The following is a 57671-nucleotide window of genomic DNA, read 5'->3' as shown; positions in this document are numbered from 1 at the left end:
ACTTGGCGAATGTGCAAAATCTTTATACGCAACACTGTTTAACCCTTCGGCTATTTTTTCAAGCCGTTTACTAGCGCCTTTAAATGTGGCAATAGCTTCATAAAAATCGTCTTCATCAATGCCCATATGCTGACAAACCCATTTAGCACCGGCCAAATTATTTAAGTTATGTGCTCCAAAAACCTCAATAGGTAAATCGCCTTCAGGAGTTTCCAAAAGGGTTTGTCCATTTACAACAATATATTTTGGTGTTTTATAGGGGATTTTACGAATGGTGTTTTCGCTGGCTTCCACCACCCTTTTTACTTCGGGGTCTTCATCGTTATAGTTGATGCTTCCACCACTTATTATACTGTCCACAAAAATGCGGAACTGCTCCACATAATTATCATATGTTGGAAACACGTTAATATGATCCCACGCAATGCCACTTAACAAAGCAATATTAGGTTGGTATAAATGAAATTTTGGACGTCTATCAATGGGTGAACTTAAATATTCATCGCCTTCTAAAACCATAAAATCATTACGTTCGGTAAGTTTTACCATCACATCAAAACCTTCCAATTGTGCTCCAACCATATAATCGACATCCCTATCATGATAATGCATCACATGTAAAATCATAGACGTTATAGTAGTTTTACCATGACTACCACCTATAACCACACGAGTTTTATTTTTGGATTGCTCGTACAAAAACTCGGGATAGCTATAAATTTTCAATCCTAATTGTTGCGCTTTTAAAAGTTCAGGATTATCTGCTTTGGCATGCATACCTAGTACAATGGCGTCCAAATTTGTAGTAATTTTTTCGGGATACCAACCAAAGGTTTTTGGCAACAAGCCTTTAGCTTCCAATCGGGATTTTGAAGGCTCAAAAATGGTATCGTCACTTCCAGTTACTTCGTAACCTTTGTTATGTAACGCTAATGCTAAATTATGCATTGCAGCACCACCTATAGCTATAAAATGTACGTTCATGTGTTGTTTTTGAATGCTTTCAAATATACTTTTTTTGCCACGAATACACGAATGTTTTTAGATGAAAACTGACATTCTATGCATGCAAAACTGTGTGAAGCATTGAAATACAATTCTTTTGTTTTTAAAAAAGATAAAATGGAAAGCCATCCCGATAGGGAGCTACAAATTAAAGATTTAAAATCTTTTCTTTTTGTTCTTTAAAAGGTTTTATTTTAGGGAGTTCGGCGATGGCCAAATTAATATATTTTAAGGCCTCCTCTTTATTGTTTTTATGCATGTTAATTTGCGCTAAACGGTAGTGAGCCCACGCTTTTGGGACACCGTCCTCAGCTGAATAGTTTTTTAGGTACATATGTAAACACTGCTCGCCTTTTTGCAACTCAACGTTATATTCGGCAGAAACCTTTCCTATTTGATAATGAAGTGCATTTCGTGGATGCTTATCTTGAGCTTCTTCAATATTTTTTATCGCTTTTTGAGGTTCATTTTTACTTTCATAAAAATTGGTAAGCTTATTAAAACAAACCAATGACCCTCCTTCATTAATGGCCATTTTATAATACTTTTCAGCCAATTCGGGTTGGTTATCATATTCATAAATATAGCCTTTGGCTAAGTATCCATCAACTTTAGATAGGTTTTCCAACTCTTGGGCATAATGTAACGACTTGGTTTTACTGCCACCAAAAACTCCCGGTAATTGCATATACAATTCCACCAAGGCCCAACGGGCATCCATGTGTTTGGGGTCTAGTTCTGCCGCTTTTATAAAATGGTTTTTTACATCGCCTATAAAACCAATGGCCTTAAACTTATTTTGCAATGCTTTCATGCCTAAGGCACCAGCATATTTATAGTGGTAATTGGCATTATTATTATCGGCTTCAACCAATTTTTTGTAATTATTTATGGCATCGTCCCATTTTTCTTGGTGACCATATGCATCTCCTAATAGTTCAATCGCCTTAAGATTATTTGGGTCGGTTTCAAGATATTTGGCTACTATAGTTTCTGCTTTTTTAAATTCCTTTTTGTGAAAAAGAGGTTCAATCTCATCAAAAGAAGTTTGACCTAAGACTAAAACAGGAAAAAATAGCAGATATAAAAACTTGTTCATCATATATTAGATCGAAAAAGCAAAGTTAATCTTTATAACTGAGTTAAAAAATAGCTAACTTCACTCAACCAACGAACTCCAATGAAAATAATTGTTTTTGGAATGACTTTTGAAAGTAGTTAGTGGTAAAATTTTAAACATGAGAACATTCACAACTTTATTAATGATTTTGCTTTTTGCAAATTTCGCAAAAGCACAAAATTCTAATTATGATGATTTATGGTTTAAAGTTGAGCAATTTGAAATTGAAGGGCTACCTAAATCTGCTTTAAAAGTTGTTGAAGCCATTAGCCAAAAAGCAAGAAAAAACGAAAACACCCCACAACTTATAAAAACTATGTTGTTTAAAAGCAAGTTTGCTTTGGTCTTAGAGGAAAATGCTCAGCTTAAAATCATTGATGATTTTATAACCGAAATAGAAAACAGCCAATTCCCTACAAAAAATATTTTAGAAAGTTTACTAGCGGACATGTATTGGCAATATTTCCAGCAAAACCGTTGGAAATTTTATAACCGCACAAAAACAGCTAAAAAAGTTGATACTTATGATTTTAGAACCTGGGATTTACAAACATTATTTTATGAAATTCATATACATTATCAAAAATCCCTGCAAAATGGCCTAATGCTTCAATTAGAGCCTTTGGAAAATTACGATATACTTTTAAATCTTCAAAAAGACTCTAAAATATATAGACCAACGTTGTTCGATTTTTTAAACCATGAAGCACTCGAATTTTACAAAACCAATGAAACGAATATAACGAAACCTGCTTATAAATTTGAGCTTGATGATACCAATTATTTGGATAATGCACCCACGTTTTTAAGTTTACGACTAGAATCGAAAGATTCTACGTCACTTCAATTGAATGCGCTTAAAATATACCAGGATTTAATTCAATTTCATTTAAAGGATCAAGAACCATTTGCGTTCGCAGATGTTAATATTAATAGATTAAAATTTGTAAACGAACATGCTACGTTTAATACAAAAGAAGATATTTTATTAAACACCTTAAAAAGTGAAAGTGAAAAATTAAAAACCCATGAAGTTTCTGGTTTGTACGATTTTGAAATGGCTTCCATTTATTACGGACAAAGCCATCAATACCAGCCTAAAACCAATGAAGAGCATCGTTGGAAAGCGAAAAAAGCTATGGAGATTTGTGATAACATCATTGCAAAATTTCCAAAAAGTAAAGGTGCAGAAAAGTGCAACGTTTTAAAATCTCAAATTGAGCAACAAACACTTCAAATTACGACCGAAAGCTTTTTACCCATTCAAAAACACGCACGATTACTTGTAAGCTATAAAAACCTAAGTGAACTCGATTTTACGGTTTTTAAAATGAGTAGAAACCGACTAGAGACCTTTAATAAAATTTATCGAAAAGACGAACAACTGGCGTTTATTAAAAAATTGGATGCTCATAAATATTGGGAAAGTACCCTAAAAAACGAAAATGACTTTCAAACGCACACTACAGAAATTTTAATCCCTAAACTGAATAATGGCGATTATTTAATTTTTGCCTCGGTTAAAAATGATGCTGAAACCTTTGCTTTTTCAACCATTCAAGTAACCAATTTAGCCCTAGTTGAAACTGAAAGTAGCAAATACAAAATCTTTCAAATTATTGACAGAAATAATGGTGCACCTATTGCCAATGCAAAAGTTGAGTTGAGTTATTTTGAAAATAACAGGAGAAAACCTCGAAGAGAAAATTTCAAAACAAATGCCCTTGGCGAAATAAAAATTGAAAAATCTACAGACCGTTATCGTAATGTTTCAGTTATAGTTACCTACGTTAATGATACTGCCTATTTTGGTGATTATTATATAAGTCAATTATATAAAACCGAAAAAGAAGATATAGACTATAAAGCTTTCATTTTCACAGATAGAAGTATTTACAGACCCGGACAAACCGTTTATTTTAAAGCTATAGCCCTAAGAACAAAAAATGGCAACTCTGAAGTGGTTGCCAACGAACCTGTTTACGCTACGTTGTACAACGTAAATGATGAAGAAATAAAAGAATTAGAGTTTACAACCAACGATTTTGGCTCGGTGTCGGGTGAATTTATTCTACCTAATAACGGGTTAAACGGTGAATACTACATTGAATTTGATGGCGATGAAAAAGACTTTTTTACAGAACATTATTTCTCGGTAGAGGAATACAAACGCCCTAAGTTTGAAACCAAATTTACGCCCGTTACCAAAACCTTTAAAATCAACGATTCAGTTTTCGTAAAAGGAACGGCATTGGCGTATGCTGGCAGCAATATTACCGATGCCAAAGTAGTGTATCGGGTGCACAGAAAAGTACAATATCCGCGTTGGTATTACTGGTATCGCCCATGGTTTAACAGTGAGCCACAGGAAATCACTCATGGTGAAAGCATCACCAATGATAAAGGAGAATTTGAAATTACATTTAAAGCCATTCCAGACCAAAGTGTTGAGAAAAGCAGTTTGCCTATTTTTAATTATGAAATTACAGCCGATGTTACCGATTTAAATGGCGAAACCCGAAGTGCAACCACCATAGTGAATGTGGGTTATCATGCTTTGGTGGCCAATATTGGTATGGATACTGTTTTAGACAAAAACAAAAAAGATCATACCATAAACATCGATACCAAAAACTTAAATGGCGAGTTTGTTCCTGCCAAAGGCGTTATAAAAATTTACAAATTAAAAGCGCCAAATTCGGTTTTACGTCAGCGTCCTTGGGCTGCGCCAGACTATCAAGATTTTTCAGAAGAAACTTTTAAAAACTTGTTTCCACATGATGCCTATGCCAGTGAACACAATACTGATCTTTGGGAAAAAGGTGAGCTTGTTTTTGTGAAAGAATTTGATACTGAAACATCAAAAACCTTGGAACTTGGCAAGATTAAAAGATGGCAATCGGGGAAATACACTGTCTTTCTGGAAAGCCAGGATATGTTTGGGCAATTAGTGAAAGATGAAGTCAAAACAACTTTATATAGCTATGATGACAAAACGCTTGCCGATAATCAGTTATTCAGGATCACGACCGATAAATCAAATTATAAAGTTGGTGACATAGCTATGGTAACTTTGGCTTCGGCTGCAGAAAACTTACAGGTAACCGTTAAAATTGAAAAAAATCACGAGTTTGTAAAAACGGAGATCGTCCAACTTAATAACAACAAAAAAACCATTGAGATTCCAGTTGAACCTAAAGATGTTGGTGGTTTTGCCATCAGTTACAGTTTTGCAGCGTTTAATAGTTTTCAATCTTCAACGCAAATTATTTCAGTACCTTATCCTAAAACCGATTTAGATATTGAAACCACCTCTTTTAGAGATAAATTACAACCAGGTTCCGATGAAACTTGGAGCTTTAAAATATCAGGTCCACAAAGTGAAAAAGTAAGTGCTGAACTTTTAGCTAGCATGTACGATGCCTCTTTAGACCAGTTTAAACCGCATGCTTGGAGCTTCAACCCCATAATGCAACCCAATTACTCATCTTATAACCAAAGTAGAGCCTATAATAGTTTTGGAACAAAAAATTTTAGAGTGTATAATGAAAGAACTTATACTAACTACCCACAACAATATTATGACCAGCTGAATTGGTTTGGGTTTAGCTTTAATTTTAACAAATGGCGTTTTGATAATTATGTAAAATCTTTACGATTAAAGACTGAATCAAAATATGATGATTCTATAAAAAAAGGATTTATTTCAGGAACTGTTTTTGATTCTGAAGGCAACCCATTACCTGGAGTTTCAGTTATAGTTAAAGGAACGTCAAGAGGTGTAACAACCGATTTTGATGGAAATTTTAGTATTGAAGCTTCAAAAGATGAAATTTTGGTAATGAGTTATGTTGGTTTTAATTCAAGAGAAATTAATGTTAATCAAAATAATGTTATAAATGTTTCATTGGCAGAAAGTGTTGAACGTTTAGAAGAAATTGTAACAGTTGGATATGCTACCGAAAAAAGAAGTTTGAGAGCTTCTGTAACATCTGTTCAATATGATTCTGTCGCTGAAGAGAATGTGGAAATTGCTTTTGCTTATAATCCTAATGGTCCAAAACGTAAAAAAGAAGAGAAAGAGTTTGAAACAAACGGAATTCAAATCCGTAAAAACCTCCAAGAAACTGCCTTTTTCTTTCCGCACTTACAAACGGATAAAGATAGCAATGTGAGTTTTAGCTTTACTACACCCGAAGCCCTAACCCAATGGAAATTGCAATTATTGGCACATACAAAAACCTTGGAAAGTGCGACTAAAACTTTAACCACAGTCACCCAAAAAGAGTTAATGGTAATCGCCAACGCACCACGTTTTTTACGTCAAGGCGATGAGATAACTATTAGTACAAAAATCGCAAACCTAACTGACAAACAACTTTCTGGAAATGCCTTCTTAATTTTAACCGATGCTGTTACAGGAAAAGATATAACAGCAAACTTGCTCAGTTCTTCCCCTTCGGGGAAGTTAGATGGGGCTTTTGCCGTTGACGCCAAAGGTAATACACAAGTATCATGGAAATTAACCATTCCTGATGGTGTGGATGCTATTCAGTATAAAATCATAGCCAAGTCTGAAACCTTTAGTGATGGCGAACAAAACGCATTACCTGTTTTAAGCAATCGAATGCTGGTAACCGAAACTTTACCCATGTGGACTAAAAGTAACGAAACTAGGACTTTTACTTTGGATAAGCTTAAAACTAATACCTCAACAACGCTTAAAAACCATAAATTGACTTTGGAAATCACTTCCAATCCAGCGTGGTATGCGGTTCAGGCATTGCCCTATTTAATGGAATACCCTTATGAGTGTAATGAGCAAACATTCAGTAGATATTACGCCAATGCGTTGGCGAGTCATATTGCAAATTCCAACCCTAGAATTCAAGCCGTTTTTAACCAATGGAGGGATTCTGACGCACTGGTTTCTAACCTAGAAAAGAATGAAGACTTAAAGTCTATTTTAATTCAAGAAACGCCTTGGTTGCGTGATGCACAAAGCGAAAGCGAACAGAAAAAACGCATCGCTTTGTTATTCGATATTAATAAAATGAAGAATGAATTAGAATCTGCATTTAAAAAATTAGAACATAATCAAATGGATTCTGGGGCTTGGGCGTGGTTTAATGGTGGTCGCGAAAATAGATACATTACCCAGCACATTATTTCTGGTTTTGGACATCTTTCCAAACTCGGTGTCACCCTGAGCGCAGTCGAAGGGTCAAAAATGATTGAAGAGGCCATCGGATACCTCGATTCAGAATTCATTCAAGAATACAAAGACATCAGAAAATACGATGCCAAAGCAGATTTAAATAAAGACCATTTAAGCTACACACAACTGCATTATTTATACATTCGAAGCTTCTTCCCTGACATTAAAAAATCAAAAGATTTGGAAGACGTCATCAATTATTATCAAACTCAAATCCAAAAATATTGGTTGAGTCGCTCTTTATATTCAAAAGGATTGATGGCTTTGGTGTCGTATCGTAACAATGATTCAAAAACAGCTACCAAAATTTTAAACTCACTAAAAGAAACGAGTATTACCAGTGATGAATTAGGGATGTACTGGAAAGAAAACACCAACTCTTGGTATTGGTACCAAGCACCTATTGAAACCCAAGCGTTATTAATTGAGGCTTTTTCAGAAATTGAAAAGGACCCTAATACCATTGACAGCTTAAAAATTTGGTTACTTAAAAACAAGCAAACTAACCAATGGAAAACCACCAAAGCCACCACCGAAGCGGTTTATGCCTTATTACTTCAAGGCAGTGATTGGTTGAGCGTAACAGATGCTGTAGAGGTTTTAGTTGGCAATCAAAAGATTGAGCCTTCAAAACTTGAAAATATAAAAGTGGAAGCCGGAACCGGTTATTATAAAACCTCTTGGAATCCCTCAGAAATTAAACCCGAAATGGCTGAAGTAACACTTACCAAAAAAGGCGAAGGTATAGCTTGGGGTAGTTTGTATTGGCAGTATTTTGAAGATTTAGATAAAATCACATCGGCTGAAACACCTCTTAAATTGAACAAAAAACTATTCCTTAAAAAGAATACAAATTTAGGTGAAGGAATTACAGAAATAACCAACGAAACCGATTTAAAAGTAGGCGATTTAGTTCGCGTTCGTATTGAAATACGTAGCGATAGAAACATGGAGTTTTTACATTTGAAGGATATGCGCGCTTCTGGATTAGAACCTATAAATGTAATTTCAGAATACAAATGGCAAGACGGTTTAGGCTATTATGAAAGCACTAAAGACGCTTCAACCAATTTCTTTTTTGATTATTTACCAAAAGGCACCTATGTTTTTGAATACGATTTACGTGTAAACAATGCAGGTAATATGAGCAATGGGATAACAACTATTCAAAATATGTATGCCCCTGAATTTAGTAGCCATAGTGAGGGTACAAGGATTAGTGTTAATTGATTAAACGCTTAAAATATTTATATTTACAAAATCGTATCCCAAATTGCTATTTTGAAACCTAACAAAAACATAAAGTTTAAATCAATTTTAATTCTATTTTTAGGGTTAATAATTTTTTCCTGTGCAACCAAAAAAAATATTTTAGCAAAAGAGGCGTCCATAGAAAGTCATCCTAAAATCATCTTTTTAAATTATAGCATCAAAAAAATGGCTAATAATGATGTTACATTGCAGTTTATAAATCAAATAGTTGCTGATGTTAAATTGAAAAAAAATAAAGTATTAGAGGGGATAACAGGAGATTTAATTTGCGCACAATTAGATAAAAATAATAATATATTACAAAGGCAAATTGTAAAAAATCCCTTAATTAAAAACATTGAATATATTGATGATTCCAAATCATTTAATAATAAACAAATTGAATTAGATAGTACCCAAATAGCAATTAGACTGCAACTAGAACCAAACACAAAATATATAAGTATATATAACTTTAATACTAAAAAAAACAAAACGAAAGCTTTAATAACAACCGCTATTGATTGATGAAACAAAGGTTTTTATTCATATTGTTTTTAATTAATGTGATGAAGGTTTCAGCTCAAATTTTTGATGTTCAAGCTTTAAAAGTTTCTGGTGATAATGATAAAAGAATTAATCTTGTAATTTTAAGTGAAGGCTATCAAATCTCTGAATTTGCAAAATTTGAAACGGATGCCACTAACTTTATGAACGACATGTTTTCGCAATCGCCTTTTTTGGAATATGCAGATTATTTTAATGTTTTTATCATAAAAGTGCCATCAAATGAAAGCGGTGCCGATCATCCAGGAACGGCAACTGACGTTAGTGAACCTGCATCACCCATTACAACTGCCGATACTTACTTCAACGCAACTTTTGACTCTTTTGGATTTCACAGATTGCTTTTCTATGAAATTGATGGTTTTTACGCCAATAATACCGAATCCAAAATTAATGCAGTTTTGGCGAACAACTTCCCAGAATACGACCAAACCATAATTTTGGTAAACTCCAATGTGTATGGTGGTAGTGGCGGGCCATTCCCCATGGCTTCGACTGGATCTAGTTCAAGTGAAATTGCCATACATGAATTGGGTCATTCACTGTTTGATTTAAAAGATGAATATTATCCAGGTGATGCCTTAGCGGCAGAGGCCATAAACATGACACAGGAAACAAACGCAAGCTTGGTAAAATGGAAAAACTGGATTGATATAAATAGTATTGGAGTTTACCCCTATGGAACATCTGGAACTGCTGCCACTTGGAATAGACCACATCAAAACTGTAAAATGCGATACTTAGGTGTACCTTTCTGTTCGGTTTGTAAAGAGGGTATTATTGAGAAAATACATGATTTGGTGTCACCCATTGATTCATACAATCCCGTTTCAAACTCGGTAAACAATCCAAGTTTCCCATTGGATTTTGGTATTAATTTAATAAAAACCATACCTAATACTTTGTTGAATGAATGGACCTTAAATGGCTTAAACATTGCAACAAATGTAGATGCTGTTTCCATAATGGAAACTGACTTGGTTGAAGGCTTTAACTCTTTAAGCACAGTGGTAACTGATAATTCTAGTGCATTAAAAGTAGATAATCATGAAACTATACATGTTTATACTGTTACTTGGACTATAAATTATTCTACTTTAGGTCTAGAAGATATTACCAGTGCAATCAATAACTTAAGTATAAATATGTATCCAAATCCAACAAACAGTATAATCAATTTTAAGTTTGAAAACCTAAGGAATTTGAATCTTAAAATTGATATTGTAAGCTTAGATGGTAAAAAAATTGAGTCTCTTTTTGTTTCAAATTATGAAACTCAACAACTTGACTTAGGTAATTTATCTAAGGGTATTTATATCACGAATTTTTATGTTGACAATGTATTGGTTACCAGTAAAAAAATAGTAAAAAACTAACTTGTTAGACTATTTACTAGGTGGCATTGTTGGTCTAACTTCAATTTTACTTGGTAAGGTTCTGGGGTTCATTCTAAGTAAATCTACTACCAATTCACCAATATCCTCACCTTGAATTTTCCAAGCATCGCTTTCACTGGGTGTTTTTCCATTGAAATGCGTAGCAACAGACCCCGGCATGATTGTGCTTACTTTAATATTATGCTGACGTAAATCTAACATAACGGCTTGTGTAAAACCAGTAACACCAAATTTACTGGCATTGTAAGCAGATCCTTTTGCGAAAAAGTTTGTTCCCGCTAAACTTGAAATAGTAATAAAATAGCCTTCGGTTATCTTTAATGCTTCCACGCTCGATTTTATGGAATAAAAAACTCCCGTTAAATTGGTATCAATGGTTTCTTGCCATTGCTCTAAAGTTAAATCTTCTATACTTGCAAAATGTCCCAAACCAGCATTGGCTATAACTATATCCAATTGCTTAAAATGTTTCAAAGTCTCTTCAACTGCTTTTTGTTGACTAATAAAGCTCTTAACATCAGCCTCAATACCAATAGCCCTTGCATTAGTTTTTATATTGGCATTTAAAACATTTGCGGCCTTTGTAGCCGAAGATTGATTTCTACTTGTTATAACTACGTTTATCCCTTCATTTAGTAAAGAAAGTGCAATGGCGTAGCCAATGCCCTTGGTGCCTCCTGTAATTAATGCGGTTTTGTTTTTTAATGAATTCATAGGTTTTATCTCTTTCAAGTAAAACTACAAAACGAAAAAATAATCATAGAATATATTATGTTATGAAAACTATAAAATTTAATATATTATTGTTTTGGTGGGAAACCTGTTAAAACTTTTTCAACAATAGCTTGTAATTTGGCTTCTCGATTCTCTGGTGATGCTTTTGGGTTAAAACTAGCCTCACTAACAGCTTGCCAAAAGAGTTGCTTTTTGTTTTCATCAACAAAGTCGATGATAATTTCTCGTTTAATGTTTGATTGACCAATGGGTAATCCAATGGAAATACCTCCACCAACATTTCGTCCGGTTCCACCAAGACCCACTCCAACAGCATTGCGCTGCGCTGTTTGGTATTGATTGCTTTTAATATCGATAAAAAAATCGGGGTTTTCTGCTAAACTAAATCCTTTGGCTGCCATGGTTGCGTCAAGTGCATCCAAAAAACGTTTGGTATCCAACTCACTCAAACCAGTTTGTATATCGGCGTAATAATTATAGGTTTTGTATTGCTGGAAATTTGTGGTTTTATCATAATCGTAGTTAACACGTATAGGTGCGCAGGATACAATTAAAAATGTTAGAATAGCTATTTTTAAGAATCTCATATCTTATTTTTTATTAAAGTTAATCAAAAATTATTCCACATAAACAAAAACCTTTTTGTAATCATTTGCAAAAACAAAATAATATTTAGATATTTGTCTAAATACCTAAATAAGTGAATTACCTATTTAAAGCTTTAAATGACGAGACCCGAAGACAGATTTTAGAATTACTTAAGGAGAAAAACATGACTGCAGGAGAAATTGCCGATGCCTTTAATATAACCAAACCCAGTATTTCACATCATTTGGATATTCTAAAAAGAGCCGATTTGGTAACAAGCGAAAAAGATGGCCAATTTATAACCTATTCGATTAATACCACCATATTAGAAGATGTGCTTCAATGGATATTAACTTTAAAAAAATAACATCATGCGTTTAAAAAAAGAACTACCGTTAATTGTTATTGTACTCATTCCTTTTATTTACCTATCTTACATATGGAATTCTTTACCAGACACCGTTCCCGTACACTGGAATTTCAAAGGTGAAATTGATGGATGGGGTAAAAAATCCACACTAATTCTTATCATCTTCTTAATACCAGTGCTTAATTATATAATTTTTTCAGTTGTTCCTCTTATAGATCCCAAGAAGAAATTGCAAACTATGGGGAATAAATTTTATAACTTAAAATTTTTAATGGTTTTATTTATGTCTGGTTTGGCCTTATTCATCCTATACAGCGTTAAAGAACAATCCATCACCAATCCATCAATAATTATTCTAGCTATTGGCCTATTATACATGCTTTTGGGTAATTATATGAAAACGATTAAAGCTAATTACTTTATAGGAATTAGAACACCATGGACTTTGGAAAATGAAACCGTTTGGAAAAACACACATCATCTATCCGGTAAATTATGGTTTATTGGTGGATTAATTATCGTCATATCCAGTTTAATAGCAAGTAAAGATATTAACAGCAAACTATTCATCTTTATTACTATAATAATTACCGCTATTCCAATTATATTCTCCTATTTAGAATATAAAAAACTAAATAAGTCATAATTATGAAATCTATTTCAATAATCATTTTTTCATTGCTTTCATTGTCTATTGTATCTCAAAGCAAAAGACCACAGGATCCCAAAGAACCCTACAATTATATCTCAGAAAACATTTATTTTAAAAATTATAAAGCCGATAGCATCAAACTGGCAGGTACATTAACCTTACCTAAAAATGTAAAAAATCCTACTGCTGTTATTTTAATTTCAGGTTCCGGTCCTCAAAATAGAAATGAAGAAGTCAAACAATTTAATCACAGACCATTTTTGGTTCTTGCAGATTATTTAACCAATAATGGCATAGCAGTTTTAAGATATGATGATAGAGGTATTGCAGAATCTGAAGGGAATTTTTCAACATCCACATCATTTGATTTCGCCACTGATGTTGAAGCTGCAATTAACTATTTAAAATCCAGAAAAGATCTTAACATCTCAAAAATAGGATTGATAGGCCATAGTGAGGGCGGACTTATTGCACCCATAGTTGCATCGAAAAACAAAGATGTAGACTTTATTGTTTTATTAGCTGGCGTCGGAGTAGATGGCGCAAAAGTTTTAGAAACCCAAGCACGACGAGCAGCAGAGTTAGCAGGAGCATCAACTGCTATTATTGATGAAAACGAAAAATTAACAACCATTATTTACAACATCATAAAAAACAATGCGAATGAAGAGGTCATAAAAGAGAAGATTACTGAAGAGCTAAACAACTTTAAAGTTAAAAATCCAATGTCCATAATTTCCGCAGCTATTACGCCTGCAATGATTGAACAACAATTAAGCATTCTAAAATCAGATTGGTTATTAACTTTTATTAGAACAGATCCCAGAATTTATTTAGAAAAAACAACTTGTCCAGTTTTAGCTTTAAACGGAAGTAAAGACTTTCAAGTATTACCAAAAATTAATTTAGAGGGAATAAAAGAAAGTTTAGATAAAGCTGGAAATAAAGATGTGACCATTAAAGAACTTGAAGGGTTAAACCATTTATTTCAAACATCTGAAACTGGGAGTATTCAAGAATACAGTACCATTGAAGAGACTTTTTCACCAACTGCGTTAAAAATTATTAAAGATTGGATTTTAGAACGATTTTAAGATTACCCATTTAACATATTCCACAACATATCCTTTAATTGAGTAAGACCTTGTTGCGCAACAGAAGAAATAAATAAATATGGAATAGGAAGTTCCTTATCCAATTGTACTTTCAACTCTGTTTTTAATTCTTCGTCCAGCATATCACTTTTTGATATGGCTATAATGCGTTCTTTATCAAGCATCTCAGGATTGTAACGTCGTAATTCATCCAACAATATTTCGTATTGTTTTTTGATATCTTTGGCATCCGCAGGAATTAAAAACAATAAAACCGAATTACGCTCAATATGTCTTAAGAAGTAATGTCCTAAACCTTTACCTTCGGCAGCCCCTTCAATGATTCCTGGTATATCGGCCATGACAAACGTTTGAAAATCATGATATTTTACAATTCCCAGATTAGGCTTTAAAGTCGTAAACTCATAATCAGCAATCTTTGGTTTTGCTGAAGTCATAACAGACAACAAGGTGGATTTCCCTGCATTTGGAAAACCGACTAAACCAACATCAGCAAGAACCTTTAGTTCCATGGTCACGTACTTCTCTTCCATGAGAATTCCCGGTTGAGCGTATCGCGGGGTTTGATTTGTTGATGACTTAAAATGCCAGTTGCCTAAACCTCCCTTTCCGCCCTTTGCTAATATTTTTTCTTCACCATCTTCGGTGATTTCAAAAAGGATGTCGTTGGTATCCGTATCACGTACAACCGTTCCAAGTGGCACTTCAATGTAAGCATCCTCGCCATCCGCACCAAAACTTCTGGCACTTCCACCATGCTCACCATGACCCGCTTTGATGTGTTTTTTGAATTTTAAATGAAGAAGCGTCCAAAGATTTTGGTTTCCTCTAACAATCACATGCCCACCACGACCGCCATCGCCACCATCTGGTCCTCCTTTGGCAACATATTTTTCACGATGTAAATGTGCAGATCCTTTACCTCCATTTCCAGAGCTCACATACATTTTTACGTAGTCTACAAAGTTGCCCTCAGTCATTTTTCCTTCTTATTGGTTATTTGTGGATTTGTTTGGCTCAGCCTAGATATTTAAAAAACTATACCAATAAACGTCTCGACTATAGTTTATCAATAACACCACTAAGGCGTTTAGTAATATCTTCAATACTACCCACGCCATCAACCCCAAAATATTTATCCTGAGCCGAATAGTAATCTTTTAAAATAGCAGTTTTATCGTAGTATTCTTTAATCCTATTACGGATAATGGATTCGTCAGCATCATCAGGTCGTCCACTTGTTTTTCCTCTACTTAGTAAACGCTCCACTAAAATTTCATCATCTACTTCTAAAGCAATCATGGCGTTTATTTGAGAGTCTTTGCTATCCATCAACTTATCTAGTGCATCAGCTTGGGCATGGGTTCTCGGGAAACCATCAAAAATAAACCCTTTGGCATCGGTATTTTTTTCAACTTCCGCTTCTAACATATCAATGGTTACTTGGTCGGGAACTAATTCCCCTTTGTCCATGTATGATTTGGCCAACATCCCTAAAGCCGTTTCATTTTTTATATTGTATCTAAAAACATCGCCTGTGGAGATGTGTACTAAATTATATTTTTCTTTTAAAAAATTTGCCTGCGTTCCCTTTCCTGCTCCTGGAGGGCCAAATAGCACTAAGTTTGTCATGTATTGTGTTTCTTTTATTTGATATACTTCTGGTAAATTTCTTCCTAATCCATCATAATCTAACCCATAGCCTACAATAAACTTATTGGGGATTTCAATTCCTACATAATGTAATTTAAAGTCTTTTTTATAAGCTTCTGGTTTATGAAAAAGAGTTGCTATTTTAAGCGATTTTACCTGTTCATTTTTAAAAATGCGATAAACCTCATTTAAAGTGTTTCCAGTATCGATGATATCTTCCAAAACTATCACGGTTCGCCCAGTTAAATCTTGGGTTAACCCTATTAACCTTTGAATATCTTCAGATGATTTTACACCTTCATAAGAAGCTAATTTTATAAAAGTTACTTCGCAAGGTTTTGGATATTTTTTTACAAAATCGCTCACCACCATAAACGAACCGTTTAAAATGCCCACAAAAACAGGAATTTCGTCACCAACATCCTCAGCTATTTCATCTGCCAAACGCTGTAAAGCCTCATCTATTTGCTTTCCAGAAATAAACGGTTTAAAATATTTATCGTGTAGCTTTATCACGGGTATTTATTTTTAAAGTGGCAAAGATAATCAATAGATTGCCTAATACCGATTTTTTGATTTATGAATTAGGAACTATTTTAAGATTTAAGTGTATTTTTGCTTATCTAAAACAAGCAATTAGCTGTAAAACATGAAAAATTACTTTTCTTCAAATTTTAAATTAGGTATTCTTGGTGGCGGACAATTAGGAAAAATGCTACTTTACAATACCAGAAAATTTGATATTTACACCTGCGTTCTAGATGCTACTAAAGATGCCCCATGCAAAATTGCCTGTGATGAATTTCATTTAGGTGATTTGATGGATTATCAGGCTGTTTTCAATTTCGGAAAACAAGTTGATGTATTGACCATTGAAATTGAAAATGTAAATGTGGATGCTTTAGAAGATCTTGAAAAAGAAGGGGTAAAAGTGTATCCTGCTTCAAAGACCTTAAGGACTATTCAAAATAAAGCAAAACAAAAATTGTTTTATGTTGACAATAGCATTCCAACAGCACCTTTTTCGCGTTTTGCATATCTTTCCGAAATTGAAGATACCATTAGTAATGGTGGGTTAAATTTTCCGTTTGTTTGGAAAGCAGCGCAATTTGGTTATGATGGGAATGGTGTGAAGATAGTTAGAAAACTCTCAGACTTGGAAGGTTTACCAAAAGGTGAATGCATCGCCGAAAACTTAGTACCTTTTAAAAATGAACTTGCTGTTATTGTGGCCAGAAATGCATCTGGGGAAACGAAAAGTTACCCAGTAGTTGAAATGGAGTTTCACCCTGAGGCTAACCAAGTAGAGTATGTCATTTGTCCCGCTCGCATTTCTGAAGACCTAGCAAAAAAAGCCGAAGATGTGGCTTTAAAAACCTCAAGAGCTTTTCATCATGTGGGTTTGTTAGCCGTTGAAATGTTTCAAACTGAAGACGACCAAATTCTAGTAAATGAAGTGGCTCCAAGACCACATAACTCTGGTCATCAAACCATTGAAGCAAGCTATACCTCGCAATTTGAGCAACACCTGAGAGCTATTCTAGATTTACCATTAGGCAGAACTGATAGTAAAGTTGGTGGTGTTATGGTAAATTTAGTTGGGGCTGAGGGCTATACTGGTGATGTTTTTTATGAGCATATTGAAAACATTATGAAAATGGACGGCGTTACGCCTCATATTTATGGTAAAAAACAAACACGCCCTTTTAGAAAAATGGGACATGTAACCATAGTGAATGAAGATTTAAATGAAGCCAGAAGAGTCGCTGAGCAAGTTAAAAAGACAATAAAAGTAATAAGTAAATAATTATGAGTAAAGTTGGAGTTATTATGGGAAGCAAAAGCGACCTGCCAGTTATGCAAGACGCCGTTGATATGTTAAAAGGTTTTGACATTGAAGTTGAAGTTGATATTGTTTCCGCACATCGTACACCAGAAAAATTGTTCGATTATGGTAAAAATGCGCATACTAGAGGGTTCTCTGTAATAATTGCTGGCGCTGGTGGCGCTGCGCATTTACCAGGTATGATTGCTTCTTTATCACCCCTTCCCGTTATAGGCGTTCCTGTTAAAAGCTCCAATTCCATTGATGGTTGGGATTCCGTACTTTCTATTTTACAAATGCCAGGTGGTGTTCCTGTAGCAACAGTAGCCCTTAATGGCGCAAAAAATGCAGGTATTTTAGCAGCACAAATTATTGGTTCTCATGATAAATGTACACTCGATAAAATATTAGCCTATAAAGAAGGTCTTAAAATGAAAGTAAACGAATCGGTTAAAGATTTAAAATGAAAAAAGCCCCGAAATTCATTCAGGGCTTTTCAGCTATTAACAAATAATTCTCATGAGTTAGTCACTCTGCAAATTGTTGTCGGCAAACATATAAAAAATTTATTATGCACACATAGTAAATCTGCTTTTTTAACATATTTCCTCATAAAATGACAAAAAATATATTAGTTAAACCTTTTGAAACCAATTATAATACAGCTCCATTCTCAAAAATAAAAAATGAGGATTTTTTACCAGCATTCAAACAAGCCATAAATGACGCAAAAGCCGAAATTGATGCTATTGTAAATAATGATGAAGTACCTACTTTTAAAAACACGATTGAAGCATTAGATTTTTCAGGTGAACCATTAGATAGAATATCCAGCATCTTTTTTAATTTGAATTCTGCTGAAACCAATGAAGAAATACAAAAAATAGCCCAGGAAGTTTCGCCAATGCTTTCAGAATTCAGTAACGATATTACCTTAAATGAAGAGCTGTTCGAACGTGTTAAAGCAGTCTATGATGCTAAAGATTCATTGGAATTAACCACCGAGCAGCAAACATTGCTTGACAAAAAATACAAAAGCTTTTCTAGAAATGGCGCGAATCTTCCGGTAGATAAAAAGTTAAAGTTGCGTGAAATCGATAAAAAACTAAGTCAGTTAAAATTAAAGTTTGGCGAAAATGTACTAGCAGAAACTAATAAGTTTGAAATGCTTATTACAGATGAAGCAGACTTATCTGGACTTCCAGAAGGCACCATAGAAGCTGCTAAACAACTCGCTGAAAGTAAAGACAAAGATGGTTGGCTGTTTACTTTAGACTACCCCAGTTACATTCCTTTCGTAACTTATGCCGATAATCGAGAACTACGAAAAAAAATAACTCTGGCAGCTGGTGCAAAATCATTTAAAGGAGATGCGCTAGACAATCAAGATAATGTCCTTCAAATTGCTAAACTGCGTTTTGAACGTGCGCAATTATTAGACTACAAAACCCATGCGCATTTTGTTTTGGAAGAACGCATGGCAAAAACGCCCGAAAAAGTAGAAGCTTTTTTAAATGAACTTCTGGAAAAAGCAAAACCAGCAGCTGAACGTGAATTTGCTAATCTTCAAAATTTCGCCAAAGATCTGGAAGGTAATGATCAATTAGAGAAATGGGATGGTGCTTACTATGCCGAAAAACTAAAGCAAAAGTTGTTCGATTTGGATGATGAAAAACTCAAACCCTATTTTAAATTAGAAAATGTTATCAATGGGGTGTTTACCATTTCACAAAGATTATTCGGATTACATTTTGAGGAGATAAATACCATAGACAAATACCACCAAGATGTTTTAACCTATAAAGTAACTAATGATAAGGGCGATTTAATCTCTATTTTTTATGCCGATTTTTTTCCAAGACCTGGAAAACGTAACGGTGCGTGGATGACGTCCTTTAAACCACAATACATAAAAGAAGGTAAAAATAATAGGCCTCATATTTCCATTGTTTGCAATTTTACAAAACCTACAAAAACAAAACCTTCATTGTTGACTTTTAATGAAGTCACCACCCTTTTCCATGAATTTGGTCATGCTTTGCATGGTATGTTGGCAAATACCACCTACCCAAGTTTGTCGGGAACAAGTGTGTATTGGGACTTTGTGGAATTACCTAGCCAGGTTTTAGAAAACTGGTGTTACGAAAAAGAAGCTTTAGAATTATTTGCAACCCACTATGAAACTGGTGAGGTTATCCCAATGGATTTGGTTAAAAAGATAAAGGATTCTGCAACTTTTCATGAAGGCATGCAAACCTTAAGGCAAATTAGTTTTGGTTTACTGGATATGAGTTGGCATGGTCAAAACCCAACAACCATAACAAACGTAAAAGCGCATGAATTAATAGCATTTGAAAACACAAAATTGTATCCTGATGTGGCTGAAAATTGTATGAGCACCTCTTTTTCACATATTTTTCAAGGAGGCTATTCTTCTGGTTATTACAGTTACAAATGGGCAGAAGTATTAGATGCTGACGCTTTTGAGTATTTTAAAGAAGCAGGTGTTTTTAATAAAGAAGTTGCTAATAAATTTAAAAATTTTGTCTTATCACAGGGTGGAACCGACGACCCCATGACTTTATATAAACGCTTTCGGGGAAAAGAACCTGAACCTGAGGCCCTACTTAGAAGAGCAGGGTTGATAAAGTAAATAAATTCATTTTTTTATCCTATTTTTGGGAAAAGAAAAATTGCAACCAAAATGCCCAACCATCAAATAAATCCGAATAAGTGGATCGACCTGTATTCCGACTACTTATTTAATTACACCATTTCTCGCATTAACGATAGGGAAATGGCTCAGGATTTGGTGCAAGATACCTTTTTTGCGGGCTTAAAATCCATGAAGAACTTTAAGGGAGAAGCCAGTGAACGCACTTGGCTAATCTCAATTTTAAAACGAAAAATTATTGATTATTATCGAAAAATAAATTCTAATAAAGGAAAAGCTGAAGTTCGCATTACTTACAATGACGAATCTGAAAGTGAGGGTGATTGGTTGGAAGAGCGTGTTGCAGACCCTTTTGACAAAACAGCTGAAGACTCCATGCAGAATGAAGAACTGGGTGATGCAATTCATAATTGTCTGAGTAAATTGCCAGAAAAGCAAGCCGAAGTTTTTAAAATGAAGACTATTTTAGGTTATGAAACCGACACTATTTGTAATGAATTAAATATTACAGCGTCTAACCTTTGGGTAATTATACACAGAGCTCGGGTCGCTATGGCTGATTGTTTAAAAGAAAACTGGTTTTAATTATGGCTAAGATTAAATTTTTAATTCCATGTGATGAAGCAAATCATACTTGTGACAAAACACAGTATAAAGAAGCTACTTTATGGGAAAAAATTAAGCTTAACATCCATTTAATTTATTGTAGAGCTTGTAGAGATTATACTAAAAAAAACACAAAACTTACCAGTAAAATTAAAGTATCCAAAATTGACTGTTTAGATAAAAAAGTAAAAGAAACCATGAAAAAAGACTTTGAAAACGCTTTAAAAGACCACGTACTTTAATTAATGACTAAAGCTAGGATTAGCCACAAAATGGGTAGGGCTTCAACCCAAAAAGCACTATAAGTTTTTCCTCTCTCCATTTTAGAAAACAAAAGGAACAAAAATGTAATTAGGGTTAACAAAAATAAAATGCTGATGGCATCAACACCTGTTTGATCTTTAAAAAATTCCAAAAAGAAAAAAATAATTAAAAGTAAACTCCCAAATATTTTAGTTTGATTAACTCCTATTTTTTGTGGAATAGTTGCTAATTTCAAACTATCATATCGCAAATCCCTTATCTCAAAAGGTAACATTAAAACCACAACATATAAAAATCTTTGTACTGCAACTATAATAACATCATAATCAATTGCATAATCTGTCTCAATTAATGGTAAAAATACGGTTACTCCACACCAAACCAATGCTATGATGTAAATTTTAAGTCCACCAATACTTCTTAAATTATGTTGTTTATCCAAATAAAACCTTTTTGGAAAAAAAGGTATGGCGTATAAGAAAGTAATCGTCCCAAATAGCAAAATATAAATCAATGTTTTGCTATTTAAATCAATAGCATAATAACACATCAATATAAAACTGAAAAAAGAAAATACTTGAATGTACTTGAGCCAACTTGCTAAACTTCTATGATGAAATTTAGCAACACCGAAATATTTAACAAAATTATACCCTGTGATTGAGGAAAAGAAAACAAAAATTATGAACCATATATCGAAGAGAATATTGAATTCCAACATGGTCAACCAAGTAAGCGAAACAACTGATAATGCAACGTGAATACTACTATTTATATAAAAATTAAAAAGTTGCCTCGATAGCTTCATAAAGCAAAAATAATGAAAGTGTTAATAACGACTTTAATTGGTTAAAAACTTTCATAATCATCATCAAAATAACCTGAATTATTCCGTAATTTTGCAAGCAAAAATCGCAACTTAATTTTAATGGACACAAACGCATTCGCACTTCGGCATATTGGACCTAGAGAAGCTGATCAAATAGCTATGTTACAAACTATTGGCGTTGATTCTTTAGACCAACTTATTAATGAAACCATCCCTAATGATATTCGCTTAAAAAAGCCTTTAAATTTAGAGGAGCCCATGACAGAACATGAGTATTTATTGCATATTCATGACATGTCCAAAAAAAATAAAGCTTACAAAACATATATTGGGTTAGGGTATCACCCAACCATAATGCCAGCGGTTATTCAACGAAATATTTTAGAAAACCCAGGGTGGTATACCGCATATACACCTTACCAAGCTGAAATTGCTCAAGGTCGTTTAGAAGCCCTCTTGAATTTCCAAACCATGGTAATCGATTTAACAGGGATGGAGATTGCCAATGCGTCGTTGCTTGATGAAAGTACCGCAGCTGCAGAAGCCATGAGTTTGCTGTTTGCAGTGCGTGAACGCGACCAAAAGAAAAATAATGTTTGTAAGTTTTTTGTTTCTGAAAATATCTTGCCACAAACCCTATCATTACTTCAAACCAGAGCAAACCCGATTGGGATAGAACTAGTTGTTGGTAAAGAAGACGAATTTAATTTTTCTTCGGATTTCTTTGGAGCCATTTTACAGTATCCTGGAAAAGACGGACAAATTACAGATATTAAATCATTTATTGCTAACGCCAGTAATGTCCAAATTAAAGTGGCAGTAGCTGCCGATATTTTAAGCTTAATTAAGCTTGAAGCCCCAGGAACATTTGGAGCCGATGTAGTGGTTGGAACAACCCAACGCTTTGGAATCCCGATGGGATATGGTGGTCCGCATGCGGCCTATTTCGCAACCAAAGAATCTTATAAACGTGATTTACCTGGTAGGATAATAGGAGTAACCAAAGATGCCGATGGTAATCGCGCTTTAAGAATGGCATTACAAACACGAGAGCAACATATAAAGCGTGATAAAGCCACTTCAAACATTTGTACGGCACAAGTGCTTTTAGCAGTTATGGCTAGTATGTATGCGGTTTATCATGGAGTTGAAGGCTTGAAATTTATTGCCAATAAAGTGCATAATAGTGCTGTAACACTTGCAAAAGCTTTAGAAAAATTAGGCTACAAGCAAGTCAATACATCCTATTTTGATACCCTTCAAATAAAAACAGATTCAAAAAAAATCAAAAGGATTGCTAAAGAGAAAAAGGTAAATTTATTTTATCCAGATGGGGAAACCGTCACCATTTCCATAAATGAAACAACAGCCATTAGAGATATTAATTATTTGATTTCCGTTTTTGCTGAGGCTGCTGAAAAAGAAACCATTATTATTTCATCTATTGAAACCTACAATAAAATAGAAGACACTTTACTACGCGAGACAGAATTTTTGAAAGATACGGTTTTCAACACTTACCATTCTGAAACCGAATTAATGCGATACATAAAATCTTTGGAACGTAAAGATTTGGCATTAAACCATTCCATGATTTCATTAGGGTCTTGTACCATGAAACTCAATGCGGCTTCTGAAATGTTGCCATTAAGTTGGTTTAAATGGGGAAACATTCACCCGTTTGCGCCTTTAAAACAAGCCAAAGGTTACTTAACGGTTCTCAAAGAGTTGGAAGACCAATTAACTGAAATTACTGGTTTTGCAGCTACTTCTTTACAACCAAATTCTGGTGCACAGGGAGAATATGCTGGCTTAATGGTTATTAAAGCATATCATGAATCTCGTGGTGATTATCATAGAAATATTTGTTTAATTCCATCATCAGCCCATGGAACAAATCCAGCGAGTGCTGTAATGGCAGGCATGAAAGTCGTAGTAACAAAATCTACTGATGAAGGTAATATTGATGTGGAAGATTTGCGTGAAAAAGCAGAATTACATAAAGAGAACTTGTCAGCGCTCATGGTAACGTATCCTTCTACCCATGGAGTTTACGAATCGGCAATCAAAGAAATCACCCAAATTATCCATGATAATGGCGGACAAGTATACATGGATGGAGCCAATATGAATGCCCAAGTTGGATTAACTAATCCAGGTAATATAGGTGCAGATGTTTGCCACTTAAACTTACACAAAACCTTTGCCATTCCCCACGGCGGCGGTGGCCCAGGTGTTGGACCGATTTGTGTAGCGAAACAATTGGTGCCATTTTTACCAGGTAATCCATTAGTTAAAACTGGAGGCGAAAAAGCCATTACAGCAATTTCAGCAGCACCTTATGGTTCTGCACTGGCATGTTTAATTTCCTATGGATATATAAAAATGTTAGGGGCTGAAGGCTTAACACAAGCTACAAAAATTGCTATTTTGAATGCTAATTACATTAAAAAACGTTTAGAAGGCAGTTTTGATACTTTGTATTCAGGAGAGCAAGGTCGCGCAGCACACGAAATGATTGTGGATTGCCGTCCCTTCAAAGCTTATGGCATTGAAGTAGTTGATATAGCTAAACGTTTGATGGATTATGGGTTTCATGCACCTACTGTATCCTTCCCGGTAGCTGGAACCTTGATGATTGAACCTACAGAAAGCGAAAGCAAAGCTGAAATGGATCGTTTTTGTGACGCTATGATTGCTATTAAAAAAGAAATAGATGGTGTTTCAAAAGACGATGAGAATAATGTTTTGAAGAATGCACCTCACACTTTAGAAATGATTACTGCAAATGAATGGTATTTACCTTACTCACGTGAGAAAGCTGCTTTCCCGTTAGATTATGTAAGACAAAACAAGTTCTGGCCTAGTGTAAGACGCGTTGATGATGCCTATGGAGATAGAAATTTAATATGTTCTTGTACTCCAGTAGAGGCTTATTTAGAGGTTTAAACGCCTTTTTGAACATCGTAAATTAAAACCAAAATTAATTGCCTAAAATTAAAAAGCTATTATATTGCTACAAACTTTTAAATTAAGGCAATTTTAAATTTTATGAATATAAAAATTACTGGTACCGGAAGCTACATACCCGATACTATTGAAACTAACGAGAATTTTTATCAACATCAATTTTTAAATACAGATGGATCTTCTATAAACTACCCAAATGAAGTTATTGTAGAAAAATTTGAAGCCATCACTGGTATTGTTGAACGTCGTTATGCAAAGCCTCATTTAAACTCATCCGATTTAGGTTTTTTTGCCGCTGAAAAAGCAATAGCCGATGCCAAAATAGATCCTGAAACAATTGATTATATTATTGTTGCCCATAATTTTGGTGACGTAAAACATAAGACCATTCAAAGTGATATGCTACCATGTTTGGCCTCAAGAGTGAAACATAGTTTGCGTATTAAAAACCCAAAATGCGTCGCTTATGATATTCTTTTTGGCTGCCCAGGATGGATTGAAGGGGTTATCCAGGCACAAGCTTTTATTAAAGCGGGCATGGCCAAACGTTGTTTGGTTATTGGTTCTGAAACTCTTTCCAGAGTGGTTGATAAGCACGACAGGGATTCCATGATCTACTCCGATGGTGCTGGGGCAACCATTATTGAAACTACTAATGATGAAGGTGGTATTTTGGCTCATGAAACAGCGAGTTTTACTTATGATGAAGCCTATTATTTATTCTTTGGAAATTCCAATAATCAAGAGTTATGTCGAGATACCAGATACATAAAAATGGATGGTCGTAAAATATATGAGTTCGCCTTAACCAATGTTCCTCTCGCAATGAAAGCTTGTTTAGATAAAAGTGTTGTTAATATTAAGGATGTTAAAAAAATATTCATCCACCAAGCCAATGAAAAAATGGATGAGGCTATTTTAAAGCGCTTTTACAGACTGTACAAAACTGAAATTCCCGAAGGTATTATGCCCATGAGTATTCATAAATTAGGAAATAGTTCAGTGGCCACAGTTCCTACACTTTTCGATTTGGTAAAAAACAACAAACTTGAAAATCACACCATAAACAAAGGTGATGTTATTATATTTGCAAGTGTTGGGGCAGGCATGCATATTAACGCTATTGTTTACAAATACTAGCAATGTACGAAAACACGTTTCCCAACAAACGCTTTAAACACACCATACAATTCTTAAAAAAACACGTTTCAACTTCTGAAACTATTTTAGATTTAGGAGTTGTGAATCCTTTTACTGCCATCATGCAAGAACATGGGTTTATGGTTGAAAACACAAAAGGAGAAGATTTAGATTTAGACACTTCATATATTGAAAATTCCGAGGCTGATGTTGTTACAGCTCTTGAGATTTTTGAACATTTACTTTCACCATTTACTGTTTTGAAATCTATAAAAGCAGATAAATTGGTAGCGAGTGTCCCTTTGAAATTATGGTTCTCGTCAGCATACAGAAGCAAAACAGATATGTTAGACAGGCATTACCACGAATTTGAAGACTGGCAATTCGATTGGCTATTGGAAAAGAGTGGTTGGAAAATAATAGCCCGTGAAAAATGGACCAACCCAACCAAAAAAATAGGCATTCGACCTATGTTACGATGGTTTACTCCCAGATATTACATCGTTTACGCAGAAAGAGTTTAACTTTGGGAAACTAAACTTTCAATTTTGAAGTTCTACATTATTATACCAGCTCATAACGAAAAAGATTTTATAGCACTTACAATAGATTCACTGATAAATCAAACGCTTTTACCTAAACAATTGGTAGTTGTAAATGATAATTCAACGGACAATACCCAAGAAATTGTCGAAGCTTATGCTGTAAAACATTCGTGGATTTCACTCGTTAATTCTAAATCTTCAAATGAACATTTACCAGGATCAAAAATCATTAATGCCTTTTACAAAAGCTTCGATAATTTGGATGATGATTATGATGTGATTTGTAAGTTTGATGCCGATTTAATTTTCCCTGAAAACTATTTAGAAAAACTAGCACTTCATTTCAAAAATCATGAAAATCTGGGTATGGTTTCTGGCTTTTGTTATATTGAAAAAAATGGTGATTGGATTTTGGAAAACCTCACTCGAAAAGACCACATTCGAGGTGCCTTAAAGGCTTATAAAAAAGACTGTTTTTTAGAAATTGGAAAACTCAAACCGTCTATGGGTTGGGACACTGTTGATGAACTTTTGGCAAAATATTATGGTTGGGAGATTTTAACTGACGAATCCCTAAAAGTAAAACATTTAAAACCCACTGGAATAAGTTACAATAAAGGGTCTAAATATTTGCAGGGTGAAGCCATGTATAAAATGCGTTATGGGTTCGTAATCACTTTTATATCGGCATTAAAATTAGCATACAAAAAACAAAGTTTTTCTTTATTTAAGGATTATATTTCTGGGTATTTTAAGGCTAAAAAGAGAAAAATAGATTTTCTAGTTTCTGAGGAAGAAGGGAAATTTATTAGGGATTTGCGTTGGAAAGGCATGATAGGAAAACTTTTTTAGTTAAAGAAATTTCATGTTTAGTCATGTCGAAGCTAAGTATTTTTGTACCCGTTTGGTTATACAATTTCTCGTTTCACTCGAAATGACAACAAGACTAACAACTAACAAAATTATTTGAAACTCCAGTCTTTATAACTACTAGAAGCTTCCAGTTTATTTTCAATAGTATCTTCTAACTCTGGAAAAAAGTCTATTCCCGTCAATTTTTCAATAGAATCAACCGAAACTACAAATTCATACAAAGGTTTTTTAGAATTTTCATGGGGCATTAAAAAAGCAATCATTTTAGTTTTTCCTGTATTATTATCAATCAACACTTTGTAAAATTGATTTGGAACGGAAACATGTTCATCTCCAATAGTTTCTAAACCGTTTTCTAAAACACCTCCTGTTACTACAAAAACACCATCATATTTACTGGCCCAATAACGCACTTTTTGTTCTAAAGTATTCCAAATACCAGAATTAAATTCATGTTCTTGAGGACTTATATTACTCGTCAAAAACGTTTCATCGTGGGCTGATTGGTTATAATTCCTGTCGCCGGCAGGACATAAGTGCCCACGGTCGTAACCAGAATTTTTGTAATTACGCCAATGTGCTGCGCCCGTTTTAACTGCCTTATCAATTTCAAAATATGGGCGTTTAAAGTTCGCATTTGAAAGATGTGACTTTTTTAATTCATAAGCCACCCATTCGGCTTGTTCGTGTGCTTCACTGTAAGACAAAGAATACCCTTCATGATGCACAATTTGACCTGTGGTACTGGTTGGCAAAAAGTATTCGTTTGTGTTGGATTTTGTTTCTTTTCCCTCTAAAACAATTTCTGTTTTTTCTTCTTTAACTAAAAAATATTCATAGGCGTAAACTCCAAGAACAATTAAAATAGCTATGATTGAATAAAGCGTTCGTTTGCTCATTAATCTAAAACAAATTCTAGAGGTTTACCAATCGTAGCATTTGGAAAACTAATTCCCAAAAGGGCAGAAATGGTTGGTGCTATATCGGTGATTTCTGTTTTTTGCAACGTTTCACCATGCTTGATGCCTTTTCCATAAAAAATTAAGGGCACATGGGTATCATAGTTAAAGCCTGAATGATGGTCGGTACCCGTTCTATTCCATTGTGTGTCTTTAAAAACAGCTGGATTATATACAAACATTAAATCACCAGATCTCTTTTGGCTGTGACCGTTATTTAAAAGTGTTTCCAAAAAACCATCTGGTCCTACAAATTGATTGATTTCAGAGGTTATATATACCTTATCGATAAGTTTATATTTTAATAATCGCAACGCTATCCTTTGTTTTAAATCTTTTAAATCTAAATCATTGGCGTTAATTTTATCATGATCTAAATAAATTTGATTGTTAATTCTACTTAAAATTAAGTTAGAAACTTGAACCTCCTTTTCTAAAAAAGCATTCATTTCATCAAACATTTTACTTTCATCAAAGAGTCCTGCTGGAATTTTATTTGACAACAAATACTTGGGAACATGAGGTGTGCCGTGATCTGAAGATAAAAAAACGGTATATTCTCCTTTACCCACTTTATCATCTAAAGCGTTAAACAAGCGTTCCAAATCCAAATCTAAACGTAAATAAGTATCTTGTATTTCTACAGAATTTGGTCCAAAATCATGACCTACCTTGTCTGTACTTGAATAGCTAACCGTTAAAACATCGGTGACATCATCCTTTCCCAAACCTTCTGCATCTATCGCTTGTATTGCAAAATCTGTAATTAAGCTATTTCCAAAGGGGCTTTCTGCTATGATTTTAAAATTACCGTTATCTTTTTTTAAGGTTTGTAAATCATATGGGAATGTGGCACTTTCTTTTCCTTTAAAAATCCGTTCAAAAGCGTTTAAATCACTGCCACTTTCAGTGTATGAATTGATATCATATAACGTATTCCACACCTTAAAATAAGACTCGGTAATATTGGATTTATTAAAGTTTTTAACCCATTGGGGCAAATCTTTCATATAATAAGAACTCGTTATCCAATTGCCATTTCCATTATGCTCATAATCCAACCAAAATGCCGCATTAGCCGCATGACCAGCAGGTAAAATGGCTCCTCTATGTTTAATAGAAATACCAATGGTTTTACCTTTCATTTGAGTAAACAATCGATTTTCATCGGCAAATGTAGTTGTCAACATTCTATTCGGTGACATCTTTCCATCTTTGGTTTGGTTGGTATCTGTTCCAACAGCTAAAACCGTATCGTCTTGAACACAATTAACATTTTGCCTTAAATCTTTATCATACCAATCATTCCCAAGAATACCATGATATTTTGGAGTCGTTCCAGTAAAAATAGAAGCATGTCCTGGACCTGTTTTTGTGGGGATATAGTTAAAATGATTGTTTTTACAATTAAATCCGTCATTTATCATACGCTTAAAACCGCCATTCCCATATCTATTATAAAAGCGCGTTAAATAATCATATCGCATCTGATCAATGACTATACCCACAACTAATTTTGGCTTAATATTTTCGTTTTGAGCTTTAATGTCACAGCAACTTAATATTATAAATAGGGTAAGAATTATATTTTTCATTATAGTATTAATATGAACTTCAAAAATACTCATTTTAAAACATCATAATTTAAAATTAAGGTTAAATACCTGTAACTTTTTTTTACTTTAGCAATTACAAATTAGTATATGACATACCTGCATAACATAGGGGCTTATTTTTTAATGATTGCTGAAATGTTTCGTAAACCAACAAAATGGAGTGTTATGAAGCAGCTTGTTTTAAAAGATATAGACGATTTAATAATTGGTTCACTGGGTATAGTAGCTTTTATAGCTTTTTTCGTTGGTGGTGTTGTTACCATTCAAACCGCTCTTAACATTAGTAATCCATTAATACCAAAATACTTGGTAGGTTTTGCAACCCGACAGTCCATAGTTTTAGAGTTTGCTCCCACTTTTATATCCATTATTATGGCAGGTAAAGTAGGTTCTTTTATAACCTCAAGCATAGGAACCATGCGGGTTACAGAGCAAATTGATGCTTTAGAAGTTATGGGAATTAATTCATTAAATTATTTGGTATTCCCAAAATTTATTGCGCTTTTATTATATCCTTTTGTAATTTCAATCGCTATGTTTTTGGGAATTCTTGGTGGTATGGCAGCTTGTGTATATGGTGGTTTTAGCTCTCTTGATGATTATATATTAGGTATTCAAACTGATTTTACACCTTTTCATATAACTTATGCTTTCATTAAAACTATTGTTTTTGCCTTTGTTTTAGCTACCATTCCCTCATTTCATGGGTATTATATGAAAGGTGGCGCATTAGAGGTTGGTAAAGCGAGTACCACGTCGTTTGTTTGGACGAGTGTTGTTATTATTCTTTTGAATTATTTACTAACCCAAATGCTTTTGAGTTAATGATTGAAGTTAAAAATTTACATAAGTCGTTTGGGGAAGCTCATATTTTAAAGGGGATTACTACGTCTTTTGATAAAGGAAAAACAAATCTTATCATAGGGCAAAGTGGCTCAGGAAAAACGGTTTTTTTGAAATGCTTATTGGGGTTATTTGATTACGAAGATGGCTCAATCTCTTATGATGGGAAAATATTTTCAAAATTAACAGAAGACGAAAAGCGAAACCTTCGTGCCAAAATAGGTATGGTATTTCAAGGCAGTGCTCTGTTTGATTCTATGACGATTGCCGAGAATGTGATGTTCCCGTTGCGAATGTTTACTAAACAAAGTAAAAGTGAAATGGAAGACCGTGTAGATTTTGTTTTGAAACGCGTAAACCTTGATGACGCTCATAAAAAAATGCCCAGTGAAGCTTCTGGGGGAATGCAAAAAAGGGTTGCTATTGCCCGCGCTATAGTAAACAACCCCATGTATTTGTTTTGCGACGAACCCAATTCCGGTTTAGACCCTAAAACCGCTATAGTAATTGATAACCTTATCCAAGAAATAACGGATGAATATCAAATAACCACAGTCATAAACTCTCACGATATGAACTCTGTAATGGAAATTGGTGAAAAAATTGTATTCCTAAAAAACGGTTTTAAAGAGTGGGAAGGCTCAAAAGATACTATTTTCAAAACTGATAATGAAGCCGTAACGGACTTTGTTTACTCTTCAAACCTCTTTAAAAAAGTTCGCAGAATGTATATTGAGGAAAATCAATGATTTTGTTAATATATTAATCTGGGGTTTCTAAAATCACACCGATTACATTTACATCATAGTTAAAGTAATTATACCAAGGACCATACAGCCATAATAAAACCTTGTAGCCCTCGTTGGCAACTACAATTGGTCTAATATTTCTATAAGGAGAGTTTTTTGTTAGTGCTTTCCATTTAATAGATGAAATATTATCATTAACACAAATTTTAGCACTGTAAATTTCGTGATTCCCTTTTAAATCTTCACCTGTAGAAGGGTTTACATCAGTAGATATGAATACATGGGTTGGATCATTAGGGTCGAATGCCATCAATCCTGTATAACTACTTTCTACTTTATATAAGCATTTCCCTGCATAAGCAATTTCGCGATCAATCCATTTTTCACCATCCCAAGAAGCTATCCTAAACCTATGGTCACTATCATTCAAATACAGCGTATATCCTATATATGGATTATCATTTTTATCTTTAGCCATAGCACAAGTCCAAGCACTACTGGGTACACTCTCATTAACTAGGGGTTTATTTTTTGTATTACTTCCAGCAAATATTTTCTCGGCTTGAGAACTTTTCAATGGACCATCAGTTAAACTTTTTATTTTGGAACCATCGACATTGAAAAATGTATTGTTAGAAAACTCAAAATAATATAAATTATTTCCAAATCGCCTAGGATGCGCATCGGTATAAGAGACTCCAATAGTATTAGCATTAACCTGCAAATACCTTGCGTAAGGACGCTGAAAACCTTCAACATCATTGGAGATAAAATGAGTTCTATTTCCCCAAGTTAAACCTTCATCGGTAGAAGTAATAAATGATGGGTTAAAATTCAAGCCATCCCTAAAAAAATTATAAAGTTTACCTTCGTTTTTATTCTGATAAATATTCATGTAGGTTACACCCATTTTTGCTTCATATTGGTGCTCAAACTGACGTTTATCTCCCCAATGCAAATAATTGGAGTTGGAAGATATATTATAATAGTGTATTTTCTCTTTTGCATGTTTAGCCCAAATTGCCAAAATACTCCCATCGGTACGTTTATAAAGTGCAGGTGCATTATGGTCATCTGGAGTCAAGTTTTTGTGCAATACAATCGTACTATCCTTTTTACCATTTTTTAAATCATAAACCCCCAATCTTACATCACCACTTACTCCACTCAACCCTCCAATAATTAATTTCTGGTTATTTATAATTACGCGTGGGTCTTGATACCAGCACCATCCTCCATCTTCCATAAAAGTTGTATAGGTTGTTTCTTTATCTTTTGGGTAAAATTTATTTAAGTATTTATAAATTTCAGAGCCTGCTGCCAAAAATGCACCAATGCCATAAAGCTCAGTAAAATCTTTAGAGATAACCGTAGGATCGCTTTCAATTCCTTGAACATAACCTAACATACCGTCTTTATTAATCGCAACTTCAAGTGCTGCCCATGCTTTAAAAAGTATTGGCTCATAAATAGTCTTATCCAACAAACCATTATTGATCCCCCAAGCGATTCCAAAAGCAAAAAATGAAGTACTACTGGTTTCGATATTAGGGTAAGATTCAATATCCCCCAAAATACCAATAGACCAAGATCCATCTGGGCGTTGTGCCTTTTTTAAGCTTCCGGCCATTTTTTTAAATAGATTTTCGTAAAACTTTTGATATTCCGAATTTTTTGGAATATCAGGAATCAAAAGAGCTAAACCAGCAAATACCCATCCATTATCTCTAGACCAAAACAATTTATTACCATTAGTTTCAGTTTTATCTATATAAGAAGCTTCGCTAAAAAACAATTTCTGCTCGTCATCCCAAAGTGTATTGTAAGTTTTTAAATACTGTTTATGCATGTATTGCAAATACAAACTATCTTTTGTGACTTTATATAACCTGGCCCAAGCAGGAGGTGCCATAAATAGCGCATCGCACTGATTCCAATGAAGTTCATCAGCTTTTTCACTGTTCATTATAGAGTCAAATCGCTTTTTTACATAATCTAAATTAACTATATCCTTTAATCTTTCGTTTTGTTTTAAGCTTAAGTATAGTTGACCAACAGCATGGTCATGGGCATTGTAAAATCGTTTTTGTAGTTTCCATTGGTTTCTGTCTCCAATTTCTAACAGCCAGTTGATATATTTTGGGTAGTGTGATACTTCGCTTAATTGAAACATTCCAGCATATAAAGCTGCGCTGTTCCAATCCAATTCATGATATTTATTTCTGTTATTCCAAGACTTACGTTTGTCTTTTGAAGGCAACGCTCGATATGATACCATTTCCGCAAAATGTTCCATTTGCCAATTAGCTACCTTTTCAGTAATCTTTATTACTTGTTCTGATGAAGGCAAAGGCAAACTATCTATTGCCTCTTGCTTTTCAGCATTAAAAAAGAGTAGTACATTTAGAAGAATGAACGATAGATTTTTTAAAACCACATTATTATCAGTTGTAGGAATTTATGAGTTGAACTTATTTAGTTTATCCGCTTTACCACCAAAGTATCCAAATCTAACTTAAATTTCAACCATTTTTCAAGCTTCTCCTTGTCCTTTTTTCTAACATCTTCTTTGGCTAAAGAATCTATCCATTTTACTGAAAATACAGAAAGTGTATCCATCTTTTTGAAGTTGGAATTAATCACTTGGGCATAAGAAAACTCATCAATAGTTTCGTAATTTATTTTTAGTTCTTGTAGTATTGCACTTAAATCAAGGTAACCTTTTTCAAGCTTGGAAAGTTGTCTTACTTTATTCTCGAGGAAATTAATTTTCTCAGTTTGTGATAACAAATCTAGTGAGTCACGCGTACGAAGTTCCTCCATATATTTGAAATTATCCAAATTTTTAGATCTGTTTTGATTGACTACTAACTTGGCATTTGATAGAGCACTATAATCTTCCATTCTGCTTTGTAAAAGCGTAATGGTTGTTTCTGGTATTTCATCTAAACCAAATGTGCTTATTTCAACAGTAGAGACTCCTTTACTATCATACTTATAAACAGCATTCTTTTTTAGATAGTCAAAGTGAGGCAATGTAATTAATTCATTCTCTACAAATTGTCCTGCATCCCTATTAAAATTACTTTCCTTTAAAACATTTACAAATGTCCAAACAGCTGGAATCATGACCACAATTGCCAACAAAGTTGCCATTCGCGATATGAATTGACGCTTCTTTGAATTGACGTATTTCAACATGGGGAAACGTAAAATCTTCAACACAATAAACGTTGCCATTGCAATAAAAATAGTATTGATGGTAAACAAATACATGGCCCCTAAAAAGTAATCCCACTTACCTTTTGCTAAACCATAACCGGCCGTACACAATGGAGGCATTAAAGCTGTTGCAATAGCAACCCCAAAAATGACCGATGCAATGGTACCACGTTTTGTACGTGCTATAATAAGTGCCAAACCACCAAAAAACGCAATTAAAACATCTCGTATATCGGGTTGTACTCGTCCTAAAAGTTCAGACGTATCCTCACTCAATGGGAATAACCAGAAGAATAAAAAAGCAGTTAATAAACTTAACGCAATCATAGTTGCCAAGTTTATTAAAGAGCGTTTTAAGGTATCAATATCATTAATAGCAATGGATAATCCCACCCCTAAAATAGGTCCCATAAGTGGAGAAATTAACATGGCACCAATAACGACCGCAGTTGAGTTGGCATTTAGCCCAATGGACGCTACAAAAATAGAACACACCAAAATCCAAGCTGTAGCACCTTTAAAGGGAATATCACCTTGTATAGCTGCAATAGTAGCTTCTCTATCAGTGTCTTCACGGAAATCCAACAATTCACTAAAAAAAATTTTAAAGCTTTTAAATAAGCCTTTAACATCTTTTTTTACTGCCTCTTTTGACTGCTCAACAGCTTTTTCATGCTTTACTTCCTCTTCAGAGAAATTGAATTTATTTTCTTTACTCATAATTAACCATATTGTTCTCCAAACTTATCTTTTACAGCTTTAAGTACTTTTTTAATATCTTGTTCTTTTTCCTTTGGAAAGATAAGCAAAACTTCCTCTTTATCAACAATAATATAATCGTTCAACCCATCAATAACCACAATTTTATCCTTTTTGGTTCGAATCATATTTCCCGAAGCATCTTCTACTAATGTTCTGGCGTTTACAACAGCATTCCCATTCTCGGTTTTATCTAGCTTATCGTATAAACTACCCCAAGTACCCAAATCGTTCCAATCGAATTCTGCAGCAATTACAAAAACATTGTCCGATTTTTCCATGATAGCATAATCCACTGATATGTTTTCTGCTAAAGGATATTGTGCCTTAATAAAGGCTTCTTCACTTGGTGTATTGTAAGCTGAAATTCCTGCTTCAAAATGTTTGTATAAATCAGGTTGATTATTTTTAAAGGATTCAATAACAGTTTTTACGCTCCACATAAAAATTCCGGCATTCCATAAAAAATTACCTCTAGAAATAAATTGCTTGGCAGTTTCGTAATCTGGTTTTTCCCTAAATTGATGTACGGCCTTTATATCATTATTTGCAGTTTTATCAAACTCGATGTAGCCATATCCCGTATTCGGAAATGTGGGTTGTATACCTAGTGTCATTAACGCTTCATTTTTTGAACAAAACTCAAAGGCTTGTTCTACATTTTTTGAGAAGGTCTCTTCATCTTCAATCCAGTGATCGCTTGGTGCTACTATCATAACCGCTTCTGGATTTTCTTTCTGGATTTTCAATGATGCGTATAATATACAAGGTGCTGTATTTCGCATAGCAGGTTCTAAAACCACCTGCTTTTGGGTAACTTCAGGTAATTGTTCCAAAACCAAATCGTTATACCTTTCATTGGTTAATATATAAATATTCTCAGTTGGAATTAAATGTGCTAAACGATGAAACGTTTTTTGGATGAGCGTATCACCTGTTCCCAACATGTCATGAAACTGCTTTGGGAAATCTTCCGTACTTACTGGCCAAAACCTAGACCCCACGCCTCCTGCCATTAAAATGGCATAATAATTTTTATTCATAATTTTAATAGTCTTTTAATAATTCAACTTCTGCATTTGGATTAAACAAATATAACCTTCCTGTTTTTATTTCAATACATTCATAACGTTTGACCCTTTTTAAACCCATTTTAAAAATTTTTCCATTATACAATTTAAAATGGCTCCCTAAAGGCACTTCAAAAATATACGTTTTATTATTGGGTTCGTCAAACTTTTTTAGTTCCAAAGCTAATGAAATGTCTGTATCGCTCGATGCTTTTGGATTTTTAAAATGTTTGGCTAAAAGTGGTAGTAATTCACTTGGAAAAACTTTGGGATTTAAAAACGGCAACATTAAATGTTGAAAGGTGCGCTTCCATTCAATACCATGAGGTTTAATGAAACGCCCATAATTTTTGTAGGCTTCAAAATGTGCTATTTCATGAATAAGGGTAATTAGAAATCGATATTTATTTAAATTTGAATTGATGGTGATTTGATGTTTTCCATTGGGTAACCGCATATAATCGCCATGGCGTGTTTTGCGTTCGTTTTTAATTTTTACTACTAAATGATCATGTTCTAAAAGTTTTAAAACTTGTGACAAAACGTTTTCTGGAATATAACTTTGAAGTTTGCTTTGCATTATAATATCCTTAAAAGTTCACCCATATGATTAAACGTTTTGGTAGCCATGGATTCTAACTCATTTTCATAATCATGTGCTGTAAAACCAAACACATCAAAACCACCTCTTTTTGCTGCTTGTACTCCAGATATACTATCTTCAATTACCAAGCACTCAGAAACTCTAAATCCCATTGTTTTTGCTGCCCACAAAAATACGGCAGGATCCGGTTTCCATTTCTGGATTTCGTAACAACTAAAAATTCTATTTTCAAAGTATGGTAATAAACCCGTAAGCTCTAAATTGAGTTTTATTTTATTTTGTGGCCCGCTGGAAGCTACACAAAAGGGTACATTTAAATTATCAAGAACTTCTTTAACACCTTCAATGGGTTTCATATTCAATTTAAAAGCCTCGAAACTTCGTTTTCTGTATTCATCTATAAAATTATTGCTTAATGTCTTATTGGTGATTTTCTCGATTTTCTGAACACAAGCATCAATAAAACTCCCTTTAAAATGTTTCATAGCATAAGGCAAGTCAATATTAGCTCCTAACTCATTTGCCATATCCACTAACACTTGGTTTCCAATGGGCTCACTATCTACCAAAACCCCATCACAATCGAAAATAATGCATTTATATTTGGTCATTGTTTAACGTTTCAATGAAAAGTGCCCTGAAAATTTATTGTTTTGACCTAGGTCTGCGGTAAACCAATAATCTGAAGATATCATATTCTTTCCATTCAATGTTCCATCCCAACCTAAACTGTTAGGGTTAATTTGCTTTAACAACTTACCGTATCTGTCATATATAAAAATAACCGCTTCGGAAAAACCATTAATACCCTTTATTTGCCAATAATCATTGATTCCATCACCATTAGGTGTAAAGTATTTAGGGTAATCTATTAATATTATTTTCCTTATATCTTCTCCACAACCAAACTTATCTCTTACTGTGACCATATAAATACCACCTAAAACGTTACTGAATAAATTACTGTTTTGATAATTCGCACCGTCTATGGAATACTCAAAATCTCCATCTCCCGTAGCAAAGACCTCTATATAATTTTCATCTGATAGTTCTCTTTTTTCAATATTGGTAATTGTTGGAAGTTGAGAACGGATAAGCTCAAAGTCAAAACTATTTTCACAATACAAACCATTTTTATTTTCGCCTATAATTAGCCTATAATTTCCAGCTTGCTCTAAATTAACGGTATTGGAAATTGAAATTGTTGAGCCATCTGAATATTGCCATAAGTAAGTATCGAATTTGTTTTCAATACTCAAATTCAAAAAAGGCTCTAAGTCACATAAAAAATAGGTTTGTTCAATGTTAGCCATCGGTAATTCATTGACGATTAAATCTAAACTGGTTTCAGAGAAACATAAATTATTTAATTCATTTTCCACTCGCACATTTATAGTTTGTGTCCAAGGTTGTGTATTTTGAAAAGTTGTTGGAAGTGGACTCAGTAATTCATTTCCACTAATATCAAAGTATATGATTTTCAAACCACTTTGATTACCAATAATTTCAGTTTCCAAACCAGTCATATCAAAATTCGCATAACCATCACCTAAATCGCAGCTATATATATTTTGGGGCGCATTAATCTGTGGTTTTGATGCGGGTTTTAAAACCAATGGCATTTCAGCGTAACAGGTTGTTGAGGGATTTGTAACCCTTACAGTAATGGTTTCAGTATTAGCAATTGAGTTTGTGTAGGGATTTGGCAAAGGGCTTGGTAATTGATTACCACTAGAGTCGAAATAGGATACCTCCATCCCTGTTTGTGTACCTAAAACTTGAGATTCTACGTTTGAGGTGTCAAAATACTCAGAAATGCCATCATTATTATCGTCGCACCCTACAATTTCAGTTATCGCATTTGCTATAGGCAATGGGTTTGCCTTTAATTTGAATGTTATTTCGTTATAGCAATCTGTATCAGAATTAATTACCCTAACTGTGATTTCTTCTTCATTAACAACTATATTTTGAACAGCATTTAAAGGCGCTAATATTTCATTACCACTTTCACGATAAAAAGTCACCAATAAATTAGATGAACTATTAATTATTTTTTCTTTTACTTCCTGTAAGTTAAATGAAGAAAAACCATCGGTCTCATTTGAGCAAACCACTAAATCAGTAACACTTTCTATATTAGGTTTTGGATTAACTATTAAATCGAAAGTAGTTTCCGAGTAGCAACATGGATTATCATCATGTGATACCCTAACCGTTATGGTTTCAATATCTTTAATTGTATTTGTAAATGGATTAGGAAATTCATCATATTCATTTCCACTGCCATCAATAAATTTAACAACTTTATTGATTTGGCCACCTAAAACTTGAGTTACTAATCCTGAAGTATCAAAAGAGGAAGATATTCCAGAGTTAAAATCATCTTCGCAAGCATAAATATTATCGATACCGTAAGCATTGGGCGGTTCTTTAACATCAATTGTTTCAGATAAAATCTCAACACCCCCACTCTTTCCTGTTACAGTTGCCGTAATGGTATAAGTGCCATCTTGTGAAAAATCGTGAAAAGGTGAAACATCTGTTGAAGTATTATCTGTACCGGAAGCTGGATCGCCAAAATTCCAAACTACCGATGCCACATTAGCTTTGTTCTCAACACTAAACTCTTTTAAAAACTCTGAACATATGTTTGAAATGTTCATTTCAAAATTGTTCGTTACATGATTTGTTTTACCCGTAACATTTATAAAATAATTAATATTAGGATTACTAACGGCAACATATTCTTGAAATGGTGGACAACCACTAGCCTCTGATCTTAACCATGATTCATCTGTGCTTTGCGTACCTCCAGCAATGAAAGCAAGACCTGCACTACTGGTACTGTCTAGATTATATACCTCAACAAGAATCTTATCAATATTTGCAGGTACGACAATAGGATTGCCAAAATAAATATCAAATATTTTAGGCTGTACACCATTTCCAGAGCCAAAATAAGGTATGTAAATAACTTGACTACTACCAATTAAATCAGCTTCAGAATAAGAACTTGGAAAATTATCATCTATTTTATAAATATTGAACTGTATTTTAACGTCATAAACCCCAACACTTGAAAAGGCAACCTGTCCTCTATCAATAATAAACTCCTCATTTGTTGAAACACCAAAATCTTCTAAAACAAATCTTCTTGCATATTTTAAACCACCCCAACTACAACTATATTGATTAACTTTTACAACGTCATTGCAAAAATTATGGGTTAATTTAGTATCAAAACCTAAACTATTGGTGCTGTTAATTTCTCCAGTAACGTTTATATAAAAATTAGCATTGTTAACAGGTGGATTAAGTCTTTTTGTATCTGTATGAGAATAAACTTCATTACATCCCCAAAACCAAGAAACATCATTATCTTCTTGTGTTCCAGCAATATAAGCTAGCGATTCGTCCCAATTATTAATATCAAAAAACTTTCTAACCTCCACTAACAAGCGTCCAACACCATCAGGAACCACTATAGGTGTATCAAAATTAACTTGTATAATTTCTGGCACAGGCCCTATGATAGGTAAATCTACTATTTGACTACTTCCAATTAAATTTGTTATTGAATAAGAATTTGGAAAGTTATCGTCAATTTTGTAAATATTGAACTGTACTTTTGAGCCTCCAAGAGAATTATAAATTCCCACTTGTCCCGAACTTATAATAAATCTATCTTTAGGAGATATTCCAAAATCTGAAAGTATAAAAGTTCTAGCCCAAGATTGTGCAAACTCGCATGATCTCATATCTGTCTGTATTGGTATATTTCCAACATTATGAGATAACGTTATCTGAGCATTCACAAAAAATGTAAAACAAAAAAGAACAACTGCCAGAATATTCCTCATGATGCTAAAATAGAAAATGGTTTTTGATTGTAGTTCGTTTTCTGTTTTAATGCGAAAAATAACGTTAAACTATTTTAAGGCGTAGAATTAGAGACCTGCAACAGTTTTCCATTGTAATATTTGTTTCCATTAAGGGAAAAATCAAAAATATAGTGTGCCATTTCTAAAGCAGTTGTTGGTGCTTGATATCCCGGAAAGGCTTCTTCAAGCATTTCTGTTTGTACAGCTCCCAAAGCTAAAACGTTGAACGATATACCGGTGTCCTTATATTCTTCAGCTAATAATTCAGTTAAAGTGATTACTGCTGCTTTACTTGAGCTATATGCAGCTAATCCTGGGAATTTCATACTGCCTTGAACGCCACCCATGGAGCTAATAGTAACAACATGACTATTTTTTTTCATAAATGGTAGAACGATTCGGGTTAATTCGGCCACTCCAAAAACATTGGTATTATAAACGACTTCAAAGTCTTGCATACCTGTTTCTGCGAAAGGTTTATTCAGTAAAGCCCCTGCATTATTGATTAAAATATCAACTTGTTTCCAATTAGTTTTTATAAAATCTCCAACCTTCTCATAAGCTTCAATATCTCCTAAATCAAAAGAAAAACAAGTGACATTCTTTAAATTTAATTTTTGAATTGGCTTTTCATTCCGCGAAAGCGCCAAAACATTATGACCCGCTTTCGCAAAAAGTTGAACCAACTCAAACCCTATACCTCTACTCGTTCCTGTTATAATTATGTTTTTACTCATTTTTCATTTTTATTTCTTTTGTTGGTGCGTTAACCATACCTTCCAATGCTGCAGCCATTTTGGTTATAAAAGTTAACATATGATCGTAGTTCATTTTATCGACCTCATCGTCCACATGGTGATAATAATCAAAATTAGTAAAATCAAAAGTAGAAATAGCATGAGCAGGAATTTTAAACTCATTATAAAATGGATAATTATCTGAACGCTCAAAGAGTTTATAAGCTTTGGCTTGGGGTAGAAAACCAATAATTTCTTTACCCGCGTAAGTATTTAATTTTTTAGCGATGTTAGACCTATCATATCCTGTAACATAACTCATGGTTTCACTATCTGCTCTTGGGACACCAATCATTTCAAAATTAATCATGGTATAAAGATCTAAATTAGATTCTTTTAGTTTTTTTGCTAAATGTTCAGAACCCTTTAAACCTTTCTCTTCTGCTGAATATAGCGTGAATAATATACTCCTTTTATTATTTTTTACTTTAGCAAAATATTTGGCCCATTCTAAAACAGCAACCGTACCCGAGGCATCATCATTAGCTCCATTAGCGATAGAATCGTTATTTATAATATTAGCCGCTATACCAATGTGATCATAATGTGCTCCTAAAATGACAAATTCATTTTTTAGTTTAAAGTCATTTCCTGGCAAGTAACCAACGACATTATATCCTACATAATGTCCTAAATCAAAAGAATCTCTATATGTTTCAAAGTAAGGTTTTACCTTGTACTTTTTAAAAAAGTTTTCAATGTAAACAGCTGCTTGTTCAATACCTGTAGAACCAGTTTCTCTGCCTTGCAATTCATCTGAAGCGAGATACTCTAGATTTGTTTTAATACTTTCTTTAGATATAATATGTTTTACATTTTCTATAGTGTAAGGAACTATAATAGATTTCACTTGCTCAACAGCTTTATCACTACTAATTTTTGAAGATTTACTAACTTCTTTATTTTTTGTGACCGTGCAAGAAAAGGATAAAATTAAAATTAAAAGAGCATTTAATAATTTATTCATTTCAAATTTTATTGGAGCCTAAAGATAAAAAAACTCCTTCCAAGTAATATGATTTTTAAGTCTGTTAATTTAATTGACAACTAAAAACACCTTCATGTTGCATAACCCATTAAAAATCACTAATTTGTATAAAACACTCAGCATGCCATTATTTTTAGACCTCCACGAAATGCCAGATGGTGTAACAGCCGAGCATGTTGCACAAATGCATCAAGCCGATTTAGAAATAGAACATAAATATAATTGTCGCGGATTAACATATTGGTGTGATGAAAAAAGACAAAGGGCCTTCTGCTTAATCGAAGCTCCTAATAAGAAAGCACTAAAAGATTTACATTCGCATGCGCATGGTGATATCCCATTAAGAATCATTGAGGTAGATGAAACCATAGTAGAATCATTTTTAGGACGCATTGAAGATCCTGAGAAATCACAAAACACGGAACTCAATATCATAAACGATCCTGCTTTTAGAGTTTTAATGGTATTAGAAACTAGTAATTATTTAAATCGTCTTGAAGCAAATCAATTTACAATATTTGCTCAAAAATTTCATAATAATGTATCCAAAACATTAAAAAAGTTTAACGGGCGTATTGTAAAAAAAGATAATAACTCGTATTTAGCATCCTTTAAATCTGTATCAGATGCCGTTTTATGTGCTTTAAAAATAAAATTTCAATTCAAATATGTTACACCAAAGTTCGACCCTTCTACACGTAAACTAAATATTGCGTTAAGTTCCGGTGTTCCTGTAACAAATAAAGATAATATTTTTGAAGAAACAATCACTCTGGCTACACGTATGTGCGATGTTGTTAAAGAACAACTAGTAATTACAAGCGAAGTGAAATTATTATACGAAAGTGAAAACAGGAATGCAGCAATTGATGATAAAATGATTAAAATACTTCAACCTAATGAAGAAAAATTTCTAAATCAACTCATCGATTATGTAGAGCAGGCATGGAACAAACCGAACTTTAATGTAAATGATTTCAGTAGAGCTTTAGGTTTAAGCAAATCGCAACTTTACAGAAAACTGACTAAATTAACAGGACAATCACCAAATAGCTTTTTAAAGGAATTCCGGTTAAACAAAGCTTTAAACTTATTACATGAGCAATATGGTAATATTTCTGAAATTGCTTTTGAGACTGGTTTTAATAGTGCTGCATATTTCTCAAAATGCTTCCTTGACAAATACGGAATTCTGCCTTCAAAATATATTCAGCAGCATATAGCTTAAAAGTATATTTTGATGAAAATATAAATGATTCAAAATTCTACTTTTTTGAATTAAATGTAACATTAGCTTCATTTTACTATGTATAGCTTTGAACTATAATCAAAACTATAACCTTATGAACAAAACACTTTTTGAACGATTAGGTGGCCGATCTGGCATCTCTATAATTGTTGATGACACCGTTGAAAATCACATGAACAATCCTGCTGTAAACGCAAGGTTTCTTCCTTTAAAAGAAAAACAAGAACAATTAACAATTATAAAAAATCATACGATTGATTTTTTTAGCGCTGGGAGCGGAGGACCAAATAATTATAAAGGAAAAGATATGGTAACGGCCCATACCGGTATGAATATAAGCCATGCTGAATACATGCATGTTATAGATGACATTTTCATGGCTTTAGATAAAAACAACATTGATGAAGAATCTAAAAAAGATGTGCTTTCAATACTGTGGTCTTTAAAAGACATGATGATTGGTAAATAATTAATCAAAATTAAAATTAACATGAAAAATCCAGTAAGAGATTTAAACCCTAAATTAATTGAGGCATTTACTCCAGAGATAAGGGGCAAAATTATATTACCGACAGATATTGAGTATAACGACACACGAAAAGTATATAATGGTATGATTAACAAGCATCCAGGAATGATTGTTATGTGTGTTGATATTGCCGATGTAATAGCTTCCGTAAATTTTGGAAGAGAAAACAATTTATTAATTGCTGTTAGAGGTGGTGGACATAATGGTGGCGGTCTAGGAATATGCAATGATGGTTTGGTTATCGATTTATCAGGAATTAAATTTGTAAGAGTAGATACATCTAATAACACGGTTAGAGTTGGCGGAGGCAATCTTTGGGGAGAGGTAGACCATGCAACTCACCCATTTGGATTGGCTGTTCCTGCCGGTATAATTTCAACAACTGGAGTTGGTGGATTAACTTTAGGGGGCGGTGTTGGTCATTTATCTAGAAAATACGGTTTAACCATTGATAATCTTTTGGAAGCTGATATGGTACTTGCTGACGGCTCATTTGTAACGGTTAACAAAGACCAAAACCAAGATTTATTCTGGGCCATTCGAGGCGGTGGTGGTAATTTTGGAATTGTAACTTCATTTAAATTTCAAGCGCATCCGATAAAAACAGTTATTGGAGGGCCTATTTTATGGCCAATAGAAAGAACTGAAGAAATTATGGCATGGTATCACAGCTTTATTCATAGTGCACCAGACGAATTAAATGGCTTTATTGCCACTATGGTTATTCCAGGTCCTCCATTTCCAGATTTCTTGCATGGAAATAAATTTTGTGGCATTGTATGGTGCTTTACAGGAAGTCAAGATGAATTTGATAAATTAATAAAACCAGCCATGGATTTAGATCCTGTGTTTGTTCATGTTGGAGAAATGCCATACCCTTCAATTCAAACATTATTTGATGGTTTGTTACCACATGGCTTGCAATGGTATTGGCGAGCAGACTTTTTTAATGAATTAAGTCCTGCAGTAAGTGCACAACATTTAAAATACGGCTCTTCTATACCTACACCACTTTCCCAAATGCATTTGTATCCCATTAGTGGCGCAGCTAGTCGTGTTGGAGCCGAAGACACACCATGGGCATATCGTGATGCCAATTATGCAGGTGTAATAGTGGGAGTTTCTCCAGAGCCTTCCGATGCAGATAAAATAACCAATTGGTGTAAAGATTATTGGGAAGCGCTACACCCGTACTCTTCTGGTGGAGCCTATTCAAACTTTATGATGGAAGAAGGACAAGCGCGCGTAAAAGCAAGTTATAAACATAACTATGAGCGGCTCTCAAAAATTAAAAAAACATATGACCCCAATAACTTATTTAGAGTCAATCAGAATATTAAGCCGAGTAATTAAAAACAAAAACCTGCTTCAGTCTTGCGTATTAACAAGAGAAACAGGTTTTCACTTAAAGTACCTACTATTAAATATAATTAACTAACCAAAAAACCAGTAAATTAATAGTTCAAGAAAATCGTTTAAATAATTCTTATAAATACTTTAATTTCAATTTTATAATCATCCATTTTCATTAACATCTAGAATATGGATTGTTAATGTAGATTCTGTTGTTGAATTTCCATCGCTTACACTTATTATTGCAACTATTTGTGTGTTTTGTTCATAATCAAAAGCACTGGCAGTTCCAACATAAATTTCACCTGTGTTTTCATTAATAATGATACTATTTGCAGGTGTTTGTGATACTATGGCATAAGTTAATACATCTTCTTCTGCGTCGGATGCAACCATGGTTGTAATTAAATCGGATGTTAAATTCTCAGAAACATCTATGGTTTTATTTTCCATAACTGGGGCTTGGTTCTTTGGTGACTCATCACTGTTACAAGCCATTAAAAAAGCTATCATTAACAATAGCATTAAGGTTTTCATTGTTTTCATAATTAAAAAGATTTGGGGTTATTAATAATTTTTTATTCTTTAATTAATTTTTTAGTTGCTTTTCCCTTTTCGGTGTTAATATTTATAAAGTATAATCCAGATTTTAAATCATCTATACTGTAGTTCTCAACATTAGACTTAAAAGTTTTAACCGTTTTTCCCAGAATGTCTATTACGCCTACATTGTTGACAATTTCTTTGGTTTCAATGTAAAAACTTGTTTTTGTTGGATTGGGATAAAGTTTAAAAGCTTGATTTTCAAAATCCTTTGCACTTAATGAACCACAAATAGTTTGCCCACCATCTATAATTGTCCATCCATCATTGTTTATTATATTCGTTCTTTGTGAAGCGGAATTACAATATTGACTGAAACCTCCATGAAAATTAACATTGGCTTGTAAGTTCAGTGCATCCCAAGCTATTAAAGTATCATCATAATTAATGGTAGATAATGTTACGTTTAAAAACATGTTGGTCATATTATTTACATTGCTTACATCCCAAGTTCCCAATGATTGGTCAAAAGAGGTGGCGCCACTAAACATATTAGACATGTTTGTAACGTTACTCACATTCCAATTATCCATAGGTTGATTATAAGAGGTGGCCCTATCGAACATACCTGACATGTTTGTTACATTACTAACATTCCATGATCCCAAACGTCTATTAAAAGAACTGGCCCTTTCAAACATTCTTGGCATTTGGGTAACAGCGCTTACGTTCCAATTGTTTAAGGGTTGGTTAAAATTTTGTGCTAAGATGAACATAAATGACATGTCTGTAACTGCACTAACATCCCATGTTTCTATAGGTTGATTGAATGCAATAGCTCCTTCAAACATACCTCGCATATTAGTAACACTGCTTACGTTCCAATTGTTTAATGGTTGATTAAAATTTGTAGAAGCGAACATGTTAAACATATTGGTAACATTAGACACGTTCCAACTATTTAAAGATTGGTTAAATGATGTAGCATAAGCAAACATAAAGCTCATGTCTGTAACGCTACTAACATTCCAATTATCTATAGGTTGATTAAAAGCAAAACAACCATAGAACATATTATTCATAAAAGTCACGCTACTTACATTCCAATTATTTAAGGGTTGATTAAAAGATGTAGCCCCATTAAACATATTGTTCATAAATATTACATTACTCACGTTCCAAGAATTTAATGGCTGATTATAGGGTGTTTCTAAGAACATTCCAGACATACCTGTAATAGTACTTACATCCCAATGATCTATGGATTGATTAAATGATGAGCACCGCCAAAACATTAAGCTTAAATCGGTTACATTAGTTAAATCTGGTGCATCTGTGGCATTAACCACCAAATTACTGCAGCCTTGAAATGCCCTATGAAAAGACGTCCAAGCTATATTGCCCCAATTTTCAACAGACAAGAGTTGATTTTTACTGCCCGTATTATTAAAATATATCCTTGGAAAACTACCTCGGATAGCAACTGTATGAACTCCAGCATTGGGATAGTTGTGAGTTATATTACCAGTAATTCCAATATCATCAAAAATGCCATCGTTTTCCCAATCAACATCATAATTGTAACCACCTCCTGTTGTTGGAATAATTACTGATGCTCCAGGTGTTGCTGTACTCCAAGTTGTAATAAAATGGTTTTGAGAAAATGTACTAAGTGATATGAATAGTACTATTGAAAAAAGTAAAAGTTTCTTCATCATAAATAGGTTTTAAAAGTTCTCTGTAAAAGTAACTGAGAGAACAAAGAGCTGTACTACCCAAACGGGTAGAATTATAACCTATTCATTTTTAATGAATTACAAAAGATTTTCTTTATTGGCTTTTTGGACTGCTTCAATATTGGAGTTTACCTGAAGCTTGATGTAGATATTTTTTAGATGAAACTTTATGGTGTTTTTACTAATAAAAAGTTTATCAGCAATTCCATCATAACTATTCCCCTCGGATAAAAGCGTGAGTACTTCTTTTTCTCTTTGTGAGAGCTCAATTTTACTGGGTTGCTTTTGAAAGGAACTCACCACCATTTTAGCGATTTTTATACTCATGGGAGCACCACCATTTACGACTTCATTGAGCGACTCAACAATATCTTCAGGTGAGACGTTTTTGGTTAAGTAACCCATCGCGCCAGCGCACAAGGCATCAAAAACCATACTGGAGTTTTCATATACTGTTACCATAATAATAGAACAATTGGGCATTATTTTTTTTATTTGTTTGGTGCCTTCAACACCATTAATCCCTGGTAAATCTATATCGACTAAAAAAATATCTGGATTATCGTATTTTAGATTTTCAATGGCATCTTCACAATTGTGGTAAACATTCACCACTTTAAAGTTTTCGGTGGTATTTATAACCTCCGCAAACCCTTCACTTAGAGGGATATTATCTTCTATAATGACTACTTTATGTTTAAGGTCTAGCATTTATGTTGTCTTTCCTTTAAAAATGATTTTTGTGCCTTCTTTTTCTTTGGTTTCAATGTGCAAAAAACCTCCAATTTTATGTGCTCTTTCTTTCATATTTGATAAGCCATTGCTTGAGTTTAAATCTTGCTGTGCAATACCAATACCATTATCCGTACACATAATCTCCAATTCGTTTTTTTTGTAAATAAATTTAAGAGAAACATAATTACATCTCGCATATTTAAGAGCATTGGTCATCGCTTCTTTAAATATATAAATAAGTTGTTTGCTCCAATAATAAGGTAACTTGTCATTAACATCAATATGCTTTTCCAATTCGAATTTAATGTTGGTTTTACTAAAATAATTTTCCCCAAAATCGGATAAATAGGTTACTAATTCCTCAACAAAATCACTGTTTTCTTTGAGTGAAAATATAAAATCTCGCGTACCCAAATACAAGTCGTTGGCATCATCGGTTATTTGTTTGACTTTAGACCTTAATTTTTCTTCTTTATTGGACACTTCTTTATTTACAAGACTGGATAATAGAGAAATTCTAGCCAGCCTATTACCCAAATCGTCATGAAAATCCTGGGCAATGTTTTCTCTCACCGCTGTAAGTTCTTTTTCTAGAGCTACTTGTTTTTCATAAGCTTCTTTTAATGCTTGGTTTTTTTGTTTGGTTCTTTTTAATTGAAATATGGTTCCAATAAATAATATGAGTACAATGACCAAGGATGCTATCACTAACCAAACGCCTTGTCTTTTAATTTTTGCATCTTTCAACTCGGTTTTATATTTGGTTTCCAATTCATTTATGACCTCTACACGTTCTCTATTCATAATGCTATCCTTCATTTTTGCATAGGTTTTAAATGCTGAATATGCCTTATCTAACCTATCCGATTGTTCGTATAGATCGGAGGCGTCTAAATATTCCATCATGACACCCACTATATCATTAGATTTGTCAATAGCCATAACGGTATCCATCCATTTAACGGCCTCTTCTTTTTCCCCTAGATCCAAATGATCCCATGCCTTTGAAAGATAGAGACCACTTAAGTTTTTATCGCCTTTAATCTGTTTGGCATAAAAAATGGCTGTATCTATGTATTGTAAAGCCTTATCCAATTCGCCTTTATGATATGAAAATGATTCGAAGGCTCGATATAACTTCGCCAATTCGTCATAATTCTTATACTTAAAAGCTCCTACTTTAGCTTTTTTGGCAAAAGCAAACCCAGAGTCAATTAAGGTTTTTCTACCAGTTGTTGTGTATTTATTTTCATATTCATATGCTAACCATCTGTAATTGACTATAGATTCTAAACTTTCCTTTTGGTTAAAAATTAACTTTTGTGCGCGTTTTATATAATCCCAATTTTTAAGGTCTTCGTCCATTCTAGTAAATAAATGAACAATCTGTTTTATGGCTTCAATTTCTTTATTTGGATCGTTTAATCGCTCAGCCTCTTTTAAACATTTAAATGCAAACTCCGATAATTTTTCGTAGTTGTTTAATGCTTTATAATAATCCGCCTTTTGGATATATATATTAAACAAAAATTCATCTTTGCAATCAATCTCACTTAAGATGTTTTCAAGTTTATTAATTACTTTAAAAGCTGATTCAAATTTCTTTTGATGGATAAATAATTTTAGTTCGAGTTCTAAACCTTTAAATTCACAGGATTTGTTTTTTGATAACTTGAGTACTTTACTAGTATCAAACACTTCTAACGAATCTCTTGTATTTACCCAATCAAAATTTTCATTAACTAAATCACAACTACACATACTTTGAGCCTCAGTAAGACTCATTATTAAAAGCATAAATGTGGTAATTGCTATTCGCATTACGAGATGTTTACAAAAACCTAAAAGTACGAAAACCATCAAAAGAAAAAACCTACCCGTTTGGGTAGGTTTGAATAAATTGGTGCTATTAAAAAACCTGTCTCAAATTCATGAAACAGGTCTTATTTTTTATACTTATATTATTATAAGTAAAGTTAAATATTTACACAAGCATCGTTACCGGGTTTTCAATATAACCTTTTAATGTTTGAAGGAATTGAGCTCCAGTAGCACCATCAACGGTTCTGTGGTCACAGGCCAAAGATAGCTTCATGGTATTACCAACCACAATTTGTCCGTTTTTAACCACGGGTTTTTGAACAATATTTCCAACAGAAAGAATCGCTGAATTTGGTTGATTGATTATGGATGTAAAGGTATCGATACCAAACATGCCTAAGTTGGAAACCGTAAAGGTACTCCCTTCCATTTCGGCAGGAGTTAATTTTTTATTTCTAGCCTTTCCAGCCAGTTCTTTAACAGCTGCACCAATTTGTGGAAGTGTTTGCTCATTGGCAAATTTAACCACTGGCACCACCAATCCATCAGGAACTGCTACTGCTACTCCAATATGCACATGGTTATTTAAGCGCATTTTATCTGGAAACCATTGTGAATTAACCTGAGGGTGTTGCTTTAAAGCTAAAGCACATGCCTTAACAACCATGTCGTTATATGATATTTTAGTATCAGGGATGGTATTAAATTGCTCACGGAAAGCGATGGCATTATCCATATCAAACTCCACACTTAAATAATAATGTGGCGCCGTAAACTTAGAGTTGGTTAAGGCTTTAGCAATGGCTTTGCGCATTTGCGAGTTTGGAACATCCTCAAAATCTTCTTGACCAGCAGGAACAAATTTACCAACAGATGCTGTTGCTGAAGGCGTGTAATTTTCTATATCACGTTTTATAATGCGTCCGTGTTCACCAGAGCCTTGTAATTGAGTTAAGTTGATACCTTTTTCTTCAGCTAGTTTTTTTGCCAACGGCGATATAAATAAGCGTCCATTTGACGTTACAGGTGTTGTTGTTGGTGCACTTGGTTTAGATTCTGTTTTAACTTCAGTTGGAGCTTCTTTAGGCGCCTCAGTTTTAGTTTCAACTTTTGGGGTTTCTTCTTTTTTTGAAGAAGAAGAGGCTTTAAAATTAGCGGCAACTCCAGAAACATCGGTTCCAGCAGGTCCTATAATAGCTAATAAAGAATCTACCTTGGCCGATTCACCTTCTTGCAAACCTATTTGTAATAACGTACCGGATTGAAAGGATTCAAACTCCATGGTGGCTTTATCGGTTTCAATCTCAGCCAAAATATCACCTTCCTCAACTTTGTCCCCTACTTTCTTTAACCAAGTTGCTACGGTTCCTTCCTCCATGGTATCACTCAGGCGAGGCATCGTTACAACAATAACACCTTCTGGTAATTCTTGAGATTCTTTTGAAGTTTCAACTTTATTGGACGCTTCAACTTTGTTTTGGCTATTGTTATCTTTTTTATCTTCTTTTTTATCTTCTGATGAAGAATTCCCTCCACCATTTAACAAGGCAGAAATATCCTCTCCTTCGTCACCTATAATGGCTAAAAGTTCGTCTACCTTGGTAGTTTCTCCTTCTTGCACACCTATATGAAGCAGGGTTCCTTCATTAAAAGATTCAAACTCCATAGTGGCTTTATCGGTCTCTATTTCAGCTAAAATATCGCCTTCTTCAACCTTGTCACCTACTTTTTTTAACCAAGTTGCTACGGTTCCTTCTTCCATGGTGTCGCTTAAACGCGGCATGTTTACTACTATAGCCATAGTTTATAATTTATGTTGAATAAATGGATAATCTTCTTGTTCGTAAACCACATCGTACATGACATTCTTTTCTGGGAACGGTGATTCTTCGGCAAACTTTTCACACTCAGATACCAAATCTTTCACGCGCTTATCTATCACCTTAATATCCGCTTCTGTAGCATATTTTTTCTCAAGAATAATATCCTTAACCTGAGTAATCGGGTCAATTTTTTGATATTCTGCTACTTCCTCTTTGGTTCTATAATGTTGGGCATCACTCATAGAATGACCTCTATAACGATACGTTTTAAGTTCTAAAAATGTTGGTCCATCCCCTCTTCGCGCTCTTTGTATCGCTTCATCAAAAGCTTCAGCTGCCTTAACAGGATTCATTCCGTCTACTGGTCCACAAGGCATTTCATAACCTAGACCTAGTTTCCAAATTTCAGTATGGTTAGCCGTTCTTTCTACTGAAGTACCCATGGCATACCCATTATTTTCACAAACAAATACAACTGGTAGTTTCCAAAGCATTGCCAAATTGAATGACTCATGCAGAGATCCTTGTCTTGCAGCACCATCACCAAAACAACATAAAGTTACAGCATCGCTTCCATGATACTTATCTCCAAATGCAATTCCTGCACCTAAAGGAATTTGACCTCCAACGATGCCATGGCCTCCATAAAAGCGGTGTTCTTTAGAGAATATATGCATGGAACCGCCCAAACCTTGTGATGTGCCTGTTGCTTTTCCATATAACTCAGCCATCACTCGTCTTGGGTCTACTCCCATACCAATAGGCTGTACGTGATTTCTATAAGCGGTTATCATTTTATCTTTAGTCAAATCCATGGCATGTAAAGCACCTGCCAGTACGGCTTCTTGACCATTATACAAGTGAAGAAATCCTCTTACTTTTTGTTGGATATATACTGCAGCTAGTTTATCTTCAAACTTTCTCCAGAATAACATGTCTTCATACCATTTTAGGTAAACCTCTTTTGTTATTTTTTGCATCAGTTGCGTTAATTTAATAAACGAGTAACAAAAGTAACACTTTACTCATTAATGGAAAAACTGAAAATAGTAATTTTTTATATGAGATTGTTATAATACAGATTTATCAAAAATCAAGGGTAATAAATTTGATAATGAGAGAGATTTGGCAACTTTTCCCGTTTCTCCCATAAAATAAATTTCTATGGGCATCTCTTGTTTTATTTCATATTCTGCAATGGCTTGTCTGCATGCACCACAAGGAGGAATTGGCTTTTTTGTTTGGTTTTTTTGTGAACCTGCTGAAATTGCCATACGAATAATTTTGGCCTGTGGAAATTGAGAACCCGCGTAATAAATAGCCGTACGCTCTGCGCATAAACCAGATGGATACGAGGCATTTTCTTGATTATTACCCGTTATAATTTCGCCATTATCTAAAAGTAAGGCAGCCCCAACATGAAATTTAGAATATGGGGCATAAGCATTTTCTCTGGCCTCTACAGCTTTTTGCATTAATTTGAAAGCATCCAACGGAAGCTCATGTGCATTATCAAAAATAAATAATGTGCATTCTATTTTTATTTCCTTCATATTCAAATGTATTCAATAAATTTATTAAACAAAAAAACTATTGCTGTTCACAATAGTTTTTTTGTTTAATTTTTATTTCTACTTACTAGTATTCGTTATACTCTCCCGCTCCAATATTAAACGTGAGCGAAAAACGTAAGGTGTTTTCTAGAGGACTTTGTATTCTTGATGCCGAAAACAAATAAGATAAATCAATATTAACTACATTAGCTTTAAAACCAGCACCCAGAGCTAAAAATTTTCTGGCACCTTTTTCTTCACTTTCATTAAAATAACCTGCTCTAAAAGCAAAGGAATCTTGGTATAAATATTCTGCACTTAACGCCCATGTAAACTCTTTTAACTCTTCACTAAAACCGTCAGGAGCATCACCAAATGATTGGAAAATACCAGATAAGAAATTCACATCCTGAGGCTTACCACCAATAATAACATCTTCTTGAACTAAATCATCTAAATCATCAACATTTTCTTCATAGGTTCCATTACCATTATTATCGGTAAAATTATATAAATCGCCAAATGCTGGAGGAGTTGGCACCAAAAGTTTTGTTACCTCAGCGGTAACAGAAATCTTATTATAATCATCAAATATAAAATCAAAACCCGCACCTAGACGTAGGTTGGTAGGTTGAAAATTCTCTGAACCATCTTCAGTATATTTGAACTTTGGACCTAAGTTTTGAATGGCGAATCCTGCTCTCCAACGTCCGTTAAAATCAGAATAGGCTTCTTCCTCACTTTGATAATAACCAGAAATATCTACACCAAATGTGCTAGCTCCGTCAGTATTTCCACTTCCATCATCAAGTCTCAAATCTGATACTAAATATCGCATCGCCACAGACATGGCAAATTGATCTGACAAACGTAAAGCATAAGAGGCATCAATTGTGAACTCATTAGGTCTTTGTATTAATGCTTCTGAAAATTCATCATTAACAAACTCGATATCACCTAAGGAAAAGTATTTTAAACTCGCTGCAAAGGCACTTCGCTCATCAATTCTGTTAAAATAAGTTAGATTTCCTAGGAAAATATCGTTTACCAATTTACTCAAGTAAGGTGTGTAACTCACTCCAAAACCAGACTTAGTTTCAGAAAAAACATATTTAGATGAGTTCCATTGTTGAGAAAAAGCATCTACAGATGTGGCAACGCCCATATCTCCCAAAGCGGCCGCACGTGCATCTGGTGCAATTAAAACAAACGGAAGACCAGTGGTTATCACTCTAGGATTATTATCAGGAATAATTGTTGTTGTTTGAGCATTAACTCTTACAATAAAAGCTAAAGCTATTAATATTAATATTTTATTCTTCATGAATTAGTTTTAATTTAACAAATATAAATTTTTATTAGAGTATTACAAGTTTTTCAATTTTCTCAACGGTTTTATTTAACAAGGCGGAATGTACTTTTAACTTATAAATATATACACCTTTTCCTATTTTATCCCCAAAATCATCTCTACCATCCCAAATCATGTCTCTTGAAAGAGAACTAGTTGTTTTAATACCACCTGTTGTTTGTCCGTTTATGGTTTTTATAAGCTTACCTGATACAGTGAATATCTGTATAGAAACGTCTAAAGGTTCCGAACTATTGTGATTGAACCAAAATTCTGTGTAATTAACAAACGGATTTGGGTAATTCAACACGTTATTTATAACTAAATTTTGGTCTTTATCGAATACAATGAATTGAATTTCTGAGATGGAGGAATTGTTGTAAACATCCCATGCCTTGAGGGTTAAGGTATGCAAACCAGGTTCTAAATCCCTGAAAGGAAAACTTACGGTTCCCTTTGTATAATCATCAACATCGGTTTGATAATAATCATTTAATATGAAAGGATTGGTTTCATCTCCATCAAGTATGGCAACAATATCGTGCCCAATACCACTTGCCGTATTGATACCATTTAAATCTTCTAATTTAGCTAACAATGTAGGTTGTTCATTGGTAATACCACCTGAAACAAAATTTTCATCGTTCATATATAAAGATATGATTGGCCCAGTATTATCCTCGGCTGCATTTTCATTAATACCGCCAATTTTAAGAGTATTTATACTTGCTCCTGTTTGATCTGAAGTTAATGCTTCATCTTTGGAATAGAAACTTATCTTTCCAAAACCAACGGGTATTCCTATGTCTTTTGGAACTACAAAATCGAATTCAAATTGTCCATTTTTCACTGTGGCCTGCCCTCTAAATATAACCACCCCCAAAGTATTGAAATTGAGTTTTACGAGTTGGCCATTCAAACGCGTTCCATCATTGGCAAGCGTTTCCCTGCTTATTGGTTTATCGTAAATAGTAGTTGAAAGTGTGCCATTGTAGTTTGATAAAAGATTACCTGAAACATCTGTTACCTCTCCTGCCAATTTCACATAGCTTAAAGCTTTCAAAGTATCTGTTGATTGCCCTATTGGCACATCATTAATTTGCGTTAACCTAATGTTTGGTTTTGAAAATGCTAATTTCATGGCTGGATCGCCTATAAAGAACATGAGACGTTTTTGACTTGAACCAGCGATTAAAGGGTCAATTTTTGACAACCTTAAAGCTTCTGCCATGGTAGGGTAATCATAATCACCAAAATTATCATTATCACTATAAGAAAACAAATATTGTCCTAAAATACTATTAAAATCAACCGCCAATTGCACAAAAATTTGTCTTGTGGTTGTAATTAAACCAATAGCTCCAGCTTGTTTATTCCAATACGTAAATTCTCCCGCCGTTTGCCTAAAAGGATTGTCAAACCTCGTGAATTCACATGTCACCGTCACGAAACAGTTTAGCTTACAAAAATTGCGAAATCCATCAATATCTGGTTTAAGCAAAATTCGCTCTTCGGCCAACCCATCTTCACCACCATGCCCAAAATAATTGACAACTAAAGCACCATTATCAACTGCATTTACAATTTCGGTTGTTACAGCTGGATACCTATCACCTCCGGCTGAGGATTCTTGTTGAAAGGCGTCCGAATGGATTTTAACTACATTTATAAATGGTTTTTCTTGACTTACCAAATTACCCACGATATCTGTAGTTTCTTGAAGTTTTCCTTCCCAGTCTTGGTCAACATCATCAGAAATAACTACAAAATTATTGCGCCAGCTTCCAAAAGATTCTTTACTATAATAAGATTCTATTTTATCGACTAGTTCCTTGGCACGTTGTGGCGTGTCTGCTAGAATTCTCCCAATAGCAATATCAAGTCTATCACTAATGGCCATCGTCCCTTCATTGTCGTCCATCATACCATAAAAATCATCCGATACGAAGGAGGTTGTCAAATTAAAACTATTATAGGCATGCCACGAAGGAACTATATTCGTGTTATTTGGTATTCTATCCTTATAATCAAAAGAACCATCACCAAACAAACACAAATATTTTATTCGATTTTCAGGGACACTTGCATTA

The 57671-nt window shown here is 33.9% G+C and carries 46 protein-coding genes (2 of these 46 running past the window's edge); 20 read left to right on the top strand and 26 right to left on the bottom strand.

The features are described from left to right. Together ABD963_RS05175 and ABD963_RS05170 are read right to left on the bottom strand one after the other, a co-directional pair. A protein-coding gene (locus ABD963_RS05175; protein WP_345275875.1) for a UDP-N-acetylmuramate--L-alanine ligase crosses the window boundary here: on the bottom strand, window positions 1-984 show its 5' portion. The gene continues 372 nt to the left of window position 1, outside the view; 984 of the gene's 1356 nt are visible here — the first part of the coding sequence; it begins with the start codon at window positions 982-984; its stop codon lies off the left edge, out of view. Between the two features lie 169 nt (window positions 985-1153). Then, on the bottom strand, window positions 1154-2107 hold the full coding sequence (locus tag ABD963_RS05170) for a tetratricopeptide repeat protein (protein WP_345275874.1): 954 nt from the start codon (window positions 2105-2107) through the stop codon (window positions 1154-1156). Window positions 2108-2243: 136 nt separating this feature from the next. On the opposite strand from ABD963_RS05170, the gene ABD963_RS05165 reads away from it, so the two are divergent. The 3 genes from ABD963_RS05165 to ABD963_RS05155 all read left to right on the top strand — a co-directional run bounded on the left by ABD963_RS05165 (window position 2244) and on the right by ABD963_RS05155 (window position 10537). Further along, complete coding sequence (locus ABD963_RS05165) at window positions 2244-8573, top strand: alpha-2-macroglobulin family protein (protein ID WP_345275873.1); 6330 nt, start codon at window positions 2244-2246, stop codon at window positions 8571-8573. Between the two features lie 207 nt (window positions 8574-8780). Then, window positions 8781-9122, top strand: coding sequence for a hypothetical protein (locus tag ABD963_RS05160; protein ID WP_345275872.1), 342 nt, complete (start codon window positions 8781-8783; stop codon window positions 9120-9122). Next, window positions 9122-10537: a T9SS type A sorting domain-containing protein gene (locus tag ABD963_RS05155; protein ID WP_345275871.1), complete on the top strand. Its 1416-nt coding sequence runs from the start codon at window positions 9122-9124 to the stop codon at window positions 10535-10537. Before ABD963_RS05160 ends, ABD963_RS05155 begins: the two co-directional genes overlap by 1 nt. 9 nt (window positions 10538-10546) lie before the next feature. Here the strand turns inward: ABD963_RS05155 and ABD963_RS05150 are convergent, their stop codons facing one another. Together ABD963_RS05150 and ABD963_RS05145 are read right to left on the bottom strand one after the other, a co-directional pair. After that, window positions 10547-11272, bottom strand: a complete 726-nt coding sequence (locus ABD963_RS05150) for an SDR family oxidoreductase (RefSeq protein WP_345275870.1) — start codon at window positions 11270-11272, stop codon at window positions 10547-10549. A gap of 86 nt (window positions 11273-11358) precedes the next feature. Beyond that, complete coding sequence (locus ABD963_RS05145; RefSeq protein WP_345275869.1) at window positions 11359-11880, bottom strand: DUF4136 domain-containing protein; 522 nt, start codon at window positions 11878-11880, stop codon at window positions 11359-11361. 113 nt (window positions 11881-11993) lie between these two features. Between ABD963_RS05145 and ABD963_RS05140 the strand changes: the two genes are divergently transcribed. From ABD963_RS05140 to ABD963_RS05130, 3 genes are read left to right on the top strand one after another with little or no spacing between them, the layout of a single operon-like run. Continuing rightward, window positions 11994-12248 (top strand): autorepressor SdpR family transcription factor, encoded by a 255-nt coding sequence (locus ABD963_RS05140; RefSeq protein WP_345275868.1) that lies wholly within the window; start codon window positions 11994-11996, stop codon window positions 12246-12248. A 4-nt stretch (window positions 12249-12252) separates the two neighbouring features. Further along, window positions 12253-12897, top strand: coding sequence for an SdpI family protein (locus ABD963_RS05135; RefSeq protein ID WP_345275867.1), 645 nt, complete (start codon window positions 12253-12255; stop codon window positions 12895-12897). 2 nt (window positions 12898-12899) lie between these two features. Continuing rightward, the gene (locus ABD963_RS05130; RefSeq protein WP_345275866.1) at window positions 12900-13997 is read left to right on the top strand and encodes an alpha/beta hydrolase family protein; all 1098 of its coding nucleotides are present in this window, start codon (window positions 12900-12902) and stop codon (window positions 13995-13997) included. 2 nt (window positions 13998-13999) lie between these two features. Here ABD963_RS05130 and obgE read toward each other — a convergent pair whose 3' ends face one another. Next, window positions 14000-14998 (bottom strand): GTPase ObgE, encoded by a 999-nt coding sequence (gene obgE / locus ABD963_RS05125; protein WP_345275865.1) that lies wholly within the window; start codon window positions 14996-14998, stop codon window positions 14000-14002. 79 nt (window positions 14999-15077) lie between these two features. Continuing rightward, a complete protein-coding gene (locus tag ABD963_RS05120) occupies window positions 15078-16187 on the bottom strand; it encodes an adenylate kinase (RefSeq protein WP_345275864.1) in 1110 nt (369 codons plus the stop codon). A gap of 133 nt (window positions 16188-16320) precedes the next feature. On the opposite strand from ABD963_RS05120, the gene ABD963_RS05115 reads away from it, so the two are divergent. From ABD963_RS05115 to ABD963_RS05095, 5 genes are all read left to right on the top strand, one after another. Beyond that, window positions 16321-17478 (top strand): 5-(carboxyamino)imidazole ribonucleotide synthase, encoded by a 1158-nt coding sequence (locus ABD963_RS05115; RefSeq protein ID WP_345275863.1) that lies wholly within the window; start codon window positions 16321-16323, stop codon window positions 17476-17478. A gap of 2 nt (window positions 17479-17480) precedes the next feature. Further along, window positions 17481-17963, top strand: a complete 483-nt coding sequence (purE, locus tag ABD963_RS05110) for a 5-(carboxyamino)imidazole ribonucleotide mutase (protein WP_345275862.1) — start codon at window positions 17481-17483, stop codon at window positions 17961-17963. Window positions 17964-18112: 149 nt separating this feature from the next. After that, complete coding sequence (locus tag ABD963_RS05105; RefSeq protein WP_345275861.1) at window positions 18113-20149, top strand: M3 family metallopeptidase; 2037 nt, start codon at window positions 18113-18115, stop codon at window positions 20147-20149. Between the two features lie 51 nt (window positions 20150-20200). Further along, window positions 20201-20755: a sigma-70 family RNA polymerase sigma factor gene (locus tag ABD963_RS05100; protein ID WP_345275860.1), complete on the top strand. Its 555-nt coding sequence runs from the start codon at window positions 20201-20203 to the stop codon at window positions 20753-20755. Window positions 20756-20757: 2 nt separating this feature from the next. Then, window positions 20758-21018, top strand: coding sequence for a hypothetical protein (locus tag ABD963_RS05095; protein ID WP_345275859.1), 261 nt, complete (start codon window positions 20758-20760; stop codon window positions 21016-21018). On the opposite strand, the gene ABD963_RS05090 is transcribed toward ABD963_RS05095, so the two are convergent. Continuing rightward, window positions 21015-21482: a UbiA prenyltransferase family protein gene (locus tag ABD963_RS05090; RefSeq protein ID WP_345275858.1), complete on the bottom strand. Its 468-nt coding sequence runs from the start codon at window positions 21480-21482 to the stop codon at window positions 21015-21017. The genes ABD963_RS05095 and ABD963_RS05090 overlap by 4 nt on opposite strands. A gap of 486 nt (window positions 21483-21968) precedes the next feature. On the opposite strand from ABD963_RS05090, the gene gcvP reads away from it, so the two are divergent. The 4 genes from gcvP (at window position 21969) to ABD963_RS05070 (ending at window position 27376) form a co-directional block, all read left to right on the top strand. Continuing rightward, a complete protein-coding gene (gene gcvP / locus ABD963_RS05085; RefSeq protein ID WP_345275857.1) occupies window positions 21969-24818 on the top strand; it encodes an aminomethyl-transferring glycine dehydrogenase in 2850 nt (949 codons plus the stop codon). Between the two features lie 102 nt (window positions 24819-24920). After that, a complete protein-coding gene (locus ABD963_RS05080; protein ID WP_345275856.1) occupies window positions 24921-25979 on the top strand; it encodes a 3-oxoacyl-ACP synthase III family protein in 1059 nt (352 codons plus the stop codon). Between the two features lie 2 nt (window positions 25980-25981). After that, window positions 25982-26503 carry a class I SAM-dependent methyltransferase gene (locus ABD963_RS05075; protein WP_345275855.1) on the top strand — a complete coding sequence of 174 codons (522 nt, stop codon included), beginning with the start codon at window positions 25982-25984 and terminating at the stop codon, window positions 26501-26503. A 24-nt stretch (window positions 26504-26527) separates the two neighbouring features. Continuing rightward, window positions 26528-27376, top strand: a complete 849-nt coding sequence (locus tag ABD963_RS05070; RefSeq protein ID WP_345275854.1) for a glycosyltransferase family 2 protein — start codon at window positions 26528-26530, stop codon at window positions 27374-27376. A gap of 110 nt (window positions 27377-27486) precedes the next feature. On the opposite strand, the gene ABD963_RS05065 is transcribed toward ABD963_RS05070, so the two are convergent. Together ABD963_RS05065 and pafA are read right to left on the bottom strand one after the other, a co-directional pair. Continuing rightward, a complete protein-coding gene (locus ABD963_RS05065) occupies window positions 27487-28296 on the bottom strand; it encodes a DNA/RNA non-specific endonuclease (protein WP_345275853.1) in 810 nt (269 codons plus the stop codon). Further along, window positions 28296-29951 (bottom strand): alkaline phosphatase PafA, encoded by a 1656-nt coding sequence (pafA, locus tag ABD963_RS05060; RefSeq protein WP_345275852.1) that lies wholly within the window; start codon window positions 29949-29951, stop codon window positions 28296-28298. The genes ABD963_RS05065 and pafA overlap by 1 nt, the downstream gene beginning before the upstream one ends. 108 nt (window positions 29952-30059) lie before the next feature. On the opposite strand from pafA, the gene ABD963_RS05055 reads away from it, so the two are divergent. Both ABD963_RS05055 and ABD963_RS05050 read left to right on the top strand, forming a co-directional pair. Further along, a complete protein-coding gene (locus tag ABD963_RS05055; RefSeq protein ID WP_345275851.1) occupies window positions 30060-30797 on the top strand; it encodes an MlaE family ABC transporter permease in 738 nt (245 codons plus the stop codon). Next, the gene (locus ABD963_RS05050; protein ID WP_345275850.1) at window positions 30797-31564 is read left to right on the top strand and encodes an ABC transporter ATP-binding protein; all 768 of its coding nucleotides are present in this window, start codon (window positions 30797-30799) and stop codon (window positions 31562-31564) included. The genes ABD963_RS05055 and ABD963_RS05050 overlap by 1 nt, the downstream gene beginning before the upstream one ends. A 13-nt stretch (window positions 31565-31577) precedes the next feature. Here ABD963_RS05050 and ABD963_RS05045 read toward each other — a convergent pair whose 3' ends face one another. The 8 genes from ABD963_RS05045 to ABD963_RS05010 form a co-directional block, all read right to left on the bottom strand. Beyond that, the gene (locus tag ABD963_RS05045) at window positions 31578-34001 is read right to left on the bottom strand and encodes a glycoside hydrolase family 88 protein (RefSeq protein ID WP_345275849.1); all 2424 of its coding nucleotides are present in this window, start codon (window positions 33999-34001) and stop codon (window positions 31578-31580) included. Window positions 34002-34039: 38 nt separating this feature from the next. Beyond that, window positions 34040-35506 (bottom strand): DUF389 domain-containing protein, encoded by a 1467-nt coding sequence (locus ABD963_RS05040; RefSeq protein ID WP_345275848.1) that lies wholly within the window; start codon window positions 35504-35506, stop codon window positions 34040-34042. A gap of 2 nt (window positions 35507-35508) precedes the next feature. Continuing rightward, entirely contained in the window at window positions 35509-36588 is a 1080-nt protein-coding gene (locus ABD963_RS05035; protein ID WP_345275847.1) for a mannose-1-phosphate guanylyltransferase, read from the bottom strand. A 4-nt stretch (window positions 36589-36592) separates the two neighbouring features. Then, complete coding sequence (locus ABD963_RS05030; RefSeq protein ID WP_345275846.1) at window positions 36593-37195, bottom strand: SprT-like domain-containing protein; 603 nt, start codon at window positions 37193-37195, stop codon at window positions 36593-36595. Beyond that, window positions 37195-37830, bottom strand: a complete 636-nt coding sequence (locus tag ABD963_RS05025; protein WP_345275845.1) for an HAD family hydrolase — start codon at window positions 37828-37830, stop codon at window positions 37195-37197. The genes ABD963_RS05030 and ABD963_RS05025 overlap by 1 nt, the downstream gene beginning before the upstream one ends. A gap of 3 nt (window positions 37831-37833) precedes the next feature. Then, window positions 37834-40980: a T9SS type B sorting domain-containing protein gene (locus ABD963_RS05020; protein WP_345275844.1), complete on the bottom strand. Its 3147-nt coding sequence runs from the start codon at window positions 40978-40980 to the stop codon at window positions 37834-37836. Window positions 40981-41156: 176 nt separating this feature from the next. After that, window positions 41157-41840: an SDR family NAD(P)-dependent oxidoreductase gene (locus ABD963_RS05015; protein WP_345275843.1), complete on the bottom strand. Its 684-nt coding sequence runs from the start codon at window positions 41838-41840 to the stop codon at window positions 41157-41159. Then, window positions 41833-42867: a M28 family peptidase gene (locus ABD963_RS05010; protein WP_345275842.1), complete on the bottom strand. Its 1035-nt coding sequence runs from the start codon at window positions 42865-42867 to the stop codon at window positions 41833-41835. The genes ABD963_RS05015 and ABD963_RS05010 overlap by 8 nt, the downstream gene beginning before the upstream one ends. A gap of 142 nt (window positions 42868-43009) precedes the next feature. Here ABD963_RS05010 and ABD963_RS05005 point away from each other — a divergent pair, with 142 nt between their 5' ends. From ABD963_RS05005 to ABD963_RS04995, 3 genes are all read left to right on the top strand, one after another. Further along, entirely contained in the window at window positions 43010-44116 is a 1107-nt protein-coding gene (locus ABD963_RS05005; RefSeq protein WP_345275841.1) for a nickel-binding protein, read from the top strand. 115 nt (window positions 44117-44231) lie between these two features. Beyond that, complete coding sequence (locus ABD963_RS05000; protein ID WP_345275840.1) at window positions 44232-44606, top strand: group I truncated hemoglobin; 375 nt, start codon at window positions 44232-44234, stop codon at window positions 44604-44606. Window positions 44607-44627: 21 nt separating this feature from the next. Further along, window positions 44628-46019, top strand: coding sequence for an FAD-binding oxidoreductase (locus tag ABD963_RS04995; RefSeq protein ID WP_345275839.1), 1392 nt, complete (start codon window positions 44628-44630; stop codon window positions 46017-46019). 162 nt (window positions 46020-46181) lie between these two features. On the opposite strand, the gene ABD963_RS04990 is transcribed toward ABD963_RS04995, so the two are convergent. The 9 genes from ABD963_RS04990 to porU form a co-directional block, all read right to left on the bottom strand. Then, window positions 46182-46565: a cadherin repeat domain-containing protein gene (locus ABD963_RS04990; protein WP_345275838.1), complete on the bottom strand. Its 384-nt coding sequence runs from the start codon at window positions 46563-46565 to the stop codon at window positions 46182-46184. 32 nt (window positions 46566-46597) lie between these two features. Next, window positions 46598-48280, bottom strand: a complete 1683-nt coding sequence (locus tag ABD963_RS04985; protein WP_345275837.1) for a BspA family leucine-rich repeat surface protein — start codon at window positions 48278-48280, stop codon at window positions 46598-46600. Between the two features lie 96 nt (window positions 48281-48376). Then, window positions 48377-49009, bottom strand: coding sequence for a response regulator (locus tag ABD963_RS04980; protein WP_345275836.1), 633 nt, complete (start codon window positions 49007-49009; stop codon window positions 48377-48379). Then, window positions 49010-50854 carry a tetratricopeptide repeat-containing sensor histidine kinase gene (locus tag ABD963_RS04975; protein ID WP_345275835.1) on the bottom strand — a complete coding sequence of 615 codons (1845 nt, stop codon included), beginning with the start codon at window positions 50852-50854 and terminating at the stop codon, window positions 49010-49012. It abuts the gene before it with no gap. 163 nt (window positions 50855-51017) lie between these two features. Further along, complete coding sequence (locus ABD963_RS04970) at window positions 51018-52655, bottom strand: pyruvate dehydrogenase complex dihydrolipoamide acetyltransferase (protein WP_345275834.1); 1638 nt, start codon at window positions 52653-52655, stop codon at window positions 51018-51020. A gap of 3 nt (window positions 52656-52658) precedes the next feature. Next, on the bottom strand, window positions 52659-53657 hold the full coding sequence (gene pdhA, locus ABD963_RS04965; protein WP_345275833.1) for a pyruvate dehydrogenase (acetyl-transferring) E1 component subunit alpha: 999 nt from the start codon (window positions 53655-53657) through the stop codon (window positions 52659-52661). A 90-nt stretch (window positions 53658-53747) separates the two neighbouring features. Further along, entirely contained in the window at window positions 53748-54230 is a 483-nt protein-coding gene (gene cdd, locus ABD963_RS04960; protein ID WP_345275832.1) for a cytidine deaminase, read from the bottom strand. An 85-nt stretch (window positions 54231-54315) separates the two neighbouring features. Continuing rightward, on the bottom strand, window positions 54316-55554 hold the full coding sequence (gene porV, locus ABD963_RS04955) for a type IX secretion system outer membrane channel protein PorV (RefSeq protein ID WP_345275831.1): 1239 nt from the start codon (window positions 55552-55554) through the stop codon (window positions 54316-54318). Window positions 55555-55588: 34 nt separating this feature from the next. After that, window positions 55589-57671, bottom strand: partial view of a type IX secretion system sortase PorU gene (gene porU / locus ABD963_RS04950; protein ID WP_345275830.1) — the 3' portion only. 1802 nt of this gene lie beyond the right edge of the window; only the last 2083 of its 3885 coding nucleotides appear in the window; the start codon falls outside the window, past its right edge — the gene reads right to left on this strand; the stop codon is at window positions 55589-55591.

This window comes from Litoribaculum gwangyangense (assembly GCF_039543505.1).
In the GTDB taxonomy this organism is placed as follows: domain Bacteria; phylum Bacteroidota; class Bacteroidia; order Flavobacteriales; family Flavobacteriaceae; genus Litoribaculum; species Litoribaculum gwangyangense.
The sequence above is the reverse complement of the archived record's forward strand: the minus strand, read 5'-3'. Positions and strand labels throughout refer to the sequence as shown.

Bases quoted from the DNA above. Each gene is read 5' to 3' on its own strand.
- ABD963_RS05130 (WP_345275866.1), top strand. From the start codon at position 12,900: ATGAAATCTATTTCAATAATCATTTTTTCATTGCTTTCATTGTCTATT.
- ABD963_RS05075 (WP_345275855.1), top strand. From the start codon at position 25,982: ATGTACGAAAACACGTTTCCCAACAAACGCTTTAAACACACCATACAA.
- ABD963_RS05010 (WP_345275842.1), bottom strand. From the start codon at position 42,867: ATGAATAAATTATTAAATGCTCTTTTAATTTTAATTTTATCCTTTTCT.
- ABD963_RS05020 (WP_345275844.1), bottom strand. From the start codon at position 40,980: ATGAGATCATGCGAGTTTGCACAATCTTGGGCTAGAACTTTTATACTT.
- ABD963_RS05005 (WP_345275841.1), top strand. From the start codon at position 43,010: ATGCCATTATTTTTAGACCTCCACGAAATGCCAGATGGTGTAACAGCC.
- ABD963_RS05065 (WP_345275853.1), bottom strand. From the start codon at position 28,296: ATGAGCAAACGAACGCTTTATTCAATCATAGCTATTTTAATTGTTCTT.
- obgE (WP_345275865.1), bottom strand. From the start codon at position 14,998: ATGACTGAGGGCAACTTTGTAGACTACGTAAAAATGTATGTGAGCTCT.
- ABD963_RS05135 (WP_345275867.1), top strand. From the start codon at position 12,253: ATGCGTTTAAAAAAAGAACTACCGTTAATTGTTATTGTACTCATTCCT.
- ABD963_RS05030 (WP_345275846.1), bottom strand. From the start codon at position 37,195: ATGCAAAGCAAACTTCAAAGTTATATTCCAGAAAACGTTTTGTCACAA.
- pdhA (WP_345275833.1), bottom strand. From the start codon at position 53,657: ATGCAAAAAATAACAAAAGAGGTTTACCTAAAATGGTATGAAGACATG.
- ABD963_RS05170 (WP_345275874.1), bottom strand. From the start codon at position 2,107: ATGATGAACAAGTTTTTATATCTGCTATTTTTTCCTGTTTTAGTCTTA.
- ABD963_RS05055 (WP_345275851.1), top strand. From the start codon at position 30,060: ATGACATACCTGCATAACATAGGGGCTTATTTTTTAATGATTGCTGAA.
- ABD963_RS04975 (WP_345275835.1), bottom strand. From the start codon at position 50,854: ATGCGAATAGCAATTACCACATTTATGCTTTTAATAATGAGTCTTACT.
- ABD963_RS05025 (WP_345275845.1), bottom strand. From the start codon at position 37,830: ATGACCAAATATAAATGCATTATTTTCGATTGTGATGGGGTTTTGGTA.
- pafA (WP_345275852.1), bottom strand. From the start codon at position 29,951: ATGAAAAATATAATTCTTACCCTATTTATAATATTAAGTTGCTGTGAC.
- ABD963_RS04980 (WP_345275836.1), bottom strand. From the start codon at position 49,009: ATGCTAGACCTTAAACATAAAGTAGTCATTATAGAAGATAATATCCCT.
- ABD963_RS05145 (WP_345275869.1), bottom strand. From the start codon at position 11,880: ATGAGATTCTTAAAAATAGCTATTCTAACATTTTTAATTGTATCCTGC.
- cdd (WP_345275832.1), bottom strand. From the start codon at position 54,230: ATGAAGGAAATAAAAATAGAATGCACATTATTTATTTTTGATAATGCA.
- ABD963_RS05015 (WP_345275843.1), bottom strand. From the start codon at position 41,840: ATGAGTAAAAACATAATTATAACAGGAACGAGTAGAGGTATAGGGTTT.
- ABD963_RS04985 (WP_345275837.1), bottom strand. From the start codon at position 48,280: ATGATGAAGAAACTTTTACTTTTTTCAATAGTACTATTCATATCACTT.
- ABD963_RS05165 (WP_345275873.1), top strand. From the start codon at position 2,244: ATGAGAACATTCACAACTTTATTAATGATTTTGCTTTTTGCAAATTTC.
- ABD963_RS05035 (WP_345275847.1), bottom strand. From the start codon at position 36,588: ATGAATAAAAATTATTATGCCATTTTAATGGCAGGAGGCGTGGGGTCT.
- ABD963_RS05080 (WP_345275856.1), top strand. From the start codon at position 24,921: ATGAATATAAAAATTACTGGTACCGGAAGCTACATACCCGATACTATT.
- ABD963_RS04990 (WP_345275838.1), bottom strand. From the start codon at position 46,565: ATGAAAACAATGAAAACCTTAATGCTATTGTTAATGATAGCTTTTTTA.
- gcvP (WP_345275857.1), top strand. From the start codon at position 21,969: ATGGACACAAACGCATTCGCACTTCGGCATATTGGACCTAGAGAAGCT.
- ABD963_RS05115 (WP_345275863.1), top strand. From the start codon at position 16,321: ATGAAAAATTACTTTTCTTCAAATTTTAAATTAGGTATTCTTGGTGGC.
- ABD963_RS04995 (WP_345275839.1), top strand. From the start codon at position 44,628: ATGAAAAATCCAGTAAGAGATTTAAACCCTAAATTAATTGAGGCATTT.
- purE (WP_345275862.1), top strand. From the start codon at position 17,481: ATGAGTAAAGTTGGAGTTATTATGGGAAGCAAAAGCGACCTGCCAGTT.
- porV (WP_345275831.1), bottom strand. From the start codon at position 55,554: ATGAAGAATAAAATATTAATATTAATAGCTTTAGCTTTTATTGTAAGA.
- ABD963_RS05100 (WP_345275860.1), top strand. From the start codon at position 20,201: ATGCCCAACCATCAAATAAATCCGAATAAGTGGATCGACCTGTATTCC.
- ABD963_RS05095 (WP_345275859.1), top strand. From the start codon at position 20,758: ATGGCTAAGATTAAATTTTTAATTCCATGTGATGAAGCAAATCATACT.
- ABD963_RS05160 (WP_345275872.1), top strand. From the start codon at position 8,781: ATGGCTAATAATGATGTTACATTGCAGTTTATAAATCAAATAGTTGCT.
- ABD963_RS05105 (WP_345275861.1), top strand. From the start codon at position 18,113: ATGACAAAAAATATATTAGTTAAACCTTTTGAAACCAATTATAATACA.
- ABD963_RS05050 (WP_345275850.1), top strand. From the start codon at position 30,797: ATGATTGAAGTTAAAAATTTACATAAGTCGTTTGGGGAAGCTCATATT.
- ABD963_RS05000 (WP_345275840.1), top strand. From the start codon at position 44,232: ATGAACAAAACACTTTTTGAACGATTAGGTGGCCGATCTGGCATCTCT.
- ABD963_RS05150 (WP_345275870.1), bottom strand. From the start codon at position 11,272: ATGAATTCATTAAAAAACAAAACCGCATTAATTACAGGAGGCACCAAG.
- ABD963_RS05155 (WP_345275871.1), top strand. From the start codon at position 9,122: ATGAAACAAAGGTTTTTATTCATATTGTTTTTAATTAATGTGATGAAG.
- ABD963_RS05040 (WP_345275848.1), bottom strand. From the start codon at position 35,506: ATGAGTAAAGAAAATAAATTCAATTTCTCTGAAGAGGAAGTAAAGCAT.
- ABD963_RS04970 (WP_345275834.1), bottom strand. From the start codon at position 52,655: ATGGCTATAGTAGTAAACATGCCGCGTTTAAGCGACACCATGGAAGAA.